We start from the raw sequence: 56,539 nt of genomic DNA on the forward strand, positions 1-56,539 counted from the left end.
AGGTAAAGAGCTGTGGAAACTGCGCTCGCTGAAAGATCACTTTAGCGTACAAGAGCAAAGCGAAGAGCTACTGCAAAGCCAAAGTGTCGGTAAAGGCAAAGCATTCTGTGAAAACATCGCTAAGCAAGGCGGTATTATTGCCGAGTCTCCAGCTTACGATAAATGGCGAAACAGCATTAACCCTGCACACAGCGATGCTGAAGTATTGGATATGTACGATGCATTAGTTGTTGCTCAGCAAGACAAAGTGGCTACTCAAATCGTTACTAAGTTCTCGACGGAATCGGCGGCCTTGGTTGCGGTGAGCCCATTAGCAGCGGCAGACATGTTGCTGGTGGCATGGCGTAATTTCACCATGATAGACAAGCTCGCTGATGTGTATGGCATTGAGCTTGGTTACTGGTCTCGCATTAAGTTGTTCAAGTTGGTGTTAATCAACATGGCGGCAGCGGGCGCAAGTGAACTGGCAATTGATGCGAGTATGGACTTAGTTTCGATGGATCTTGCAGGTAAAGTCTCAGCACGAGCAGGGCAGGGCCTAGGTGTTGGTATCCTGACTGCACGATTGGGTTTAAAAGCTATGACACTGCTTCGCCCAGTGCCTTGGCATAACGAGCGCAAAGTGAAACTGGCCGATATGCGAAAAGCCGTCCTTTCTGAAATAAAACGAATCACGCTGAAATAGTACATACGACTTTGAAACAAAATGTATGACATTGAACGGTTTGCGAGCGAAGAGTAAACATATGTTTACTCTTCTTCTTGACTGAACTCAGACCTTAATTCACACTACTGTCAACTTATCCTGACACCTATAATAGGACTATTTGTGCGTCTTGAAGTATTGTGTGAAGACAGACTCGGCTTAACGCGTGAGTTGCTCGATATCTTGGCCTCAAAAAGCATTGATTTAAGAGGAATCGAAATTGATGTTAAAGGCATTATTTACCTAAACTGCCCTGATATCGATTTTGATGCTTTTAGTGAACTTATGGCTGAAATTCGCCGAATTTCAGGTGTGAAGGATGTACGTAAAATCCAATTTATGCCAAGCGAAAGGCATAACACAGAGCTGATTGCTCTGCTGGCTAACCTACCTGATCCCGTGATTGCGATTGACCTTAAAGGCTCAGTCGACATGGCGAACCACGCTGCATTAAATCTATTCAACAAGCAAGAAGACGAAGTGATCGGTGAACCGCTATCGACATTCGTGCCTAGCTTTAACTTTGCTCGTTGGATCGAAGGCGATGTGACTCGTCATCGTGAAGTTGTGGTGTTGGATGGTTTAGATTTCTCGATTGAGATCCTACCTATTTATCTTGGTGGCGACGTTAACGAAGCAGTGCTAGCTAGTGCCGTAATGACGATTCGTTCTTGTAATCAAGAGATGAACACGCCAGATGCTATCCCAGAACAGAACAACCTAGGTTTTGAACACTTTGTTGGTGTCTCTAATCGCCATAAAGCCTTGATCAGCCAAGCTAAGAAATTGGCTATGCTGGATCAGCCGCTATTAATTGAAGGCGATACCGGTACGGGTAAAGAGATGCTGGCGAAAGCGTGTCACAACCGCTCAAACCGCTCGTCTTTCCCATTCTTAATTCTAAGCTGCGCATCCATGCCTGATGATGTAGCAGAAACTGAATTGTTTGGTCATGCTCCGGGTTCATTCAACCATGAGCAAGGTCATAAAGGTATTTTCGAACAAGCGAATGGCGGCACGGTATTTTTAGATGAGATTGGCGAAATGAGCCCGCATCTACAAATCAAACTGCTTCGTTTCCTACAGGACGGTTCATTCCGTCGTGTTGGTGAAGAAGAAGAGATGCACGCTGATGTTCGTATTATTGCGTCAACGCGTCACCGTCTTTCTGAACTTGCTGATTCTGGTTCATTCCGTGAAGACTTGTTCTACCGCTTGAATGTACTGACTCTGTCTATTCCAGCTCTACGCGAACGTTCTAACGACGTCGCACCTTTGTTGGAGCTGTTTGTTGCTAAGTACGCACAACAGCTAGGCATGTTAAAACCAAAGCTTACTCAAGAGCTGATCGACCAGCTTGGTAATTACCAATGGCCGGGTAACATTCGTCAATTAGACAACATGGTTCTACGCGCACTGACAGAGTTGGATTCAGATACCTTAACGGTTGAACAATTCCACTTGCCTCAGTTAGAAACCATGACGGCAGGAATTGCGAATCTAAGCTTAGATGGGTCTCTGGATGAGATCATGAAAGACTATGAATCTCAGATTCTAGAGAAGCTTTACCAGTCGTTCCCATCAAGCCGTAAACTAGCAAAACGCTTGAATGTTTCTCACACCTCAATTGCCAACAAACTGCGCGATTACGGTATCAGAAAGAACTGATCGAATAAGAACAAGATTATGGAAGATTTGAGCACACCAGAACGCATTTATAAGCGCGATGGCAACCTGATTCTGCGCACCGCTGAGATAGACGATGCGAACATGATCAGCGAGTACTTTCAAGCTAACCGAGAGTACCTTAAGCCTTGGGAACCTATTCGCGAAGATGCGTTTTTTGACAGAACGGGTTGGGCGCAGCGCCTAATTAAGCTCAACGAGCTTCATAAAATGGGGCTAGGCTATTACTGTTTGTTGATTAATGCTGACTCTAATGAAATGTTAGGCACCATATCGTTCAGTAATTTGTCTCGTTTCCCGTTCTACGCTTGTAATGTCGGCTACTCATTGAGTCAAAGTGCACAGGGCCACGGTTACATGCGCAGAGGCTTGAGCATGGCCAAAGACTACATGTTTGATGTGCAGAACATGCACCGCTTAATGGCTGGATATATGCCTCATAATGAGCGCAGTGCTGGTGTGTTGGAACATCTTGGCTTTGTTCACGAAGGTTTTGCTAAAGACTATCTACAGATTAACGGTAAATGGGAAGACCATATACTGACTGCACTCGTTAACCCGAACTGGGAAGATAGGCGCGCTGTTTAGAGACAAAGAGTCATTAGGCGTAAGTATCAATTAAACGTAAATACAGATTTAGAGGCAGTGACGAACATAGATAAAATGAAACCGTCACTGTATCAAAAAGAGCATATAGGCATGGAAATCCATAAGCCTAAGAAGAAATTTGAGGAATTTTGATGTCATATACAACTTTGGACGAATACCAAAGAAAATGGATTTTTACTCACCAGTCGATGCCATTACCAGCAGAGGACTTGGAAAAGATTAAACCAATGACACAGGCAAGGGCATCTCAGTTTTGGAAAGAGAACGTAAGCCCTCAAAGTCCTGATGCAGAAAGACTAAGTTCACAAGACTGGCCAAGCAAGGCATCTAACTGGAACGAAGAGATCAGCTGGATGGCAAATTGGGAAGCGGATGAGCCTGAAATGCCAGAAGAGATTCTGAACTTCATTGATTGGCAAGATGACGTAACTGTTTATTTTTGTTACGAAAAATACAATGTTTTAGAAACCAAGTGGTCAGTTTTCAAGAAACACTGGAAGAACTTTTTGTTCTACGACGATGGCCCGATCCTACTCGGTCGCCGTCGTTCAGAAGCCCTTTGGTTTGCGACAAATGGCACGGTGAAAATCGGTAACCGTGCTTAAGTTCGGTGTGATTTAATCGAGCAAGTATTGGTGACCCGATCACAGACAGACAAACAAAAAGCGAGTTTTGAGCTCGCTTTTTTTATGCCTGATGATCTTAGAAGATCATGGTAAAACACTCACCATTTGAGCCAACTAAAGATGAGGGTTTTCACTCGTTAAAATCAGGTGAATGACGAAATTGAGATCGCTATCCCATTGGCTTACTTGAAGTTTTAAGACGTTTGGCTATATTTATATTACTGCCTTAGTGGAGGTGAAGTATTATGATTTGGGATACTCTCGAACGTGTAAATAAACTTCGCAGGGAAGCAATGGAGGATCCAGAATTTTTGGATTCGGCAAAAATGCATGAGGAATGGCTTTTAAGCGAAACTCATAACCAATCAATAAAAGGAGCCAAGAATAAGAAACCGAAAAAACTATCAGATATTTATGAAAATACGGATTTTCCGATTAACCCAACAGGAACGAAACATTAACAATGATGAACTGCAACACGGCTAAGGCCTTTAAACAGCGAGCCTCTAATCAATTAGGTACTGGCCAGCAAAATACTAGCCAACCAGACACTTGCAAACAGGCCTTTAGCCACCAATAAAAAAGCCACTTTCAACGAACCGAAAGTGGCTTTTTCTTTTCTAACTCGTGACTAAAGCTAATCGTCTATAAAACTAACAGCTTTTAAAATTAGCTATTAATCAGGCTTAACCCGCTTGGTAATGCATCACCAAATACGCGCTTAGATTCGCTCTCAGAAAGTTCAGTCACTTCACTCACTAGCGTTAGCCATGAATCAGGCACCTTGCTTTGCTTAAGCTTCTCAACCACTTGATTACGATAGTCGTCAGAGATATCAAATTGACGGTCACCAGTTTTACGGCAAATCATCACCGCTGCAAAGGCGATCATCTGCTCTTTATGCCAGTTCTGCTCAAGCAGTTTCGGCAACCATTGTTCAGCTTGTTCTCTAGGAATCACGCTGTGTTGGCTGCCATACAAAGGCGTTCTTGATGCTAATCGACCTAGCGCCCACCAGTGAGCTTGTTCAAATTGGTTATGGTTAATCGCTTTGCTCAAGAACCAGCTTGCCAGCAGTACTTTGTCTTCCACTTCAAGTTGCTCAAGTGACGCCGCTAAACGAACCATGGCTTCATAGCCATTGTCTTGTGCATCTTTGGCTGTCTTAGGGTTTTTCATTGCCCCCGGGTGAAGGTACTTCGCGATGTCAGCCAAGATACTCTCTTGCTGCTCTTGGTTTAATCCACCGGCAACACGACGCCAGAATACCCACCAGTCCGTCCAACCTTGGTGGTTCTGGAATTGGATGTTTTGTTGGTAAAGGCCCCAAATTTGTTCGATACGCCATGAATCCGTCGGATCGCCAAAGCCGGGACGCAGCGAGTAACCCGCCAAACGCAGCCAGTTTTTCTCGTGCGCTTCAGAGCGACGACGTCGTTTACGACCTAATGAGAAGCTATCAAAGAGGTGGCGAAGGGTAGTAAAGTCCCACTCTTCACGCTTACCAAGTCGTTTCTCAAGATCTTTGGCCAGTGTTTTGATCTCTTTAGATTCAGCACTTTTCTTGTTGCCGCTGTATAGGCGAGAAATCAGCTCCTTACATTCGTCCAGTCTTGGATGAAGTTTAGAGTTATCAGACTCATCGCCTTGCTTGTTTCTGACTTCGAATTCAAGTAACCAACGCTTGGTGTCATCTTCCGTACTCACACACTCCATTTTCAATGTGCTGACTTCGGTTAACTGACAAGCAAGCAATACTTCAACGCGTTCCTTTTGGTTGGCTTGAAGCTCTGCAGTGCCAGACCCTTCCAGCGTTGAAATATAAGGTGGAAGAGGGGAGAACAAGTCAGCGTCGACATTGACCATCACACCGTTTTGAATGGCAGTGTCGTGAGCAATTTGATCGTGCGTTGAAGTCAGTAGATTGAAACGTACCGGTTCACCCAAAGTCAGTGAGAAACGACGGCTGTTCAAACGTATTTCTTGGCCTTCTTCTGTCCCTTTAGCAAGCAGACAAAGTGCTTTACCCATCTTGTTCTTCTCTTGTAGATGCAAGAAGTAAGAACGAGCCGCACCGCCACCGATTTTCAGTTGTGCGCCACGGCGGGCTTTACCAAAGGCAACCGCGCCAAGGGCAACAGACCAATCGGGATGAGGGTTATCAAGCACTGTGATTGGAGAACCGTTCCAATTGCCTAGTAGCTGAGTAATACGCTCAGTCACAAGTTCACTATTGAACACACCACCATTGAGTAGTACACCCACAGGAATGGCAGGTTTGGTGTCATCGAACTCAACAGAGCCTGAGTTTTCCAATGCGGCTTTAGACACTTGTTGGTGTGTCGTTAGGAATTCTGCAACGTGCTTACTCACCGCAGGGTCAGCCACGTAAGGTAAACCGAATTCAACCACGGCGCTGCGGCGCTTGTCTGGTGTTTCAGAAAACTCAGACAGTGGGAAGAAACCTTCCAATGCGATTTGATGAACTTCTTGCTTGGTTAAGCCAATACTCTTGGTACCACCTAGTAGCTTCGAACCACTACCCAGCATGGTGATCTTTACATCGTCTGGCGCATTCGTAGAAAGCAGGCTCTCTTTTGCAGCGCGAGTTTGTTGAATCAGTTTAGTTAGGCTAGAGGCATTCAGCTTCTTGTTTTGATTGAAGCGCTGTTCGGCTAGGTGAGCGAGGGCTAAATCTAGGTTATCACCACCGAGCATTAAGTGTTCGCCAACGCCGATACGGTCGAGTGCTAGCTCGCTATGACCTTGTTTGTCCGCATCGAATTTGGCTTCAATTAAGCTCAAGTCGGTAGTACCACCGCCGACATCACACACTAAGATCAGCGGGATCTGTTGGAGTTCTTCCGCAGCCGTTTGCTGGTGGCGCGCATACCAGTCATAACAAACCGCTTGAGGCTCTTCGAGTAATAGAATCTTACCTAAGCCAGCAAGTTCTGCGGCTTCAAGTGTCAGCTTACGTGCTGTTTCATCGAATGATGCAGGAACCGTGACTACAACATCTTGGTCTTCAAGTTTGTTGCTTGGATTACGGTAGTTCCATGCTTGGCGAATGTGATTCAGGTAGCTCGCACTCGCGACAACCGGCGATACTTTATCGACATCAGCTGCGCCAGCCCAAGGGAGGATGTCTGAGCTACGATCAACCGCTTGGTGCGATAGCCAACTCTTAGCACTCGATACTTGGCGGCCTTCTACCTTAGCGCCTAGTTCACGTGCCCATTCACCGACGATAACGTTCTTGATATCGCCTTTTACTGGGCTTGGTTCCCACGGCATCGTTAGGTCTGAAGGGGATATTTGACTTTGTGCTGGGTGGTAACGAAATGATGGAAGTAGGGGCTTACGAACCACTTCACCGGGGCCGATGAGCTGATCGATATCGAAAAGAGAAACGGGAGCGTGTTGTAGGTCGTCGTTGATTTCACAGTAGGCAACCACAGTGTTGGTTGTGCCTAAGTCAATGCCGACTAAAAAACGAGGAGTTGCCATACAAAACCTTATTCTTACAGAGTGATGACCAGTTTGCTGAAGCTTTGGTCTTATTGTTGTTATTCGTAAACGTCATTCCTGAGATACAGGTAGGACTAGGTTGGGAACGGTGTTGATAAAGTAACGGCACCCGCTAAGGTGCCGTTGATTCATTATGCTTCTTCGTTTGAGTCGTTGTTCGAATCTTCACGAACGTCGAACTCAACGTGCCATTTCTGACCATTGTCAGTGGCAATCGCTTCTAGGTATAAGGTACCTAGCTCAGTAACGCGAGAAGCCAAAGTAACCGGAACCACTTCACCCTCACGGCGACCTTCAGATACAGGCAGTGTCACTTGAATCTCTGGAAGTTCATCAAGGTCTTCTGGTGCCCAATGATCAAGGTGCGTACCCGCTACGTCTTCACGACGGGTCGTAGAACCGAAGAATTGGAAGTGTACTGGCTGGCCAATCACCAAACCAAACTCTTGGCTAGGCACTTGTACGCTTGAACCTTCTTCCATACCAAATGGTGCAACACACAGTGCTTCCATTGGAGGAGCCATACCTGGGATAGCTGGCATCGCGCTTTCAATTCCAACGTAGTAAGAAGATGCGATACCACCACGGATACGAACGCCTTGCCCACGACGAACTGCGCCGTAGTAAGAAGCGCCACTTGCAACCGCTAGGTCTAAGTCTAAACCTGAAAGTTGTTTAGCAAATTCAGCGTCGGCATTAATTAGCCATTCATTGATCGTGTCTGAAAGACGATCAGCAAGTAGATTAGATTTTAGAACACCACCATTGAACAGTACCGCTGTTGGTTTGATGAAGTCTGCCGCTGGCGCTTCTGACCCTTGCGCTTGTGTACCGGGCATACCGGGCATGTTTGCAAACGGGTTGAAATCTTGCTGAGCGGTTTCACTATTTCCAGAAAGCGCGTTCGCTTGCTTAGAAAGGAATGCAGCAATGTGACGAGTAATACCTGCGTCTTGAGCATAAGGCAGACCCATTTGAGTCAATGCGCCACGCGTCTTTTGTACTGGGTGCTCAGTCACCGCTACTTTCGGGAAGAAGCCATCAACCAATGTTTGTTGTACTTCTTGCTGAGTCAGATCTGTTTTCAGTGTTGCGCCCAGTAGTTTAGAACCGCGGCTAGGTACAACGATTGGCACTGATTGCAGTTCAGCATCGTTAAGCAGTGCTTCTTTTGCATCGCGACACGCGTGAGTCATCGCTTGAACCTGCCAAGGAGCCAGTTCTTTGCCTTCTTGAGCCAGTTTCATCTTCAGACGGTAAGCCAGAGCTAAGTCCATGTTGTCGCCGCCAAGTAGGATATGCTCACCTACAGCGATACGGTTCAGACTTAGATTGCCTTCATCTTGTGTTACTTCAACCAACGAAAGGTCAGTCGTACCACCACCGATATCGACAACAAGAACGATGTCACCAACGTTCACTTCATCGCGCCATGTGTCGTTGCTGTTATCAATCCAGCTATACAGTGCTGCTTGAGGTTCTTCAAGAAGTGTCAGGTGAGTGAAGCCAACATTACGCGCAGCTTCTGCTGTTAGGTCACGAGCTGCAGGATCAAACGAAGCAGGAACCGTGATCGTTACATCTTGGTCTGCCAGTTTGTGTTCTGGGTTAGCGTGGTTCCAAGCATCTTTAAGGTGCTCAAGGTACAACTCAGTTGTCTTAAGCGGAGATACCTTTTCAACTTCTTCAGGGCTGCCTGCAGGAAGGAACGCATCGCGACGGTTAACACCACCGTGGCATAGCCAAGATTTTGCACTTGCTACCAAACGGATAGGGGTTTTCGAACCTAGGTTACGAGCAATGGCACCAACCAGTGCTTTAGGTTCAGAAGACCAAGGAAGAACGCGAGAGCCCGCATTCATTTCATGTTCGTGCGGTTGGTATAGGAACGAGCCAAGTTGGCTGCGAGTTTCTACTGTACCTGGCGCCGTCAATTGAGGGATTGGCATCACCTCAACGCGAGCGTCTTCATTTGTTGTGTCGATGAAAGACAAAACGCAGTGTGTGGTACCTAAATCGATACCAACACTGAACTTAGGCGCTTGCTCTTGTGAATGCATCTGCGCAGATGACTCGTGCGATGATGGCTGAGTTTGGTGTTCCATTATAGCTCTACCTCTGCCGGTGCAATTACAGATGCATCGTAGTTTTCAGCAAGCTTAGGCAGGTTCATGTCAGTTGCTTTCCAACCTTTGTGAACCAATGTGCCATTGAATGGTGCGTTGCCTGTTACGTTGCCTGTTAGGCGAATTTCTTGTGGGTTGAAGCCTTCTACTACCGTGATACGCGTTTCTTCATCTTCCGTACGGATGTGAGAAAGCGTTACGTAATCAGCAAGCACTTTTTGACCGCCAGTGTGGATTACACGTGCTGCCGCGCCAACTTCTTCGTCAGAGAACGAAGTGAGATCTTCTTTTAGGAAGTCAATTAAACGTGCTTCTTGCTGCATGATAGACAATAGCTGCATTGCTGAATCGGTCGGTGCCGTTGCTAGTTTTGATTCAACTTCAACGACTCTTTCAATCACTTTTTCAACTTCAACAACTTTCTCTACTTCGACAATTTTTTCTACTGGCTTTTCAACTTCAACGATCTTTTCTACTGGTTTTTCTACGACTTTCTCAACCACTTTGGATTTACGAGAAACGGCAATAAGCAGCAGTAAAACGCTTGATGCAGTGAGGCCTGCGTGAAGTATATCAAACGTTTGTGGAATTAGGTTCAAATCAACGATCATAGTGATTTTCTCTTTAAATTGATTTAACGGTATATTCATTGGTTAAGTTGAACATACGGGTTGGAAAGAAAACTCTGTCGCACTCAGGCAAAACGGTATCTTTCAAGCTATAAATATGGATGGATACTAGCATATTCAAGGCTTAAGGGCTGTATTTAATGTTTTTATTCAAGTGGGTTTTTAGTGTGTTAGCGTGAAAATTAGTCGAGATTTGCTTGAATAATAGCCTTTGATGTAAGGGGAAGGTAAACATTGCCCATTTTGTGTCAGGTTTAGGACTAAACATGAATGGAGCAGGATTCCTTAACGTTATATACTTATGACTTTATATAATCCGACATGAGATATGTATGCCGCATACAATCGACCCGTTGACAGGGTTGAAGAGAAGAACCTTGCCAGTAGTTGCTTTTTTGGTCACCTTTCTGATTACGGTGTTATGCGTTGTGTTGGTGGCTCTTAATCAAAATCGTGCCTTGAACATGAATTTGGAGAGCTTTGCTAAACACCAAACTCTAAGCCTAAAAGCGTTTATAGATAACGATGTTGCTTACATTGGTTCTGGTGCTAATTTTTTCTACGCAAATGATCCTGAAAACTGGGATAAGTTTGATCGCTTTGCACAACAAACGATTAATGTTTCAAAAAGTCTAATTGGCTTGCAATGGATGCAAAAAGTGACAGCCGATGAGATTGAAGAACACACTGCTCAGATGGAAGAAAAGTACCCATCATATAAGTTATTCACTATTCCAAAACATGAATCAAAAGCTTTTGGTTACATCTTAGATGGTGAGCCAGCCTTTGTTGCGACTGATATCTACCCAAATACCGAACCAAATAACAGAGTTCTTGGTTTCTACTCTTCTCGTGAACGATTTAAGCGCGTTTTAGACAATATTAAACAGACACGCCAAGCCAATATTTCAGACAAAGTTCGTTTAATACAAGATGGCTTAGACCCAGAAATACCGAAAAGTGGCATGCTGGTGTATCACCCTGTATTTGAAGGTGAAAGTGACAATTTGCTCGGTGTTGTGATTGGTGTGGTTCGTACGACTTATTACTTTGAGAACTTACTGGCGTCCACTGCGGGTGATATGAATGTATATGTGCGAGTGACCGATACGGGTTTTGAAGCAGAAGATTCTCCCATTTTGTTTGAAACTGAAGGTTTTGAAGGCGTAACTGGGCACCTTATTACCAAAACCATTAGCCTAACCAACCGTGATTGGAAAATTGATTACAAGATAGGTTCATGCATCTCGTTTTCCGGCTACTTGGTACTCGCCGGCATTGCTTTAGTTGGGACCACTATCTCTTTACTGCTGGCCTACATAGTTAATCTACAAATTCGTGAGAAACAACGTTTGTACCAAATGCTAGATGAGAGGACGGAAGAACTTCGCTTTTTAGCCAATCATGACAGCTTAACCGAGGTCTACAACCGACGTGCTTTCAATAAGAAGCTCGACAAAGCCATTGAGCGAAACCAGCCCTTTAGCCTTGTTGGGTTTGATATCGATAAGTTCAAAGGCATTAATGACCAATTTGGCCACCCTGCAGGTGATGCCTTGCTCATTCATGTCATCAAGCTGATCTCGGTGAACTTGAAAGAGGGAGATAACTTGTTCCGTTTAGGTGGTGACGAGTTCTGCATTATTTCTAGCATTTCAGACCATGAATCTCTGAATCGATACTTAGAGTGCATTATAAACACCGTAAGTCACTCTCACTGTGAACACAAAGGTCGACAATTAAGTTGTACTTTGAGCATCGGTGCAGCCATTCGTAATAGTGAAGACTCTGAAGAAATCATGCAAAAAGCGGACAGCATGCTCTATCAAAGTAAGTCAAATGGCCGAAATAGAGTCACAATTGCAGGCTAAATGAGCACTTGATGCAACTGGGGTCGAGTTCTTTATTGGGCTCATGTACAATTTCAAAAAACTTTTGATGAAAGAATTGGGCGACGTATGAATCACAATCGAGTGGTGTGTTTCGATTTGGAAATGTGCTGTTGGAGCGAAGACGGTGTAGGAACAACAGGGGAGATCATTGAAATTGGTCTTGCTGAGATCGATCTTGTATCTGGAACCATCGTGAAGCGCGCGCAATATTACGTTAAGCCCGAAAAAGACGAAGTCTCTCTATTCTGCGCCGAGTTAACGGGTATTACACCTCGTAAAATCGAAAAACAGGGTCGCCCATTAGAGTCTGTTATCAAGTCGATGATTAAGAACTTCGGTGGCCCAAAGAAAATCTATGCAGCGTGGGGACGTGACGACCTTATCTTACACAAAGAGTGTATTGAGAAAGGCATCGAACCGCCATTTAGCGAGTTCTTGAACATCGCCACACTTTATCGAGTTCAGAATCGATTGAAAGAGAAACGTATTGGTCACCGTGCTGCTCAAGAAGCGAAAAACATTGAGTGGGAAGGTCGTCAGCACTCTGGTTATGTTGACGCTTATAACTTGGCAAAGCTTGCGCTGACGATGTTGTGATCGTTTGTATTTCAGAGAGGCGCTTGGTTAAATACTGAAAGGTTAAACACTTAAAGTTAGCCTGAATCTTGTGAGTTATTAAAATGAAGAGCCACCTACTTATTAGGTGGTTTTTTTGTGCCTGTTATTTGAGGGTAATGACGATGCAAATTGAGGGTAATGACTATTCACGTTGAGATCAATGAATATTCACGTTAAGGGCAATGACTACTCACGTTGAGGGTAATGACTAGTCACGTTGAGGGTAATGACTACTCACGTTGAGGGCAATGACTATTCCAAGAAATCTAATTTCAACAAGTGGTTTATCAATAGTGAATGGCTACATCGCTTATTTTACGAGTGAATAATATTCGTTTGAAATTTAGCTTTTTAATTAATATTAAATCGCAGGTTTCGACCTTGATTGGGTAGAGCTAGGTGGTAGCGTTAGCTCACCCAAAACAAGGAGAATAGGATGAAGAACATTATTAAGTATGGATTGGCACTGGGGGCGCTAAGCGTAAGTGCGTTGGTCTCGGCACAACCCGTTGTATTGATAAACACTTTTTCAGTCGAGCCAGCCCATGAAGCCGCTACGTTAACGTATTGGGAAGATGCGCGAGACGTATTGGTGAAGCAACCAGGATATATCTCTACCAAATTGCACCGCTCTTTAAGCTCGGATGCGACATACCGTTTTATTAATGTTGCAGAGTGGGAAAGCAAAAAGCATTTCCATGATGCGATACAGGCGATGAGAAAAGAATTACCACCTTTAACAATTGAAGGGGTTTCTGCTGACCCTAACTTGTATGAAATTATTCGCGACTAATTAGGAAGCCACCACAATGAAAACAACTCTAGGAACCTTTTTAGCTATTTTTAGCTTTCTATTTTCAGCTATTCTTTTTTCAACCCATGCCCATGCAGCGGCATACGGCGTGTCAGTGGCTTGGAAAACCGATGACGCCCAAGCCGTATTTGAAGCAATGCCTCATCAGAAAAAAGCATTTGCCAACCTGATTGATGCGGGCTTGGTCCACGATATGTTCGTATCACAAAGCTTTATTGGGGATAAAAAGTTTCCGATGATTAAGTTTGTGATTGAAGCGGACAGTGAGCAGCACGTTAGAGACTTGATTGGTAACTTGCCATTCCAATTTAAAGAGCTTGTAGAGGTGACTGAAATCAGAGACATCGGTAATAAGTGGTTAAACACGGACGTCGCTTTCACAAACTACGCAGTAGAACTCGCTTGGAAAGAGCCTGAGAATCAATTCATTGTCGATGAGGTTATTAGCAAAGATTTACAAATGGTTGTCGATTGGAGTGCTCAAGGTGTGATTACGTCTGCTTATTTAAAACATCAAGAAATAGCAGAAGAGAAGCCAAACCAAAAAGCGATGATCAGGCCAGTCTATTCAATGGCAATATTGGCTAAAAACGAAGAGCAAGCGCGCGAAGTTGCCAATCAGTTGAATGCAGTAAAGTTAGGCTTCGCTGAAGTTATGGTAAGTGAACTTGGATTCAAACTGGAACTCTAATTTCGCTAGAACAGAATTGTGACCTCGTTTTTAGATTGCGTAACGACGAGGTTTTAATATAGGGCATGACCAGTTTAGAGTTAAACCTTGGCTATGTTCAAAGGTGAGTTAGTTTACGTGACTGACTCACCTTGTTGTTATTTTATATTGTTACTCGCTGAGCTTATATTTAGCTTAATTATTGGCTAAACTTGTCACTACTCTTTTCTATGTATGGTTTGCTATTAGTTCGACCAAACAAACACTTTTTTGATGACCTTTTTATTTATGAACACCTCGCCGAAATGAACGCCAATAGCCATGAAAAAATCACCTTAGACGCTTCGGGCATCGAGTTGATTAATAACACACTCATTGATTCGGAATCTGGTAAGCGGGTCACCTTATCCCCCTCAGAAGGTCTGATCCTTGAGCATCTAGTGAAGAACAGCCCAAAAGCCGTTGGTCGAGACTTTTTACTTGAGCATTGCTGGCCGGGCAGGGTTGTGACGGGCAGTTCACTTAATGTCGCGGTTAAGAACATTCGCACTGCATTAAATTCGTTTGAGTGTGATTGCAAAATCTTAACGGTTCAAAAGGAAGGGTACAGCTTCAATGGTTTGAAACAGGTAGGTAGTTATTTATCGATGCCAACATCTACCGCTGAAGCGCATGTTGAAGCTGCGTTTTCAGAGAAAGCCGCCATCGTTTCAGAGAAAACCACCATCGTCGATGAGTTAACATCAGCGACACCGTTTAAGCCTTCTGGCATGAACCAACAAGCTGGGCAATCAAAGCAACAGGGTTCACTATCACGTCAGTTTAAGGCGAAGCACTTTATCGCGCGTCATCGCTCTCGTATCGCAGGAATATTAGTCAGCGGATTTCTTCTTATGCTGTTTTATCAGTTTGCTTTTTTTATGGATAAGACGAGCTATCACGACATGGATGTTTATCACGACAGTTTGAATTTTGATCAAGATCTTTTAACTGAGTTGAATACTGTGTCAGAACTCGGTGTTGAGTCACTCTACCTCCATCGCATTGGCGTTGGGTGTCAGAACATTCAAGCTGTTGCTTTGATAAACGGGCGCTGGAAAGAGATGAGCCATCAGTTTAAAACTGTCTCTTGCGAAGGCGACAATAACAATGAGCGAGGGCAATAAGTATGAATCGTAAGTTTTGGATGCCTATCTTATTGACGCTTTTTGTGATTCTAAATGTAGGCTTAATCTCTGGGCTCGCAACCAAAAGTACCTATCGATTTTCTGCGGAATACCCGATGGTCGGTTGGGAGAGAATCTCGCTCCGATTGGAAAATGGTCGAGTCAAAATGCAGTACATTGGCTATGACATGGATGGGAATGTCGCTCAAACTAAGCAGATGTTTGGTGTGTTCTTGCGCTGGGGGAATCATTACTACCTTTATCAATTAGACCAGGATCAGGCTCAAGATAAGCAGACATTCAATATCAAGCACTTATACATTCAACAAACGCAAGGCAAGCGCAGTGTGTTGGTATCAAATCAGCGTGGCCTTTATGTCACTAAGAAGGGCACGCCGTTAGAGCTCAAAGGCATCATGCATGGCGATCGCTTACGCTAATACAGAGGCTTAATGCTAGTAGAGAGCCTTTGGTTAGCTTTTACCGAGGACGTTCAGCTTAGTCTTGATAAAGTCACTGTGGTCAACGTAGAGCAGTTCCGCTGTTTTACGGATCACAGAATCTTCGATAGGGTCAATTTCTCCGTCGGCATGCGCCACTTCCCACATCGCTTTGATTAAGTCGATTCGCACTGGCTGAGATAGGTCTCTGAGTTGTGATGTAAAGTCATACAGCGAGACTGATTGCTCTACTTTCGGTTCTGCTTGCGCTAGCAGCACCTTTGCTTGATCTTCATCTAAATCCAGCAAACGTTGCAGAAGCTGTAGCTTAGCGACTCTTTCTGATTCATTGATCTGATGGTCGGCTCCCGCGACTTCACACAACAAACTCGCAATGGCGACATTAGGTGATGTTCCTTGGTTTTTGCTTAGGTCCTGGCCTTCAATCAATTGTTTAAACATTGATGTGAGAGAATTGAACATAACGAGCTCCAGTTAAAATTTGTATCGGGTTCCGTAACGCTGATAGCTATCAACTATAACTACAACTATTGGGTCTACAGAGTGTGATCGCAAGCGTCTTTACTAAAAACTGACATTACGGATAGGCGAGCGATAAGGAGCACTTTATCAATCTGGCTCTGGGAAACGGGTAATTTTACCATCACCACTGAGTGTCGTGATCGATTGCGGTTTCCCGTCGTTATCTAACCTGAGCTCACCAATTGCACTGCGGTTTGAAAGGCGATAGAAGGTCTGATTATCAGGGCTTCGCTTCTCGATTTTTAAGCGTTTACGCTTAGTGAAGTAGTTCAAAACTGAGCGAGGGCTGTATAACAGGCGGTCCCATACATCGCAGAATTTAAGCAGCGGAGCAGGGAACTGATTTTTAAGGCCACTACAGGTGATTTGATAGATGTTCGGGCTGTTGCGACGATACCTAAGCTTGATGTCATAAGCGAAGGAGTAGTGAACGTCACCAGACAGTACCACGAAGTTGGTCGGTGTTTTTGTATGGGTAAAGATACTGATCAGTGTATTGGCACTGCCCGGATGCGCCATCCAGTTTTCAGCATCTATCACTAATGGCTTGCCGATTGTGGTCGCCATCTTTTGTAGTGTTTCAATAAACTTCACGCCAAACATCGGTGCCGCAGAAACGATCACTACTTTATCTTGATTCATTAACTGATGCTGAAACTCAATCAAGGCTTCCCAGTCCATTAAACCTGAAGGCTTATTCATGCGTGACTCTGAACGCCAACGACGCGTTCGAGTATCCAACACAATGACTTTTGGCGAGGTATCTATTGTGTAATGCCACTCTTCAAAGCGACTTAACATCTCAATGAAGGCTTGATGCTTGTCTGGCTCGATATTGCTAACAGAGTGAGTAGTCACTGCATTGCTGGCTGCATTGTGAGTTTGTTTAGTAATGCGCGGATGATCGACAAAAAGCTGTTTTGCTTTCTCGATGAACGCTTCGTCGAAGCTCTCCGGTTTGTTACCCCAACCCTGACACATCCAGTAAGCCGCGAGGCCGTTACCAATGACTTGAGTTGCGCACTGGTTTTGGTCGACGGCATGCTCCCAACCCACGGTAAGGTTCCAATCATCAGTCACATCGTGATCGTCGAAGATCATGTACGTTGGAATATGCGCGAACAGACGTTGCACTTGCGGTAAGCCAGCAATGAAATCATCCATGATGACGCTTTCATCACGCCACTGTTGCTGCTCAGTCGGTGTTAATTGTCGTCCACCTTGAGTGAAGTTATTCTCAATTAAACGCTCTCGATTGACGCATTGCCAGAGTGTCGGAGACCAAACCAACAAGTACATCGCGATAAACTCAGACAGCGTGACCAAGTGGTTTTCACAATCGGTAGAACTAAAAATCGGCACGCCACGATTCGGGAAGAACTTATCGATCATGGACTCTGAAGCGGTGTGGTGCGGTAAATAGTGATGACGCTGATATAAGTGATATTCACTTTTATACAGAGCGTCACTGCTGTTGATTTGTTTAATTTGCGAGTCAGTCGGTAAGCTCTCACCGACAAGGCCAAGCAGTTGAATCACTTGCTGAATAGCATCAAGCGTTGGGCCTGCCACATGGTCGGCGTAGATCTGATCGCCGCTCATCATCAGCATGTCGGGTCTTTCAGCGACGGTTTGCTCGGCCATCTTGTTGTCGGCTGCGACTAGGCTGTCTTTGCTTGGATGATGCGGATTACGGCAAGAGCCATGCAGAATGTAATCAGCCGAGGTCGATACCTTAAACTCAACGCGAGATTTACCGTTGTAAACAAGGTGAGGCGCGAGCTCTTTTAGTGAACCTAACTCTGTGTGAATGTCATATTCAAGAAGCGTATTAGTCGGAAACTCACCTTGTAAGCGAATCAGCGTTACCCAAGCATGTGTACCGATTTGAATCGAATCATGCTCTTCAAGCGATGAGGTATAAAACGGTTGGTCTTGTTCTGCTTCAGAATGCTCTTTTTCGTTCGAAAAGCCTGTTTCTCGACTATGCTCAGTTTCACGAATAAAAAGATCAGCCCGGCCAACAAGGGGTGAGCTGGTGGCTAACCAAAGTACCACTTCAGTCGCGTTGGTTTTTCTTAAAATGGGTCCGGCGAGTAACAGGGGAAGAGATGATGTCGTAGAGGGTTTCAATACGGTACCTAAAATCGTTGGTGGTTAGTCGTCGTGGTGTTCTTTTGTTTCGAGCTTATTCGTGCCTGGCTTTAAGGTTTAAAGCTCTGATGCTTCAAGTTCTACTGAGTCAGATTCTGTTGTTTTATGCTCTGCAATCTCAGGCTCTGTCGTTTCAGAATCCGCTGATTCAAGAACTTCGATAACTTCCGAGCTAGAAAGTTCATGACCCATTAGAAATATTGCCAATAGGGCATCGGCTTTGGTCTTGGTATCGGAAGTGTCGTCTAACACCTGTTCAAATTTTTCACGAATCATAGCGATTTCGTGTTCAACAAAGCCACGACCTTCTTCATCCCCTTGATTGTCTTCAGGAGCATTATCGAATTTAAGAAATAGCATGTCGCCGTCTAGGTTGGTATCCACCAAACGCTCGGGCAACCACGCCTCACCCATAACAATATCTGGATCGGAATCTTTGGGTAACTGATCTATAATGTTTTGTAATTCGGAAACTTTCACAATACTTTCATTTAACCGAGAATATTCTGCATTGTAACGGTCAATGCCGAGCAAACCTAAAAATAGTTAGCCGCCATGGTTAATAAATGTCTATTCAGTAACACAATATTTATTACAAAGAGTAATTACACAAGAATGAAGCTCAAATATTTACCGATTCTCCCTTCATCTGGGGTGGTTTTACTAGGTAGTACTTTCCTAAGTAGCATTGTCCTAAGTGCTAACGCGTGGGCCGCTGAAGAGCAAGAGTGGGGCATCGCTGCGATGTTCCGTACTGCGAGCATCCCTTATGACACGTCTGGTGGTGACCAATCGGTTAACTCATTCGTACCGATGTTGTTTTTCAAGAACGATTATGTATTCATTGACGGTACCGAGATGGGGGCATATCTCTATCAAACGGACGATGAGAAGTGGTCTTTCAATGCTATCTCCCGCATGCGTTTTATTGATATCCCCGCTTCTGAACAGAACGCAATCGAAGGCGATACGGCGGATTTCGGTGCTCAACTGACCTACCAGCTTGATGATTCTTGGTCTGTCGAGACGGAATTAATGAGCGATAGTGAATACAACTTCCACGGTAACTTACGTGCTAAAGCTAAGTATGAAACCGGAGATTGGGAGTTTTACCCGAGCGCGACACTTCGTTATAAAAGTGCTGACTTCAACAGTCAGTATTACTCCGCGTCTAATGAAACCATTGGTGCTGGTGTTGACTTAAATGTTGGTGTTGAAACGCGTTACCATGTGGTTTCAAACTTGTACTTATTGGGTTCAACCAGTGTGACTCGATTGGACGATAACGCTTACGATTCGTCGATTGTTGAAGACCGTTATCAAGGTGAATTGTACCTTGGCTTTGGTTTCTTTAACGACAAAGAGAAAGCACCCAAACCTAAGCTGAGTAATGCGCCGTATTTACGTGTCGCACATGGTTGGGCAACGCCATCCAATATTGGCGATATCATGAAGTTCAATACAGAGAAAGACGAATACAATAACCAGCTGACCTCATTCTTCTATGGACACCCGTTAACCGATGAGATCTTCGGCTTTCCATTGGACATCTACCTAACGCCGGGTATCGCACACCACTGGAGTTCAGACGTTCAATCCAGCAGTACCGAATATATTATCGCAATCAAAGCGTACTACACCTTTGATTGGCCAACCCAATGGCGATTTGGTGTTGCAGAAGGTATGTCGTACATCGATTCGATTACCTACATCGAAGGCTCGGAGATGGACCGTAAAGGGTATACCGCGAGCCATCTGTTGAACTACTTAGACTTCTCATTTGATGTGAACGTCGGCGATTTAATCGGTAAGAACGATTTGAACAATTTGTGGTTCGGCTACTCGTTACATCATCGTTCTGCGATCTTTGAAAACGCCTCACAGTTTGGTCGTATCAAAGGCGGCAGCAACTACAACACCGTTTACTTCCAGTATGAGTTCTAAGCGCAGCGTTTAACTGTGGTTGTTATATATACGGTTTTCAACGGTAGCTTTTAGCCGTAGTTTACTAAGTACTACTTACATTTGACCTCGCTTCTATAGCCTTCGCTAGTGTTAGCGTGGTTAATCAGCCTGATAGCAAAAGGTTTTCACTTTGCTGTCAGGCTTTTTTGTTTGAGACTTGTGATATAATCGCGCGAGTTTAATAAGTACAAGAATAGGACACGCTTTGACTTCGTCTCCGGAAAAAGCAGACAACAACAAGAATGCAGCACAGCCGAGTTCTCCAAAGAACGAAGCGAAATCGAATAAGCCTGCATCGAACCGACCTGCTAAGCAATTAAAAGCTAAACAACCAAAAACTAATCAACCAAAAGCTACACCTGCTGATCATTCAGCAGCAGCCAATACAAAAGCATCTCAAAATAGCCCAGCTTCTCTTCGTAAAGCGCTCAACGAATGCATGATGCGCGATCGCTTCCGTTTGAGTAAGCGAATTGCTGGTGCGAGTAGAATTAAAAACGAACAATCTAAGAACGTTGTCTTCGATGAGATAGCGTTAGACATTGCCAAGTCAATGATGACGGCAAATCAGCGTGCCTCGCACAAACCAACCATCGAATACCCAGAGATTCTCCCTGTTAGCCAAAAGCGCGATGATATTGCGAAAGCCATTTCTGAAAACCAAGTGGTTATCGTGGCGGGCGAAACGGGTTCGGGTAAAACCACTCAGTTACCAAAGATTTGTTCTGAGCTTGGCCGTGGTCGCTTTGGCCTAATTGGTCACACTCAGCCTCGTCGTCTTGCGGCACGTTCAGTTGCCAACCGCATTGCGGAAGAGATGGAAACACAGCTGGGTGATTTTGTCGGTTATAAGGTTCGTTTTAACGACCAAATTTCTGATAACACGCAAATCAAACTGATGACCGACGGTATTCTACTGGCGGAAATTCAGCATGACCGTTTCTTAAGTCAATACGACACCATCATCATCGATGAAGCCCACGAACGCAGTCTGAACATTGACTTCATCATGGGTTACTTAAGAGAGCTTCTGCCAAAGCGTCCTGATCTGAAAGTGATCATCACGTCGGCGACCATCGATCCTGAGCGTTTCTCGAAGCACTTTAACAATGCACCGATCATTGAAGTATCAGGTCGTACTTACCCTGTCGATACGCGTTACCGCCCATTAGGTGGTGATGAAAGTGATTCAGACCGCGACCAAATCGAAGGCATCTTTGAAGCCGTTGATGAGCTGTGTGATGAAGGGCAAGGCGATATTTTGATCTTCATGAACGGTGAGCGAGAAATTCGTGATACCGCAGATGCATTAAGTAAACGTAACCTGCGTGATACTGAAATTGTTCCGCTGTACGCACGTCTATCGGCGGGTGAACAGAACCGAATCTTCCAGTCTCACACTGGTCGACGTATCGTTCTGGCAACCAACGTGGCAGAAACCTCGTTAACCGTTCCGGGTATCAAGTATGTAATCGACCCGGGTACAGCGCGTATTAGCCGTTACAGCTACCGCACCAAAGTACAACGCCTACCGATCGAGCCAGTGTCTCAAGCGAGTGCAAATCAGCGTAAAGGTCGTTGTGGTCGTGTTGCGGAAGGTATCTGTATTCGTCTTTACTCTGAGGAAGATTTCGAATCACGCCCAGAGTTTACGGACCCTGAGATCCTTCGTACTAACCTAGCATCCGTTATCCTTCAGATGACAGCGCTAGGCCTAGGTGACATTCAAGCATTCCCATTTGTTGAAGCGCCCGATAAGCGCAATATTCAAGATGGTGTAAGGCTGCTTGAAGAGCTTGGTGCGATCGCGACTGTCGAACCGTCTGCGAACAAAAACAAGAACCATGGCGACGACAAGAAGAAGCTAACGGCAATTGGTCGTAAGCTTGCTAAGCTGCCGATTGATCCACGTTTAGCGCGGATGGTGATTGAAGCGCCAAGCAACCGCTGTCTACACGAAGTGATGGTGATTGCGTCTGCATTGTCGATTCAAGATCCGCGTGAGCGTCCGTCAGACAAACAACAATCGTCTGATGATAAGCACAAGCGCTTCTTCGATAAAGAGTCAGATTTTATTACGTTTGTGAACCTATGGGATTACGTTAAGCAGCAGCAAAAAGCGCTGTCGAGTAACCAGTTCCGCAAACAGTGTAAGCAAGATTACCTGAACTATTTACGTATCCGTGAATGGCAAGATGTGTACTTCCAAATTCACCAAGCAATGCGTGAATTGGACACTAAGCTGAATACGGAACCGGGCAGCTACGATGGCATTCACATGTCTTTGCTGTCAGGTCTGCTTTCACACATCGGTATGAAAGACCAAGAGAAGAATGAGTATCAAGGTGCCCGTAATGCACGCTTCCATATCTTCCCTGCGTCTGGCCTATTTAAAAAACAGCCTAAGTGGATCATGTCTGCTGAGCTGGTGGAAACCTCAAAGCTTTGGGGCCGTGTTATCGCGAAGATTCAACCTGAATGGATTGAACCACTAGCGAAACACCTGATTAAGCGCAGCTACAGCGAACCACATTGGTCGAAGAAGCAAGCGGCAGTAATGGCACACGAAAAAGTGATGCTTTACGGAATCCCAATCGTACCTAAGCGCCTTGTGAACTACGGCGCGATCGATGCCACCGTCAGCCGTGAGTTGTTTGTACGCAGTGCATTAGTAGAAGGTGAGTGGGAAACCAAACACGCTTTCTTCAAGCAGAACCGTAAGCTTCTTCAAGAAGTCGAAGAGCTAGAGCATAAATCGCGTCGTCGTGACATCTTGATCGACGATGATGAGCTGTTCGACTTCTATGACCAACGTGTTGGTGAAGAGGCGGTTTCTGGCCGTCACTTTGATACATGGTGGAAGAAGACCAGCCAGAAAACACCAGAGCTGCTTAACTTCGAAAAGTCGATGCTGTTCCGAGGCGATGCTAGCCACGTTACCGATTTGGATTACCCGAACTTCTGGCACCAAAACGGTATCAAGCTGAAGCTGAGCTACCAATTTGAGCCGGGCGACGATAACGATGGTGTAACGGTACACATTCCTCTACCTATCTTGAACCAGATCGACCAAAACGGTTTTGATTGGCAGATCCCGGGTCTACGTCAAGAGCTAGTAATTAGCCTAATTAAGTCGTTACCTAAAACGCTACGCCGTAACTTTGTGCCTGCGCCAAACTACGCGGATGCGTTCTTAGCTCGTGTGACACCGTTAGAAGCGCCGTTGTTGGATTCTCTTGAGAAAGAGCTACGCCGCATGACAGGTGTCGAAGTGGTACGTGACGACTGGAAGTTAGACCAGATCCCTGAGCACTTAAAGGTAACATTCCGCGCCGTGGATCATCGTAAGCGTAAGCTGAAAGAACAGAAAGACTTACATGAACTGAAAGAAAGCCTGAAAGACAAGGTTCAAGAAACGCTTTCTAAAGTGGCAGACGACGATATCGAGCAGCAGAACCTGCATACGTGGAGCTTTGGTGAGTTACTAAAAGTCTACCAACAGAAGCGTGGCGGCTACGATGTTAAAGCCTTCCCTGCGCTGGTGGATTCTAAAGATAGCGTAGAGATCAAACTGTTCGAAACCGAGCAAGAGCAGATCTCAGCAATGAAATCGGGTCAGCGTCGTTTAATCTTGTTGAACGTACCATCGCCGATCAAATACTTGCACTCTAACTTGCCGAACAAATCGAAACTTGGCTTGTATTTCAACCCATACGGACAGGTACTCGACCTTATCGATGACTGTATCGCTTGTGGTATTGATAAGCTAATTGAAGAGAAGGGCGGTTTAGTTTGGGAGCCAGAGCAGTTTGAAGCACTGAAAGAACACGTGCGTGCAGAGTTGGGTGACAGCGTAGTTGAGATTGCTCAACAGGTTGAAACCATCTTAACCACGGCATTCAGCATCAGTAAAAAGCTGAAAGGACGTGTTGATCTTTCTATGGCATTTGCGCTTTCAGACATCAAAGCTCAGGTAGAAGGTTTGATTTTTAAGGGGTTTGCCACAGAATGCGGGTGGAAACGTCTGCCGGATATTCTACGCTATATGAAAGCCATTGAGCGTCGAATGGAAAAACTGCCGATTGACCCGAACAAAGATCGTCTTCATATGATCAAAGTTGAGTCAGTAATGAACGATTACAAAGAGCTGCTGAATAAGATTCCAAAAGGGATCGCGGTTCCAGAAAATGTAAAAGAGGTGCGTTGGATGATAGAAGAGCTTCGTGTAAGCTTCTTCGCACAGCAGCTCGGTACGCCTTACCCAGTTTCAGATAAGCGTGTTAAAAACGCTATTGATGCTTGCTAAAGGAATAAAGCTAGACGCAATGGCAAGGTTTGGGTATAAATCTTGCTTATTGCATTACTAATTAAATAGTTACTACAAAAAGGGCGACTTGGTGGCAATTTATTACCACGCAAGGCCTGCCACTAGGACGAAAAGGTCGAATATGAAAAAAACGTTATTGGCACTAGCACTGCTAGGTGCATCTTCAACAGCAATGGCTGATTCTTGGTTGTACGGCGGTGTAATGGGTGGTCAAAACTCATTAGGCAATAAAGAAGAGACAGCGATGGGTATCCACGTGGGTACAGGCATCCTGCCACTAATCGGTATTGAAGCGGGTTACTGGGATCTAGGTTCTTTCGACAGCGTTAAGTACGGCAACCGTGACCTAACAAACCTAGATGCAAGCACAGCTTACCTAGCAATCAAACCAAGCATCGACTTTGGCCCTCTTCATGTATACGCGAAGGCTGGTATTCACTCTTACGATCTTAAAGGCGACGGCTTCAAGCAATCAAGTGAAGATGTAATGTACGGTGTAGGCGCAGAATACTTCATCTTTGGTCCACTATCTGTAGGCGCTAGCTACCAAAACTTCAAAATGAAAGATGACGACTCTGGCGTATTCACGCTAAACGCAACTATCCACCTACTGTAATTAATCAGTAAGGCGATCGTAAATAACGGTCGGATAGCCGTTAAAGAGTTCGTAGAATTCATAAAAAATGCCAGCTTGATAGCTGGCATTTTTGTATCTGTTAACCGTGTAATCGCTACTCTGCTTTCTTGTGACAGATAGCGGGCAGACGGCTACTTTTTACTGTTTAGAATACGCTGGATTCTTGGGTTAATAGCTTTACCGTGTTGGCTTTCATACTCTTCGCGTTTCAAGTCGTTTAGGTTCTTCACTGAGTTAGCGGCAAGCAGGAATTGCGGCAATTCCGTTTCTAACATGCCTTTCTCATCTAAACGCTTTGCTTCCAAGTAGTATTTCTTAAACAGGCCATCGAGTTTGTTTTCAGCCGTACGCTTTAAATCGTACAGTTTATTCTGGATTAACCATTGCTCAATCTTATTATCTGCAGAGCGTGACAACACTCGAATACGGCTATCCAACAACTCTTCTTCAGTCAAAGAATCTTTCAGGATCCAAAGCTCACCCATTTGCGGCGGCCAACTGTTGCCAAGTTGAATACGTTCATGACAGTGCATTAGCACGCGGTTAAGGCCGTCTGAATCGACTGAGTTAGCAAATTCAATAAACTTACCGCTCGGCTCGCTACCGTATTGGTATTCCCATTGTGTTTCGTACACGCTTAAGAAAGAACCAAACACATGGATACACCAATCAGTCAGCTCTAACTCTGCCGGATCTTGATCGACAACAGGCACTTTTTGAGACGAGCCTGCGTCGGTAGCGTTAGGTGTCGCTACATTAACTTCAGTGCTTTTTGCTTCAATTATTTCAGATCGTGCAGGAACGTCAGATACAACAGGCTCAGAAGGTTGGCTTTTTGCCTTTTTGAATGAGCTGCTGCCTGAAGCGTTCAGATGGGCTAAGCTTTTGTCTATACCCATTTCCTTGAGCTTGTCCTGCATTTCCTGAATATTGAGCGGTCTTCTGCTGTTGTTGTCTTTCATTTTGCTTCTCGTTAACTAGCCAGTACTGCAGCTTGGATTCAATCCGAGATAGTGGCATTAATTCATTAGCTTTGGCTTTATACCAAAGGACAAATTTCTTCCATACTAAACTATGGTCACCGGCCAAGCCGGAGAATTTAAACGCACGTTCTGCCCATGATGGGATCTCTTCTTCGTTGAGATCATGAGTAGAAACGGTGTTGCTGTTCATTGAGCCTCGGCCTTGTGGGCGAGGAGCATATTGCGTGTTTTGCATTGGTGCCGGAGCAGGCTGAAACTTGGGTGCAGGTGCAGGTGCAGGTGCAGTAGAGTAAACCGGAATACTATTGACCGGTTGAGTTTCAACTTGAACCGCAGCTTGCTCTTGCTCAATGAGCATTTTGAACACGTGTATCTCTTTCTTGTCTCGATAATCTACTTTTACTTTATCGAGGAAACCTTGGTCGACTAGACACTTAAGGCAATCGGCTAAACCGAACGTCGAGAGAGCACAAAGTTGACTTGCTGATTGTAGGCACACATTGGTGAAACCGAACTCATCAGCACCATCTGCAAGCATCAATAAAACCAGTTTTTCTGCTGGGCTAGAAGTATTCACTTGCCAAGCTAAATAAGAATATTTGGCGCTCAATATCGTGTTCTCAAAAAGGTAAGTCGTTGTCACTATTGTAAGTCACCCCTTACCGAATTTATAGCAACTTAACAGAAAACGACATTAGTAAGCCAAATATTGACCATAAGGAGAGGTCTGCCCCAAAAAGTAAGCCTACACTCATTCATTCTCGTGGGTTATGCCTGGATTCACTAAGCAAATATCGATAACGATTTAAAGTGCTAGCACTCTTTTTCGGCTAAGAATGGCCAATTTACTTTGGTATTCGGTTCGTCAAAAACAGCTCGTTTTTATTGATATTCATTGACCGTTCTCTCACTTACTCGCCCGTTTACTTACCCTTCCATACATAAAGTGTATTTAATTTATAAAACACCTTGATATGATCAATATTTGCGCTATTATGACGATAAGTCAGAAATGACGAAGCGTCACAAAATGGTTAAGTACATGAATTTGCTATTCGTGTTAATATATTAAACAGGAGTGTTTTAAATACTGACTCAGCTTAGGTGATAGCTAAGCGAAAATACGGACTGAGAAATTATGTTTGGCTTTGGTTGTAAAGGCGATAAGCAAAGTATCTTTGGTTGTAAAGGCGGCTTGTCTAAAAAGCAGCAGTCTATTGCAGACCGAGAAGTAGAATTGATGTTGTTAGCGAAAGATCTGGTTCGAGAGCAAGGGTTCGGAAACCTCACGATGGATAAGCTAACGGCAGCGAGCTCTTATTCGAAAGGTACGATATATAATCACTTTTGTAGCAAAGAAGACGTGGTTTTAGCGTTGTGTATTCATTCTTTAAAGGCCGAGGCACTGATGTTTACTCGTTCTGGAGAGTTTGAAGGTAACACACGCGAAAAGATCGTCGCACTGCACGTTGCTTATCGAATCTATGCGCGCATGGAGCCGGTACTATCAACCTGTGCGATCATGGCAAAAAGCCCGTGGGTACTAGAGAAAGCGTCTAGTGCACGTGTAACCGAGATGAACGAACTCGAAGAATTGGTGATTGAACAAGCCGATTCAATGGTTAACCAAGCAGTAGAAGTGGGTGACCTAAAGTTCTCTTCTGGTGTGGGTTCAGATGCCATCGTGTTTGCAAACTGGTCAATCGCATTTGGTTCAAATGCCTTGTCACAGAACGCATCAAACAGTCATTGTATTAAGCGGTTACAAGACCCATATTCAGTATTACATAACGCGAATATGCTGCTCGACGGCCTGAACTGGCAGCCCCTTTCTACCGATTGGGACTACCGTAAAACCTGGCGTCGTGTAGAACAAGAACTGTTCAGTGAAGAGATCGCTTACTTAGAATCAGTAGGTCGATAGCTTCTATTAAGCCCACTTATGTGGGTTTATTAATAACCATTTATGACGATTCGTCACAAACTTAAGTTTAGCCTAATGTGGTTTAGGTTTTCTTGAGTGTATGACCAAGAATTGTGTCTTTTGTCAGCTTCGGCTGGCTTTTTATGACACAACTATGACGAATCGTCACAAATGGAGACTGTGATGGAACATGACAGCCAAAAGCCCGCTTTCGATCACCAAAATCGAGATAACCGTAATATCGATAGCGTAAACGGGGATCTCAATAACCGTTGGCACTCAATACCGACCAAGCGTTCGTTTATCGTTCTGCTGGTGGTTTTTTCAATCATCATGCTCTCTGCATTAGGGGCGAAGAACCTCTACTTTAGAGGGGATTACAACATCTTCTTCGAAGGCAACAACAAACAGTTGATGGCGTTCGATGAAATCCAAACTACCTTTGCGAAAACCGACAATCTCGCGATTGTTGTCGCACCTGATGGCGGCAACGTCTTCACCCCAGAAACCCTGACCTTAATTCAAAATCTCACCGTTGATGCGTGGCAGATCCCGTACTCAAGCCGTGTCGATTCTTTGGCCAATTATCAGCACACCGAAGCTGTTGAAGACGACTTATTGGTGGAAGATCTGCTGTATGAAGAATACGAACATACGCCCGAGCGAATCGCCAAAGTGAAACAGATCGCGCTAAACGAACCTCTGCTTAAGAATGCGTTGGTGTCGGCTTCTGGTGATGTGACCATTGTTAACGTGACCGTGCAATTACCTGAAGTAGATAAAACCGCGGAAGTGCAAGAAGTCATAGCAGCAATCAACACTATGATCGCCAAGTATCAAGCGGACTATCCTAACGTCGAATTCCATAAAGCGGGCATCATTGCTATGAACAATGCTTTCATGATGTCGGCTCAAGAAGACAGCTCAACACTGGTGCCATTAATGCTATTGGTGGTGTTGCTATTCCTGACCTTTATGCTGCGCTCATTCTTTAGCGTGGTGGCGACCTTAGTTGTGATTATCTCTTCGATTGTCGCGACCATGGGGTTGTCTGGCTGGGCAGGGATGTTCCTCAGCACCGCAACGGTTAACGTCCCAACTTTGGTACTGACCCTAGCGGTGGCCGATTGTGTTCATGTGATTGTGACCATGAGACAAGCCATGCAGCGTGGCATGGAAAAAGCACAAGCTATTCGATACAGCATCAAGCTTAATGCGATGCCGATTTTGATTACCTCAGTGACCACCGCGATTGGTTTCTTGATGATGAACATGTCGGACTCCCCCGTATTACGAGACTTCGGTAACTTGTCGGCATTGGGCGTGATCATCGCGTGTTTCCTCTCTGTGACTATGCTGCCTGCGCTGTTAAAGCTCTTGCCAGTTAAAACTCTGCCAGCCAATGAGGCCGCACAAAACAAAGTGACTTTCATGGATAAACTGGGCGACTTTGTCGTAACCAACCGCAAAGCACTGCTGCCGATTTCTACCTTAGTGATTGTTGGCGCTGCCGCGTTAATTCCATTGAACAGAGTAAATGATGAATCGGTGAAGTATTTCGATACCTCTAGCGAATTCAGACAAGCAGCCGACTTCATGGAACAGACTGTAAGCGGTATGACGACCATCAGTATTGCGGTCAAAACTAACGAGTCTCAAGCGATAGCTGATCCTGTGTTCTTGCAAGCGATTGGTGACTTTACCGATTGGCTGCGTGTTCAACCAGAAACCGATCATGTGGCCACGCTTTCCGATGTCTACATGCGTTTGAACAAGAACATGCATGGCGACGATGAAAGCTACTACCAATTGCCGCTTAACCGTGAACTTGCCGCGCAATATCTGCTGCTTTATGAGATGTCTCTGCCGTACGGCTTGGACTTGAATAACCAAATCAATGTAGATAAATCATCAATCAAAATGGTGCTGACGGTCGACAACCTAGGCAGCGTGGAATTGGTGGAACTCGAAGAGCGTATCTACTCATGGTTTGCGGCTAATGCGCCGCAATATGAAGTAGTGGCATCGAGTCCGTCACTGATGTTTGCTCACATTGGTGAAACCAACATGGCGAGCATGCTATCAACTCTGCCTATCACCTTAGTGCTTATATCTGGCTTGATGATCTTCGCATTGCGCTCGGTTCGCTTGGGCATTATCAGCCTAGTGCCAAACATTGCCCCGGCGATTATTGGTTTTGGTTTATGGGCGCTTATCTCGGGTGAGATCAACCTTGGTTTGTCGGTCGTAGTCACGCTTACATTGGGTATCGTGGTCGATGATGCGGTGCATTTCTTGAGTAAATACCAACGCGCACGATTAGAAGGTAAATCAGCAGAAGAAGCCGTTCGTTACGCCTTCCACACCGTCGGCCGCGCATTGTGGATCACCACCGTCGTACTCGTGGCGGGTTTCTCTGTACTGGCGATGTCGAGCTTCAGACTCAACTCAGACATGGGCTTACTCAGTGCGATTGTGATTTTCATTGCGTTGGTGGTCGACTTCATCTTGCTACCGAGCTTACTGATGATCTTCGACAAACAGACTCACTACTCAGATAAACCTCAACACGAATCAAAGCCACTTAAAGCCGAGTTAACTACAGCAGAGCAATCTAGCCCAGCTGGCGAACTGTCTACTTCGACTAAATAAGGAATCGTCAGCCTGCTGCGGTGGGCTGACTCAAGGAGAAATTTATGAAAACCGTTAAACAAACTCTCGTTACCACATTATTTACCATGGGCGCGGTATTGGCTTTCCCAGCATTAGCAGACCCAGCGAAAGGCCTAGAAATTGCCGAGCAACGCAAAGCCGTTGATTTGGGATGGGGCGATTCTGTCGCGACCATGGAAATGCTGCTTCGTAATAAACAAGGTGAAAGCAGCACACGCCTAATGCGATTGAAGTCGTTAGAAGTGGATGACGATGGTGATAAAGGGCTGACTATTTTTGATGAGCCACGTGACGTAAAAGGCACGGCTTTCTTAAACCATTCACACATCTCTAAATCGGATGATCAATGGTTGTACTTGCCAGCATTGAAGCGTGTAAAACGCATCTCTTCACGCAACAAATCTGGCCCGTTTATGGGCAGTGAATTTGCTTATGAAGACTTGAGCTCGTTCGAGCTTAAAAAGTACACCTTTAACTACATAGAAGACGCCAAAATCGAAGGTGTCGATACCTTTGTTTTAGAGCAAGTTCCGACCGACAAAAACTCTGGCTACACCATGCAAAAAGTATGGCTAGACCAACAATACTACCGCCCAGTTCAGGTTGAGTTTTACGACCGTAAAGGCGCACTGCTGAAAACCCTCTCGTTCCAAGACTACAAACAATACCTAAACCAATACTGGCGCGCACACACCATGTCGATGCAAAACCACCAAACAGGCAAAAGTACGGTATTAACCACGACAGATTTAGCGTTCCAGACCGGTCTTAAGGACAAGGATTTTCAAAAAAACACACTTAAACGTGCAAAGTAAGGCAAGAATATGAAAAGGATTGTGTTAACAGGAACGCAGTTATCTTTAACCTTGGCGGCGACCGTTGGGCTTATGCAGGTGTCGTTGCCATGTGTGGCGGCAGGTTTTAGCTCTGAGTTCGTAGAGCAGGTCACCCCGGAGCTAGCAGGGCAGGTTAACCTTGAACACAGGCAGTTCTTTAGCGACGGCTTACAAGGGCAAGATAAAGGACAAAGCTCACTGGTGTTGCAGCCAGAGTTTTACTGGGAGCAACAAGAGGGCAACGGCAGCTTTACCTTCACGCCCTTTTACCGCCTAGACAGCGAAGACGATGAGCGAACCCATGGAGACATTCGAGAAGCCTTGTATCTAACCTATTGGGATGACTACGAACTGCGAGCCGGTGTCGGCAAGGTGTTCTGGGGCGTGACCGAATCAGCGCACTTAGTGGACGTAGTAAACCAAACCGATGCCATTGAATCGGTCGATGGTGAATCAAAATTGGGTCAGCCAATGGTGCATTTCACCTCGATCAAAGACTGGGGAACCATCGATGCCATGTTACTGCCATATTTTCGTGAGCGTACCTTTGCAGGAGAAGACGGGCGATTAAGACCAACAGTGCCTGTTTCTGACGATGCGCTTTACGAATCTTCACGAGAAGAAAAGCACGTCGATGTGGCACTGCGCTATAGCCAAATGTACGGCGATTGGGATGTCGGTTTAAGTTACTTAGGCGGCACAAACCGCGACCCTTATTACCGCGTAGAAGGCAATGTACTGAAGCCGTATTACGCGCAAATGCAGCACTTCGGGCTCGATGTGCAAGGCATTATTGGTGACTGGTTATGGAAGCTTGAAAGCATTTATCGCGACAGTTACGACAACCACACAGGCGTCGCGACAGGCTTTGAATACACATGGGTTGGGGCGCTTGAATCGTACTGGGACATCGGATTTATTGCCGAATACTTGTATGACAGCCGAGGCAATAACGCCCAAACCATCGGCCAAAACGATGTGTTTCTTGGTGCGCGTTTCGCATTGAACGATGAAGACGGCACCGAAGTGCTTACAGGCATCACTCAAGACTTAGATAACAGTGATGTCTACAGTGCAAAGCTAGAAGCATCGAGTCGTATCAACAACAACCTCAAGTGGCGACTGAACGCTTGGTTGTTTGAGAACGAAACCCCAGAAGACTTGTTGTTCTTCGCTCGTAAGGATGACTTTGTTGAAGTCGCATTGGAGTACTATTTCTAACCGTTAACTTCAAAAAGATAGGTTTTTCACGGGTCATCTCTTTAACAAACCAAGTTTCCTACAAACAATCTCACGTAAAAACAAAGAGCGACGGCTTCAAACCTCGCTCTTTGGCTTCCTTCCATAGTCCCACTCGCTATATCCACCTCTTGTGAACATCACGGCCTTAGCTAAGGTTCACCGAATGTAATCAAACTGTCTCACTTGGTGACGTTTATGTATCGGTTTCTCTTTGATTTTGCTGATTTGAATGAATTTCTGATTCCTAACGTTAAATTTGCCGTGTTTTTAGTCAATAACTTGCTCTTTTAACGATTCAATTTGGCATTGGTAGCGTGTTTGATTACTATGTGTAGCTATCTAAAAAAACTAATCATCCGATACGGACACTACCAACTGGTAGATGAGGAAATGATGCAACATCTAGAAGAGATCATTGCTAATGCAACGACTGCTATTGATACAGCAGATTCGTTAGTCGCACTTGATGAAGTGCGAGTTCAGTATTTAGGTAAGAAGGGTGAACTAACTCTTCAACTACAAAGCCTAGGTAAACTTCCACCTGAAGAGCGTCGCACTGCTGGTCAAGAGATCAACAAAGCGAAAGGTGCTGTTCAACAAGCGATCGCAGCTCGCAAAGACGCACTACAACGTGCAGAGCTTGAAGCGAAACTAGCTGAAGAAACTATCGATGTGAGCCTACCAGGTCGTCGCATTGAGAACGGTGGTCTTCACCCAGTGACTCGCACAGTTGAGCGTATCGAACAGTTCTTTGGTGAGCTTGGCTTTAGCACTGAGTCTGGCCCTGAGATCGAAGATGCATTCCACAACTTTGATGCACTAAATATCGCAGACGATCACCCAGCTCGTACTGATCACGATACTTTCTTCTTCAACCCTGATCTAATGCTACGTACGCACACTTCTGGTGTTCAAATCCGTACGATGGAAAACGGCAAACCGCCATTCCGCTTCATTGCTCCGGGTCGTGTTTACCGTAACGACTACGATCAAACTCACACGCCAATGTTCCACCAAGTGGAAGGTATGTTAGTTGATGAGAACGTAAACTTCGCACAACTTAAAGGCATTCTTAACGATTTCCTTTGTAACTTCTTTGAAGAAGAAGTTGAAGTGCGTTTCCGTCCTTCATTCTTCCCGTTCACAGAGCCTTCAGCTGAAGTTGACGTGAAACGTAAAGATGGCAAATGGCTAGAAGTTCTAGGCTGTGGCATGGTTCACCCTAACGTACTTCGCTCTGTTGGCATCGACCCTGAGAAATACTCTGGTTTTGCATTCGGTATGGGTGTAGAGCGTCTAACGATGCTTCGTTACGGCGTAAATGACCTTCGTGCGTTCTTCGAGAACGACCTTCGTTTCCTTAAACAATTCAAGTAATCCGGGGCAGTCAAAACTATGAAATTCAGTGAATCTTGGCTACGCGAGTGGGTTAAACCTGCAATTAACAGCGAAGAGCTAGCTCACCAAATCACTATGGCTGGTTTGGAAGTTGACGATGTAGAACCTGTTGCTGGTGTTTTCACCGGCGTTAAAGTAGGTAAAGTGGTTGAGTGCGGTCAGCACCCAGACGCAGACAAACTACAAGTAACTAAAATTGATATCGGCGCTGTTGATGCAGAAGGTAATAAAGAGCTTTTAGACATCGTATGTGGTGCATCTAACTGTCGTCTTGGCCTAACTGTAGCAGTAGCAACAGTTGGCGCAGTACTTCCTGGTGACTTCAAAATCAAGAAAGCAAAACTACGTGGCGTTCCATCGCACGGCATGCTTTGTTCTTTCTCTGAGCTAGGTATCGACGTAGAGTCTGACGGCATCCTTGAGCTGCCAGAAGGCACAACGCTAGGTATGGACGTTCGTGAGCTTCTTGAGCTTAACGACGTAACTATCGACGTAGACCTAACAGCAAACCGCGCAGACTGCTTCAGCATCCGTGGCCTTGCTCGTGAAGTTGGCGTACTAAACCGCGCAGACGTTACAGAGCCAACAGTTGAAGCTGTTGCAACAAGCATTGAAGACACAGTATCTGTTGAAATCAAAGCAACTGATGCTTGTCCACGTTACCTTGGCCGTGTGGTTAAGAACGTAAACGTGAAAGCGGAATCTCCAATCTGGATGCAAGAAAAACTGCGTCGTTGTGGTATCCGTTCAATCGACCCAGTTGTAGACATCACAAACTACGTGATGCTAGAGCAAGGCCAACCAATGCACGCATTTGATCTTGCTAAGATCGAAGGCGGTATCGTGGTTCGTCTAGCAGAGCAGGGCGAAAAACTAACACTTCTAGATGGCAACGAAGCTGAACTAAACAGCAACACACTTGTTATCGCTGACCACAACAAAGCACTAGCAATCGCTGGTATCTTTGGCGGTCAAGATTCAGGTGTTACTACTGAAACAACAGACGTTCTTCTTGAAGCAGCATTCTTCGCACCGGATCACATCCGTGGTCGCGCACGTGCTTACGGCCTTCATACTGATTCTTCTCTACGTTTCGAGCGTGGTGTTGATTCAACACTTCAAGCAGCAGCAATGGAGCGTGCAACACAGCTTCTAGTTGAAATCTGTGGTGGTGAAGTTGCGCCAGTAAACGGCAGCGAATCTGAAGCTGATCTTCCTAAAGCAAACGTAGTTGCTCTACGTCGCGCTAAGCTAGACAGCCTACTAGGTCACGAAATTCCATCTACAGACGTAGTGGAAATTCTTACTCGCCTAGGTTGTAACGTTGAAACGACAGACGCAGGTTGGACGGCAACGTCTCCATCTTGGCGTTTTGATATCGCAATCGAGCAAGACCTAATTGAAGAAGTAGGTCGTATCTACGGTTACGATAACATTCCAAACCAAGCGCCTAAAGCGGCACTTAAAATGAATGACCATAAAGAAGCTAACCAACCGCTTAAGCGCGTTCGTGACCTTCTTGTAGACCGTGGCTACCACGAAGCAATCACATACAGCTTCGTAGAACCAGAACAGCAAAAGCTTGTTGTACCTGGTGTTGAGCCGCTAATCCTGCCATTCCCAATCTCTGCGGACATGTCAGCAATGCGTCTTGGCCTAATCCAAGGTCTTCTAAACACAGTTGTTCACAACCAGAAGCGTCAACAGTCTCGCGTTCGTCTATTCGAATCAGGCCTACGTTTCATCCCTGAAGCAACTGCTGAAAACGGCATGCGCCAAGAAATGATGCTTGCGGGCGTTATCTCTGGTACTCGTGGCGAAGAGCACTGGGATATTGCAACTAACACTGTAGATTTCTTCGATCTTAAAGGTGACCTAGAAGCAGTTCTTGAGCTTTCTGCAAACGAAATCGCATACAGCTTCAAAGCAGCGAAGCACCCAGCACTTCACCCAGGTCAAACTGCGGCTATCGTAGTAGACGGCAAAGAAGTGGGTATCATTGGTACTGTTCACCCAGAACTAGAGCGTAAGTTTGGTCTAAACGGCCGTACTATCGTATTCGAAATCGAATGGGCAGCTATCAACACTCGCGTGCTTCCAGAAGCAGTAGCCGTATCTAAGTTCCCTGCAAACCGTCGTGATATCGCAGTAGTTGTTGACGAAGCAGTTGCTTCTGGCGACATCGTTGAAGCGTGTATCGCAGCGGGTGGCGAATTCCTAACTGGCGCTAAACTGTTCGACGTATACGTTGGGCAAGGCGTTGAAGAAGGTAAGAAGAGCCTAGCAATCGCACTTAGCCTACAGTCTGTAGAGCGCACACTTGAAGATGCAGACATCGCTGGTTCAGTAGATGCTATCGTAGCTTCAATTTCAGAGAAATTCGGCGCAGCACTTCGCGACTAATCTCTTCTGATAGATAGAAAACCAAAGGCCTCGCATTGCGAGGCCTTTTTGTTTGTGTAAAGGCGTAAGTTTAAACTCTAGGGTTTGCCAAATTATAAGGTTCAAGCGCTAACTAAATATTATCGGATATTTAGAGGCTTATATGGTGCTCTAAGATAAAACAATCAAACCACCAAAAGTACTAATACAGTCTCTAAACTTATCATTGTGAACAGGGGATAATAGCTTACCATTAGGATGCTTACTGTAATCAATGCTATTAATTCTTTGTTCAGAATACTTACCGCTGTTGTATTCCTCTTTCTTCAAAGTGGAAGTCAGTATTACTTGCTTTTCTAACCGCATATATTCATCAAGCATTTTTTCTTCTTTACTACTGGATAGCTCCCCATCCCTAAATGCATCTATTACTATGGGGAAGTTGTGGTTAATTACTTCATTAATTGCCATTGTTCGACAATAATAATATTCTTGTTCATCACTACCTGAAAATACATTATTAGGCTTTGAGAATAAGTCGTTAAAGTGTAGACGAGCATTAGGGTCTATTTCATTACAATAATTATTCATTGAAGTGACTATTCGTTCGATAAAATCACTACACTGAGCTTTGGTATCATTGAACCCTTTCTTAACATTAAGTTGCTTGGCCTCTAATTCTCGTATTTTTAATAGCGTTGAATGAGCATCTGAGTCATATTGTTCTTCGGTTCGAATATCTTCACTAAACATTGCTAATTGAAATAGATCTGAAGGGGTTGTTTTCTCTAATTCGCGCAATCTAGTTTGTAACGTATTTATCTCATAACTAAGTGATAATATAGCTTCGTTCTTATCTGATATGTTATCAGATATAGACTTTATTATTTCTGATCTAACCTCTTTGTTACTTACATCAAACTCAATATTTTTGTTTTTGAAAACAATATTTACCGAACCGCAATCAGAACAAACAATTTCACCTAAGTCCATGTTTCTATTAAGTGAGTTTAATTCATTTATGAGGGTCGTAAGTTTTTCAACTCGAATAGTCTCTCTATTACGTTGCTTACGTTTCTCATTAATTTCTTCTGCTATTAGCTTTGCTTTATTTCGAACGATACGTGCGTCATCGTGATCTGCTGTTTTTGAGGTAAGTAAAGCCAAAGATGGTGTTTTGGACAACAATGAGAGTTTTTTAACTAGAGACTTATGCTGAATTTTTAACTCTCTGATAAGTTGCTTGGTTTCTATTTCGTTATCATTATCGAAGTTAGGCCTTTTAATTCCTCCTAACTGGCATAGCATTGACTTAAAGTCATCCTTTTTAAAGTAACCATTTCCTATGAGAGACGATGGGTTTCTTTTGTCTTGTCCAATGAAGAACATTTCGTAAAATGTAGTTAGATCAACTGTGACATCCGTCCCCTTCTTGTGAACTCTAGGAATAGTACCAACTAGCGATGCAATAAATGACCTTAGTTCAGAATCAGTATCGAATATTTTTAGTAGTCCTTCGCTTTTGACTACAAAAGTAGAACCTTTACGCACAAATTGATAATCGATTTCCCCAATTCGAACTAACGAATAGAATGTATATTCTTTTTCATTAAACCCATCTGGAAAAATCGAGCTATTACCTATTGAATAAAGTAACCCCTGCATCACAAGGGTTTTTCCTCGATTGTTATCATCACTATAAATTACGTTTACTCGATCACTGAGTCTGTCTTCGAAAAAAGACTCTTCTCGGTTACCTACGGCGAAAGACTTAAAAATCATTATTCATTCCTTGAAGAACTAACGAGATCAAATATTGTGTGGATATTTTGTTCATGTGTGGAGGCATTTTTTTTACTTTGAGTAGTAGTTCATCATACAACTCATAAACACAGTCGCTCTTAGATGACCTAACAATCTTTATAACTGCTTCAGAAAGCTGCCAAAATTTCTTCGACGTACCTTTATCAAATAATGTTCGACTAAGATTAGAGTTACAATCCAGTATCGTATCTTTTAATGAATCTCTATCTTTTGCTAATCCCTCTTCATTTACAACAGTCATAAAAGCAAAGGGGATACCGTTTCCTTTAAAGATATCTGTTACTCCTATTATTCGGCTGATAATAAGGGAATTTATTTGCGATTTAGTTATGTATCTCTCTAGTCTTAGAACTTCATTAGGCGTTGAGATAGTCTCATTTTCTATCTCTGAGTTCTTCAAAGCTGATTGCTTGTCTCTTATTTCGTTGAAAATGTTTCCATAGGTTAAATCGCTTATCGTAGACTTTGATTTGAAACTCGATAGTTCTTTAATGTAATGGCAACAAGGGTGGTCGTCATTGAAGAAAGTTACTTCGTCTAAGAACTGTATCAGTTTTATTTCATCAACGTTTTTGTGATTCTTAATGATGACTTCCCGTAGCTTTTTCTCGATACGTTCTTGTGTTTTCTTTTGGATATTAGAGTAATCAAACGAACGTAAACTGGAGTCATGCACATAGCTTGGTTTTAATGGCTGGCTAAAAAGAACGTAGTCATGGAATTTAAAATTTGAAATGTAATTATCGAATAATGTGTATAGGCTTTGGCCTATGAGTGAAGGCGAAAATGTAGAGTAATTTTTACTTTGAACATCGAGCATCAATGTGAAATTGTCGTCTACTCCAGTCACATCATTAAAACAATCGACAACAACAATCTCGACTCTCTCACTGTCTGGGTGCATCCCCATTAGATAGAGCATCGACTTTGTTTCGTAATCAGATGACTTTTTGTTTGTAATTTCTGTGTTCTTAAATGTATACACAGTTGCGACTCCATTGTTTAAAATAAACTCAGGTTATCTACCGTAGGAAACGTCCCAAGCCATATGCGCACGTCACAATATCAGTAGTTTGCTTTTTTAATCAATAACATAATCTTTGGTTATTGTGTTTATTTGATTTATCTCAAGAAGTTGTAATTCAACATACTCGCTATTGGTACATCACTTGTGAGGTAAACGGTATTCTGCCTTTTTATATTCTCTTGACCCGTCTACAACTTCACACTTTATAGTGACTATATTGATTGAGAGGGGCGCTTTCTGTGTTCCCTCCAAGGTAAGTAGAGAGACACTATGAAACGCTTAATTTTAAATATCACACTCTTGGTATTCATGGCACTTGGTAGCATGAGTGCCATGGCTCATGACTCAACGGTTAAGTACGGTATTGGAATATCTCACGATGGTGAGCAAATAGCGTATGGCAAAAGTGGAAGTGGGGAGACGGCGCTGATCTTCATTCACGGTTGGAGCTTAGACAGCAGGCTTTGGCAAAACCAAGTGAGCGAGTTTTCAAAGCAGTACCAAGTAATTACCATGGACTTAGCGGGGCACGGTAACTCATCGTTTAATCGCGAAGAGTACACCATGGTTGCGTTCGCTGAAGACATCAGAGCGGTAATCGAGAAAGAGCAACTCGAATCCGTCATCTTAGTCGGCCATTCCATGGCGGGTGGCGTAATTGCAAAAGCCGCTAAATTGATGCCGAAAAGAGTGAAGGGCATTATTGGTGTCGACACATCGCAAAACGTCGCACTTGCGGTTTCACAAAGTGACCTAGATGCAATGACTAAACCGTTTGAAGCAGACTTCCAAGCGGGCATTACTATGTTCGTGAAAGACTCGCTACCAAAAGACGTAGACGCGGATTTACTTTACCGGGTAACGCAAGACATGGCATCAGCACCGCCAGCTATCGCAATAAACCAGTTCAGCCATTATCTAGGCCAATACGTGACAGGCGAAGCACACCGCGTGTATGAGAACGTGAATGTGCCAGTAATATTGGTTAACGCTCGCCTATGGCCAACCGATTCAGAAGCGAACAAGAAACACATCAAGGATTACAGCATTTACTACATTGAAGATTCAGGCCACTTCCCAATGCTAGAGCAACCACAGCAGTTCAATACAACGTTGATGAAAGCGGTTAAGTCAGTGAAGTAGGGCGCTGTAGCTGTTAAAGGATGGATGTTCATTCTATAGATAAAACTAAGGCCTAGCGTGTGTGAGGCCTTTTTGTTCGTTGGAGATTTTGCTAGATACATTCATTTCAATTTGCGAGTCATACCCGCGTCTTTCACTCGTTTATGGTCCTTAAACGACAGCCTCATAGTTATATAAATGCTCTATCAACCACCCCTAGATATGTAATCAGCACCACTGTTATTAGCAAGGGCTGACCGAATCTAGGGGTGCTTTCTACTGATAATCACTTTAACTATGTGTTTAGGACGTCCTGTTATGGCTAAGAAAACAATATTCATTCATGGTCGCGCTCAAAAGCCCGATAAAGCTCCCCTTCAAGCACTCTGGTACGAGGCTATAGAACATGGCTTGCAGCGAGATTGTGGATACTCAAGTTCATTACAAGCTTTTAAAGATGTCGATAAACGGTTTGTCTATTACGGTGAACTATCGAACACATTGTTAGAGAAACCAACGGAAGACCCTGCAAGTCGACAACAAGCGCTGTCTGAACTCAAAAAGTACAAGACAAGCCAGTTCAATAAAACAACGTATAACAAGGTATCTAAAATTGGTTTTCTAAAAGAGGCGCTAGCAGATACCTTTTCATCGCTATTTGGCAAGCTGAGTATGGCTGAGACACTCATAACGAAGGTCGCGCCGGACATGGCGCATTATTGGTATGAAGATACCTATTTTGGCAGCGATGTCAGGCATAGGCTAATGGTTGAACTGAAGGAAGCGCTTGATAATCAGGATGATGTGATGATTGTATCGCACAGTCTTGGGTCGATGATCAGTTATGACGTGTTATGGAAGTTGTCTCATTACGGAGAGTATAGACACGACTATGGAGCAGATAAGAAGGTCAACTTATTGCTAACGCTCGGGTCACCGTTAGGAGATGAAAACGTAAAAGACAGGCTAAAAGGGAGCCGTTTAAAAGATGAGAAGAAGTATCCTTTAAACATTCAGCAATGGATAAACATATCGGCAGAAGATGATTTTATTTCTCATGACAGCAAAATTAGAAATGACTTTAAAGATATGCTCAAACTTGGTCTGATACCCGGCGGAATGAAAGATATCAACCCAGTCTATAACCTTAATATTCGCAACGGAAAAAGCAATCCGCATGCTTCCATCGGTTATCTGATTAATCCTAAATTCATCAAAGTACTGGATGAATGGCTCTCTAGTTGATGTGGTTTACCATCGTAAATCGCTTCGCTGCTCGTTCGTTGGAACGCAGATAAAACTAAGGCCTCGCGCGTGCGAGGCCTTTTGTGTTTGCGCTGACGAGGCAACTGACTTGGACAATATTAACTACTCTGTGTAGATCGCTATTCCATTAACTGTCTGTTCTGAAACAGGGATTAAGTACTGGTAGTCTGTGCCGACACCTCCCAATACTACAGAGTTGTTGCTTCCTGTCGCTTGAAGTAAGACCCCATTAGCTCCTAATTTAGCCGCCTGATTTTTTAACTCTTCGATTGCATAGTCGATGGAGCCTTGTTTAGTCATACCTGCATCACTAGATGCATCAACCAAAGCTATTTTTTCATAGTTCTCAGGCGCTTCGAGATAAAGTGTTACTTCTAGAGGTGTAATTGGGTCTCTGGCTTCACCAACTAATATTGCTGAACCAGATGCACAGCCAACTAAAAATAGCGTGATAGAAAGAGCTAAGGTTTTAAAGATATTCATTGGTATTAGGTCTGTTTCTGGAATTAGGAGCGGAGTATAGCGAAATAAGACCACCCGTTAATTATGGGTATTGTAACAAGTTACGTTATTGCTTGTGAATCAGATGTATATGAGACTTGACCGACAATCCCCTCCTAGCCTCCCCTTGGTTTACATCTCCAATCTCTTGTTGGTAACGAAAAAGGGGAGGAACTGAATACCGATCGTGACAAGTGCAGCTATATGTTCAGCGCCAAAGAATGTTCTCCCCTCGGTCGTATATCTGAAGAGATCGTTTAACTGCATTTGAGGGGGGTGTTGTATGCTTCACACAAACCAAGCACCTAACATACGAAATATTTATATCTTCATAATTAAATATACAACAGGTGTCACACTTGTATGTAAATGACTAATCTAACCTGTAATGACCTCTTTACTGATAAAAATAACTTTAACAGCACCTTTCATCATGTGGGGAGGCTTTAAACTCAACGTCAGATAAAGAGATTTCTTATGTATAAGTATCTAACACTAGTCGTTTTATTACTCGCTGGATGTGTGTCTACAAACGAAGTTGCAGACAAATCTTGGTGCCAACCTTACAACGACCAACTTACTGAAGTTTTTAGCAACGAACTTACGTTAGGCGCGAGAGCCCTAGATACCGTTATCGGGTGTGCTCCAAGGCCTTTACCTAAATTTGTACAAGGAGACGTGCTAACTAACTCAACACTTATGTCCGATTTTCAAGTGAAACAAGTCACTGATATTAAAGAAGTGTACGCAAACACCAAACCTAATGCGGACGATATCATCAACTTTGTTATTTCACCGCAAGCGAAACAATTAGCATTGAGCAGGGCATTGCGCCTCAATGAGCTTTCATACTCAATTATTGCGCAATCGCAGAAAGACAAATCTGAACTAATAAAAAACAATACCTTTGAATTACTTAATGAATTTACGCAAGGTAATATTGATAAGCTCAACAAGGCCATAAAAGAAACCAGTTACGATAGGTATCAGAAACAGGTGCATCGTATTCAGCGTGATTACTATGACATCTTGTATCAAATTACTCTCGGTGGGGCTGATAAGGATGGACGACAGTCAATAGCATACGACCCGAAAGATATCGCAAAGCTACTCACTAAGACTGTTAAGATCTATGCTGATCAGCAAGCTATTAGGTCAAACTTTTTGTTGATGCGCGATCAGTATTTCGCGACTATCAACAGTAATTCAATTCCATCTTTTGAGCAGATGTGGGTGAACCAGATAAGAGACATCAAAGAACAATGTAAGTTAACTGCAAAAGGGCTTGGTCTAGATAAAACCAAGTGCGATGTTATGCAGAAGTAAATATATCTCTAATGAACTAAGGCCTCGCGAGTGCGAGGCCTTTTTGTGTTCCGACTAAAACTAAATATTAATCGAGCCTAACGAAAACTTGGGATAATCGCCGGAATCCCCGGTAGAAGGCCAACCAACGCCATTACGCCACTTAGCACAATAAACATAATGCCAGGCAACACCCAACGGCTCATTTTACTCAGTTCACTACTACGTTCTTTACAACCGACTAAGCCTAAGTTATCCAACAGCATAGTAAGAGCCCAACCAAAGGCAGGGTTAACGAGCGCTGAAGAAAATACAACAATCGCTGCCGATTGGGTGGTTTTCCCTTCACGCGTCATTTCCATTCCAGCTTCTAGCAATGGCACAAATACTCCAACAATCAGCGCAACACAAAGCACAGGTTGCCAGATAGCTAAATCCATCGGGTAGCCCCAAACTGCGGCGATGATACAGAACAGAGCCGTGAGCAACGCGCCAGCAGGAATAGGGCGTTTAGCAATCGCCGCTGGTACGATATAAGTACCCCATGAAGACGTAAAGTTAGTACCGCCAAGTAGAGAACCGAACGTTTGACGAATTGAAGCCGTGGTCATGGTGTCGTCGATGTTCATATGTACTTTTTCGGTACGTTCTGGATAGCTGATCTTTTGGAATACTTGATGGCCTAAGAAATCTGGTGACCACATCGCTACGGCTAGAATCGCAAATGGCAATACCACCATGAAGTGTTCAATCGTCGGTAGGCCAAGCATCCAACCAGTATCTTCGCCCCACCAATACATAGGGTTCATGTTAGGCAAGCCAGGCTCAGTGTGGAAAGCAAATGGCGCACCCATGGCAAATGCAATCGTACCACCCAGTAAGCAACTAAGAGGCACCGCTAACCAACGTTTACGGAAATGTTCTAATAACGCGTACAAGATAATGGTGCAAAAGATCACCACAAAAGCGATGTGGCTCATGCCGATTCCTTCAGCCCAAGCGAACAGTTTCTTAACTTGAGAGGCGGTTCCAACAAAGCCAAGGTAGAGCAACAAGCCGCCACACACGCCTTTACTGGTCAGGTTTGCCAACATGCTGCCACCTTTACTGATGGCTAAGATGAGGCCAAAAGCGCCAATCAGCAACCCAAAGGCCATAGGGTGTCCGCCTGCTGCAACCACAATTGGAATTAAAGGGATGAGTGGGCCGTGTGTACCTGCGAGGTTCGCGGTCGGCAATAAAAAGCCAGAGAAGAGAATGATGAAAACAGAGGCGATGAGGAGTTCATAACGAACGTTTTCTAGAATGAAGTCTTCATTTAATCCGAGAGCCCCAGCAAAGGTGGCTGCAATCGCGCCCACCATAACCACTTTACCAATGGTCGCCGCCATCGCTGGGATGGTGTCTTCTATCTCAAATCGATAATCTTTAAACGGCAAATTTGGACGCCAGCGCTTAGGCGACATGATTTGCAATTCGTGTTCTAGATACTGTTCTCGGGAATCAAATTCCGATCTTGGTTTATGTTGTTGTTCATAGGTGAGTTCATCCTCATTGGCTTGAGGCTTCTCTGTTTGTATATGTGCGGACTCTAAAGTAGTGCTCATTTTGATTCCTTTCGTTCACACTCTAAGGCGTGTTATTCCAACAAACGTTATTGACTCACGCAGAAGCGCAAACAATGCGTCAACTTATCATTAAAAATTCATTAACATTTAGTTGTTAGTACCTTATACCAAACCAAAAAAAACAAATAGTCTCAGTCGGTTAGACATTAGTCGTAGAGCCAGCCGACGAGTATTAGACTCAGTAGATAGTATGTGTCTGTTTATTTGTAGGCGATGAGCTTTATTGGTAATAAATGAATATCTAACAAGAAATGCTTGGTGCTCAAGCGCCGGATAACGTCAATCGACGAGTGCTTTCTGGCGTTTGAAAGGTGTTTTGATGGTTGAAACTACCTTCAACGTTGTTCAGGCGTCTGAGCTCAAGGTATACGCTCGAAGATAATTTTTACTACCCCAAAATGAAGATGTTCACCAGCTGCTTTAGGCCCTTTCAAGCTGAACCTTAAATCCTTCTGGAAGTAACGTTTCCGATTTAAACTTATTGATAATAGTTCTCATTACGTTATGTTGTGGTCTCAAACACACTCATTGTTTCGGAGACCAACATGGAACACTCGGATATTACTCAACTGCTTATTCCAAAGAGTGATTGGGCATCGCCTGATCTCTTTCTCTATGAAGGCGAAGACAAACTTCGACTCAGCTTAGAGGGAGCAATTCAATACAGTGGGTTGAACAGCATTGGCGGCGTGGTTCTCGGCTTTAGAATTATCCAGTACGCCGTTAAATTAGCGGCGGGTGATCAGTCTTTGCAACGTGATGGCATTAGTATTTATACCGCTTTCCCTGGGCGTGGCGCTCAAGATGTCTTTGAATACACATGCCGTGCATTACGTGATAAACGCTATTGCTGTGATAGCACATTACACCATCCAGGCGCGCAAACTGGGCAGCGTGGTCAGTTCCTATTTACGATTCGCTTGAACGAACAATCGATGGTGATGACGCCAGCAAACGGGCTACCAAGACAAAGCTATTTTGAAGCCGACCGACATTCGCAAGACAGCAGAGAAGCGGCATTGAAATGGCGAGATGAGAAAATCAACTTCGCCAATACACTTCTGAGCTTATCGCCAGAAGAGTGCTTACGTGTGCTATAGCTCTCGAGTCTGGAACTAATAGAACGAACACAGAAAGGTCGCTCGCTTACAAGTGAGCGACTTTTTTTAAATCAAGCGTTCGTGGAAACCAGATTCCTAGTCGCGCTTAGGCTTGCTGGAATGACGCGCTTTTGTTTTTTGAGCTTAGAGCTTAGAGCTTAGAGCTTAGAGCTTCGGTTTTTTGGTATTGGGAGGAGGTAGCCTAGAGTATTTATATCTTTCACCCATGATATTAGACCGTCTCAATTTCATTTGCTGAAATACTCAGATGTACATATGGGACAGTTTTCAAAGCATTACGCTGCTTACGGTGACACGAAGTGATATGATTTTGCTGAAGAACTAAAGAACTAACGATTTAAAGGATGAGTACGATGGCAAAAACGATCTCATTGGTACTGGGTAGTGGTGGCGCAAGAGGTTTGGTTCATGTTGGAATCATCCGTTGGCTGATTGAGCATGGCTATCAGATAAAATCTATTTCTGGGTGTTCAATTGGTGCACTTATCGGTGGTGTTTATGCTGCGGGTAAGTTGGATGAATTTGAAGAGTGGGTGACCAGTATCGACCAATCGGATATGGCGATGATGTTGGACTTTTCATGGCAATCGAGTGGCATCTTCAAAGGCGATAAAATCATCGACACACTGCGCGGGTTGATCGGCGAGATTTCAATTGAGGATTTGCCTATCCCATATACCGTAGTTGCCGCCAACGTCGCCGATGAAAAGGAGGTTTGGCTGCAATCAGGCTCTCTGTTCGATGCCATTCGCGCTTCTATCTCTTTGCCATTGTTCTTTACGCCTCATGTGATTAATGGGGAAGCGCTGATTGATGGCGGGGTACTCAATCCCGTGCCGATTGCGCCTACCTTTGGTGACAAGACAGACTTTACTCTAGCTGTGAACTTAGGGGGTGAACCTGAAATACTTCAACAGGAAGTGATACCGGTTTCTCTACCAACGAAAGAGAGTAACCTGCATGAGAAGGTGGTGCATTTTATCGATAATCTCGGTAGCAGTGTAAAAAGTAAAATGAGCTTTAATTTTGCGGCCTACGACATTGCCAACCAAGCGTTTGATGCAATGCAATCGACTATTGCTCGCCAAAAACTGGCCGCATATCCTGCCGATATTACGCTTGAGCTTCCACGCAATGCTTGTGGCACCTTAGAATTTGATCGCTCACAAGAGATGATAGACAGAGGCTACCATTTGGCACAGGCTAAACTGGGTAACCGACTTTAATGTATTTGCTGCTGAATGAGAGTAATTATGGAAACTGAACTAAAAGATCTGGTAACAAGTAAAGATGTCATCGTACTCACCAGCTCAGAAGTGGCTGCCGTGTCTTGGCTGATAAATGGTTATCAAGAGAACGCCGATATCCAGATTATCGAGAACGCACACAAGTTAGATACAGAAGCTATTTTGGCGCAATGCCGAAGTAGCCTAAGTGAAAGTAAAAAGGTCATACTTACTGCGCAGTTTCGCAGCCAGCTCCCTATCATCAACATCGCCTCACTGTGTAATGAGAAGCGCAAATCATTGATCAATATTGAGTTGCTAGGATGGGATGAAGAAAAACGCCTTCCTCATTCTTATAGTAGTTTCTAGGTCATAAGAGTTTCTAGCTCATAGCGGTTTCTATGTTGAGTAAGCCCACGATACATGGGCTTCACTTCAAATGTCTGCCGCCATCAAGGTGCAAGGTTCTTCCTGTCATGTAGTGACTGGCTAATACAAACTTGATGCCATCTATTATTTCCTCAAAGCCCGCTTCTGCGGGGATCAAAGCTTTTTGTAGCGCTTTGGTTTTGTATGCCTCGTCGTCATGATCATTAAACTTAATCATAGCTGGAGAGAGGGTATTTACTTTCACCTTGGGAGCCAACATTGCTGAGAACGACAATGTCAGGTTGTTGAGCGCAGCCTTACTGGCGGCGTAAGCGATGTGTTTTTTACTGCCTTTTTCTGCAACGTAATCACTGATGTGAATGATGTCTGAGGTTTTATCGCCAGACATCAGTTGGTCTTTTAGCGTTAAATTAACCAGATATGGTACGGTAGCGTGAATCGTCATCATCTGGTGCATGATGTGTGAGGCATTTTCGCTTGGATTATTCTTGTTCTCAGGTTTCCAGTCGGAAGCGTTGTGTATGACGGCTCTGAGTATCTTATATTCTTGACCAACATAATGAAGAAAGTCGTCTAGGCTGCTTTGTTGATAAAAGTCGACTTGCTGCAAATCGGCTCCACTGTCGCGCAACAGTTGCAGTTGAGGATAGTCGCTGCGGTAGGTGCCAACCACGTTGTATCCATCCGCTAAAAGTTGCTGCGCCAGTGCGAAGCCAAGTCGCTTTCCCACGCCGGTTATTAGTATCGTTTCGCTCATCGTAAAAACTCAGCTCTAGTTTGAGGGTTAGTTTTAAAAATACCACCAAGCGCGGTTGTTGAGGTTTCAGAGTTTGCATCCATGACGCCTCTGGATTTAACGCAATAGTGAGTTGCTTTAATCGTCACGGCTACGTTTTCTGTTTCAACGAGAGTCTGTATCGCAACCAAGATTTGCTGGGTAAGGCGTTCTTGTACCTGAGGGCGCTGAGCAAAGAATCGAACAATACGGTTTATTTTAGACAGACCAAGAATCTTGTTTTCAGGGATGTAGGCGACTTCCGCTAAACCATCGATGGTGATGAAGTGATGTTCGCACGTCGATGTTAAGTTGATGTCCGATACCTTGACCATTTCATCGACTGACATTTTGTTGTCTATAACACTGATTTTTGGGAAGTTATCGTAATCGAGCCCTGAAAAAATCTCATGTACGTACATCTTTGCAATGCGATGAGGTGTTTCAGCAAGGCTGTCATCAGTTAAATCCAATCCAAGCGTACTGACCACTTCCGTTAACAGACCTTTGATGCGGTTGTACTTTTGATCAGGGTTCATTTCGCTCGCTATCATTGGGGTTTCAAGTCCTTTTGCGAGCAAAGCTTCTCTTACTTTTTCGGCTTCTGTATTCAGCATGACTCTCTCCTTAAGAATTATTGTCGCTGTCTGCTTCATAGCTCAGGGTGAGCGAGACAGAGTCGGCAAAACGTAGCGCATGAGGCTTGTCGATTCTCACTTGAGCGTATCGCACCCACGGATGATCGATACAGATGCCGAGTACATCGCTGGTCAATTTTTCTAAAAGCAGAAACCTTCCAGATTCAACGTGTTGAATGATCTTCTTGCAGATGTTTTTGTAGTTGAGTGCGTTGTCTACATCATCAGAAAGGCAAAGATTGTTAGCGGGATAGTGGATTTCTGCATTGATGACGATGTCTTGCTGCTTAGACTTTTCTTCTTCGTTGAAGCCTATGAAGGTTCTGAGTCTCAGGTTTGTGATGGTGATGATGGCGTTGTGATTCATAACAGTGTCCATTCCTTAGAAAGTGAAGTCAGTTACGTACTTGTTTTAAGAAAAGATCAGTAAAGTTCAGGCGTTCGTCCCGCATTAATGTGAAGGCTAAATAAAATTAAGCTCGAACGGGATGGGTTCGGTTTTCTGGCTCAACTGGTCGAAGCTTTCCCATAGGTGCTGATATGAGATGTCTAGAGTTGGGTGACGTTCTTGTGCGGCAATATCAACTAATGGCCTGAGTACAAAGGCGTATTCGGTGATTTCGCCTCTAGGTAGCTCTACGCCATCGATAATGCCTACTTGATTACCATAAAGAAGGATGTCGATATCCATCGTGCGAGAAGCGTAGGCTTTGGTTTGGCGCTTGCGATCGTTCTCTGATTCGATTTGATGTAGAACCTTAACCAGCTCTGCAACAGTTAGGCCACATTCAAACCCAACGACTAGGTTAAGGAAGTTATCCCCTTCAAACCCAACAGGCTCGCAATCGTAGAAATTAGAAATGTGTAGGGGTGCAAAGCGGTCATTCAATGCTTTGAGAGATTCTGTGACGTGGTGTTCGCGGTTAATGTTGCTCCCGATGCTGACATAGACGCTGGCCATACTATTTCCTTTTTTGTTTAAGGAACCTATACGTCTAACTCAAGATGAAGATCAGCTATGCATCCGATTAAAGGCAACAAGGTAAAAGAAAATCCGGCTTTGCCGCAAATCTTGCCCGTTTTTGAGTTCGGATAAGAATGCTTTGGATCTAGAAAGTACTACGAGTAAAAACTCTGCCGATGAAGGTTGAGGGCAACAACGTGTTTAAACTCGATCGGGTGAATGCCCGAAATATCTCAGGATTACAGTATTGGGTAATTCAATTTCTACAACGTTCCATCTTTGATAGTGATAGAATCCCCGCATCAGAATTATCGAGAATCTAGGTATTTATAAACAATGTTTATCCATCACGTTAACGGCATCGACTGGCTGGTGATTACAGCTTTTGAAGAACTAAAACCGATGTTTATCGAAGATGCTGGTCCAATTCCATCTTACTTCTCGACCGCCAGTGAATTGAGCCTGATCGACCAAGCCAAGCGCAGCTATGGTTTTTTGCCGACACTCCGCGGTGTGGTCACAGACACCGGCACATATCAAAGTAAAGATCTTGAAGAAGATTTGAACCCACAGCTTGCGTGTATCGTTGAAGGGCGTGGCCGAGTGTTTATCTACCACGGCGACTACGTGGCTTTCGTGGATGACGAGCAAACCTTCATTACTCGAATGAATTAAACATTATTCAGTGGATTTAGAGCGGTTAATTGATTAATTAGCTAATGGGTTAATTAGTTATGGATAAGCTGCTTTGTAGATAAAACAAGGCCTCGCGTGTGCGAGGCCTTTTTGTTTGTATCGAGTCAGGAGAAAAGTCTCTTGAGGTGTTACTTTTCTAAATTGTGCTTAATGATTTTTTCCACCACACCATCCATCGTTCTGCAGCTAATCTCGGGCTTCAAATACAGAGAATGATATTCAATTCCAGTGCGGTCTATATAGGCTGCTTGTAAGCCAGCAGACAATGCACCATGAGTGTCCCAATCGTGAGTAGCCACAAGGCGAAGGTTTTCAACAGGCTCTTTTAAAGTGTCTGCTGCAAATTGATACACCTCTGAGTTTGGTTTGAAACTGGCTGTTTCTTCGACGGAAATGATAGTGTCGAAATAATCTTCTAAGCCCGAGTTCTTGATTTGAGAAGTGATTAGGTCGAGGGATGAGTTAGAAAAAGCGACGGTTTTAAAACCGTTGTTACGCAATTTAAGCAAAGACTCTTTGATATCAGTGTGCGGTGGTAGAGTGGCAAAAGAAGTTAACAAGGCATCTTTGCTTTCTGCTGTTAAATTACACTTGTACCGTTGTGCAATAGCGTCGAGCGCTGCATTGGCTAATTCAGAAAAAGTAGACTTTACGTTTGTTGCGATGCAAACCGTTGAAGAATGCAAAAGCTTTGAGAACCAAAGCGATAGTGCATCCTCACTGCCAAATGCTGCTTTAAATTTAGGCTGTAATGACTCCAAATTTAAAACTGTTTCGTTTATATCAAACAGTATCACTTCTTTTTTCATGCGAAGAACCCAGATTTAATTGAATTTCATACTTACATAATCCGCTGCGATGACCCGGTTTTCAACCTGGATTTAAGTAACTTAAGCTTTGCTCTCTAATTAGAAAAGAGGGTTGGAATGAGTCATCGATGAACATGTCACTCAAATCTGGCGTTGCTTACTGAGTTGCAGGCAACGCCAAATCTGAAATGATTTATTTAGCTTATTTAGCTTATTTAGCTTATTTAGCTTATTAGCTTATTTAGCTTAATTTGCGGCTTCTATGGTGCCTTTGAAAGTGCTGTCTAAAAAGTCATTGATCTCTTGTGAGTGGTAAATTGAGATGATCTTTTTATACGTTTCATTGTTTTTGTCTTCTTCTCGCGCTGCCACAACCATCACAGCTAAAGGTGCGTCTTTTTTCTCTAAGTAAATGCCTTGTTTCTTAGGATCGAGTCCAGCCGACATGACATAGTTCATGGTGATTGCTGCTGCATCTACATCGTCAAGAGAGCGGGGTAGCTGAGCGGCATCCACTTCAACAAATCGAATGTTCTTCGGGTTATCAACAATATCGTTTAATGAAGCGTTGAAACCAGCGTTGTCTTTTAATGAAATCAGCCCTGCATCTTCAAGTAGCAATAGTCCACGACCGCCATTCGTTGGGTCGTTTGGAATCGCGATTCGTGCGTTATCTGGGATAGAGTCAAGCGAAGTGTACTTGTTCGAGTAAATGCCCATACGCATCAAAATTGAGCGTCCGATAGAAACTAACTGGCTATCGTGATTGGCATTAAAGTTATCGAGAAATGGCTGATGCTGGTAACTGTTCAGTTGGATACTTCCATCGTCCAGTGCTGCGTTAGGGGTGATGTAATCTGAGAATTCAACGAGTTCAATGTTAATCCCTTGCTTTGCTGCTTCTTTAGCGACTGCCTGTACAACTTGTGCATGTGGGCCAACAGTCGCCCCAATCTTGATAACAGCCTCGTCTTTTTTTCCACATCCTGTCACGCCGAATACGAATGCTAATGCCAATAGGGATGCGGTGATTTTTTTGTAGCGGTTCATAATAACTCCATTTAATTAACCAAAAGACGTTTAGGTGTCTGGATGTCTATATTATCTATTTATAAAGTTGGGTCAATAGGTTTGTTAGAAACAAGGTTAGATAGAGAAAACAAAGGCCTCGCATATACGAGGCCTTTTGGTTTTGTTGAGTAAGGAATAGGGCAGTCACTCGGAATTTAAAGAAAACGAGTTAGGTTAAGCTGCCTATTAAGAAAGCTTTTGATTAAAAAACTCAAGTGTACGTTTCCAAGCTAACTCTGCTTCTTCTTCAGCATAGCGACCTGTTGAATCGTTATGGAAGCCATGGTTCACGCCGTCATAGATGTAAGCTGTGTAGTCTGCTTCGTTCTCTTTGAGTTCGGCTTCATACTCTGGCCAAGTCGCGTTCACACGTTTATCGATTCCAGCGAATTGGACCAGTAATGGCCCTTTAACATTCTTTCTTAAATCAGGGGCGGCAGGAGTACCATAAAAGGGAACGCCCGCATCCAGTTGCTCTGGCATTACTGCCGCCAACATATTCACGATATAGCCACCGAAGCAAAATCCTACAGCGCCTAGTTTTCCGTTACTTTTTTCATGAGACTTCAAGAAGTTTGCAGCGGCGATAAAGTCTTCTTCGATTTTCTCTTTGGATAATGATTTTTGCATTGCTCGACCTTCATCATCATTACCTGGGTACCCGCCAAGCGAATAGAGTGCATCAGGTGCAAATGCGATAAACCCCGCGGCCGCGAGTCGTCTCGCCACATCCTTTACGTATGGGTTTAAGCCTCTATTTTCATGTATGACCAAGACAACAGGTGCATTACCCTCTAGCTCTTTTGGTACCACCAAGTAGCCATAGCCTTCTCCGTGTCCCTTAGGCGAAGGAAACTTCTCGTAGGTTGCTTTGATGGAAGGATCGTTGAAAGAGACTTGCTCTGCCTGCGCATAATTAGGAATCAGTGCAGACGTTAATGTTGTCATGGTTAAGCCGAGTACAGCCAACCCGGATAGACGAGCCATAAACTCTCTGCGATCAATCAGGCCGTGCGCATATTCGTCGTACCAATCAAATGCTTCTTGGGGGATAGATCGAGTTGGATCTGATTGAGATTCGGTATTTTGATTCATAACGTTTCCTTGTCGTGAGTTGTTGGACTAATCAACAGTTGTTGGATTAGTCAACTATAGTGGAAACTACACCATAGCTGAACGATCGCTCAATAATTTTAGAGATGTTTGTGATATCAAAGTACAATAACTTGATGGCAGTCAGATAAAACACGCCCTAGACCTTCCTACTGTGATTTATCTCACGACCTCGATATTTTGCTCTAAATTTAAGTAATACAATAGTACTTGATCACGGTAAGTCAGTGATTCTGTGGATACAATGCTAAGCATAGAAATTCACAATAATGTACCTCTTTCTGGTGGCAAGTTCTGCAACAGATAGAGCCGATTACTAGGATAATGAATAACATGAAAAACACACTCAAAACTTGTTTCTTGGCAGTTGCGGTATCAGTAGCATTCGGTGCAAATGCAGCAGAGAAGGCTGCTCCTGCAGACTACGTACAATTTCAAGATGTACTGAAAGTCTCTAAACTTCAGGCGTCTGATCCAACAGGAAAGTCGGGTAACAAATCTGAGTATGGGCTAAACGGTGAGTTTGATGGTTTGGTTTTAGATAGCTTTTACGTAGACAAAGCATCGGAAGCGCTTGTGTTTAAGATGCCTGGCTACAAAAATCGCAGCGAAGTACGTATCTACAAGAACTTTAATGTTGGTGAGGCTGACAAGTACTATCATTTGGGTGCTGAAATTCAACCAATCAACCCAAGAGCGTCAGTAGCGAACACGGACAAAGCGAAAAATGATGCGATCACATACCTTCAAGTTCATAACGCGGGTAGTGTTTCTGCTGACTTCCCAGACGGTGTATCTGGAGAAGGATACATTCCACACCCACTAGTGCGCGTAGTTTACGAAGCTGAACGTAGTGGCAAGAACGATTGGTACTGGGCTGTTATTAAGAACAATGCCGTAAACTGTGGCTCTAAGAGCGGTAATAAGGGTACAGAAGCATGTAAAAATGCTTATTTGAAGCTACCAATTGCACCAATCGCAGCAGAAGGTACAGACAAGTTTGATATCTATGTTGGTGGCAACAAACTGATCATTAATCACAACGACAAGACGGCAATTAACCACGACATCACTTACTGGAATGAAAAGAAAAGCTATTTCAAAGCCGGTGTTTATAACCAGTTTAAAAATGGAGAAAGTGAAGCTCATTTCTACAAGTTAACGTACTCTGTAGAAAGCCAGCCAGTAATCCATTAATCATTTGATTGGATCAATACAAGACCTCGTATGTGCGAGGTCTTGTTGTTTCTAAGCAGGCTTAATTAGCTCACTGATAATTGAACATTGAACAGAAACAAGTTTTCTAATAACCAACTAAGAGAGTTTATTATTAAAGAACTCAAGTGTACGTTTCCAAGCTAACTCTGCTTCTTCTTCAGCATAGCGGCCAGTTGAATCGTTATGGAAGCCATGGTTCACGCCGTCATAGATGTAAGCTGTGTAGTCTGCTTCGTTCTCTTTGAGTTCGGCTTCATAGTCTGGCCAAGTCGCGTTCACACGTTTATCGATTCCAGCGAATTGGACCAGTAATGGCCCTTTAACATTCTTTCTTAAATCAGGTGCGGCAGGAGTGCCATAAAATGGAACGCCCGCATCCAGCTGCTCTGGCATTACCGCCGCCAACATATTCACGATATAGCCACCGAAGCAAAATCCTACAGCGCCAAGCTTGCCGTTACTTTTGTCATGAGACTTCAAGAAGTTTGCAGCGGCGATAAAGTCTTCTTCGATTTTCTCTCTGGATAATGATTTTTGCATTGCTCGACCTTCATCATCATTACCTGGATACCCGCCAAGCGAATAGAGTGCATCAGGTGCAAACGCGATAAACCCAGCGGCCGCGAGTCGTCTTGCCACATCCTTTACGTATGGATTTAAGCCTCTATTTTCATGAATGACCAAGACAACAGGCGCATTGCCCTCTAGCTCTTTTGGTACCACCAAGTAGCCATAGCCTTCTCCGTGTCCTTTAGGCGAAGGAAACTTCTCGTAGGTTGCTTTGATGGAAGGATCATTGAAAGAGACTTGCTCTGCCTTGGCATAATTAGGAATCAATGCAGAAGTTAATGTTGTCATGGTTAAACCAAGTACAGCCAACCCGGATAGGCGAGCCATAAATTCTCTGCGATCAATCAGACCGTGTGCATATTCGTCGTACCAATCAAATGCTTCTTGGGGGATAGATCGAGTTGGATCTGATTGAGATTCGGTACTTTTATTCATAACTTTTCCTTGTTGTGAGTTGTTTGACCAATCAACTATAGTGGAAATTTCAACATATTTGAACGATCGCTCAATATCTTTTTGGCTATTTGTTATATCAAAGTACAAAAATTAGATGACAGTCAGATAAAACGGTTGGCGTAGGTCAGCGCTTGGGTCTCATAGCACCGAAGTAACAGCTCCCATTCACCTCACGGGCAACTTGGTCTGTAGTGGTCAACTAAAATTGGCCACGGTTTTAGAGTTTTCCCAATATAATCGTT

General features: G+C 44.1%; 48 protein-coding genes (1 of these 48 cut by a window edge). 28 read left to right on the top strand and 20 right to left on the bottom strand.

Features of this window, described 5'->3' with window-relative positions:
- The 5 genes from OQJ75_RS09670 to OQJ75_RS09690 all read left to right on the top strand — a co-directional run.
- A protein-coding gene (locus tag OQJ75_RS09670) for a YcjF family protein (protein WP_265972832.1) crosses the window boundary here: on the top strand, positions 1-685 show its 3' portion. The gene continues 368 nt to the left of window position 1, outside the view; 685 of the gene's 1,053 nt are visible here — the last part of the coding sequence; its start codon lies beyond the left edge, outside the window; its stop codon occupies positions 683-685.
- 144 nt (positions 686-829) lie between these two features.
- Complete coding sequence (gene tyrR / locus OQJ75_RS09675) at positions 830-2,374, top strand: transcriptional regulator TyrR (RefSeq protein ID WP_265972834.1); 1,545 nt, start codon at positions 830-832, stop codon at positions 2,372-2,374.
- Positions 2,375-2,392: 18 nt separating this feature from the next.
- Positions 2,393-2,980: a ribosomal protein S5-alanine N-acetyltransferase gene (rimJ, locus tag OQJ75_RS09680; RefSeq protein ID WP_265972836.1), complete on the top strand. Its 588-nt coding sequence runs from the start codon at positions 2,393-2,395 to the stop codon at positions 2,978-2,980.
- Between the two features lie 152 nt (positions 2,981-3,132).
- Complete coding sequence (locus tag OQJ75_RS09685) at positions 3,133-3,606, top strand: DUF2947 domain-containing protein (RefSeq protein ID WP_004734736.1); 474 nt, start codon at positions 3,133-3,135, stop codon at positions 3,604-3,606.
- Between the two features lie 266 nt (positions 3,607-3,872).
- A complete protein-coding gene (locus tag OQJ75_RS09690) occupies positions 3,873-4,088 on the top strand; it encodes a hypothetical protein (protein ID WP_265972839.1) in 216 nt (71 codons plus the stop codon).
- A gap of 208 nt (positions 4,089-4,296) precedes the next feature.
- On the opposite strand, the gene OQJ75_RS09695 is transcribed toward OQJ75_RS09690, so the two are convergent.
- From OQJ75_RS09695 to OQJ75_RS09705, 3 genes are all read right to left on the bottom strand, one after another.
- Entirely contained in the window at positions 4,297-7,137 is a 2,841-nt protein-coding gene (locus OQJ75_RS09695) for an Hsp70 family protein (protein ID WP_265972841.1), read from the bottom strand.
- 152 nt (positions 7,138-7,289) lie between these two features.
- Positions 7,290-9,263, bottom strand: a complete 1,974-nt coding sequence (locus OQJ75_RS09700) for an Hsp70 family protein (protein WP_265972843.1) — start codon at positions 9,261-9,263, stop codon at positions 7,290-7,292.
- Positions 9,263-9,895, bottom strand: coding sequence for a DUF2760 domain-containing protein (locus OQJ75_RS09705; protein ID WP_265972845.1), 633 nt, complete (start codon positions 9,893-9,895; stop codon positions 9,263-9,265). The genes OQJ75_RS09700 and OQJ75_RS09705 overlap by 1 nt, the downstream gene beginning before the upstream one ends.
- 350 nt (positions 9,896-10,245) lie before the next feature.
- Between OQJ75_RS09705 and OQJ75_RS09710 the strand changes: the two genes are divergently transcribed.
- From OQJ75_RS09710 to OQJ75_RS09735, 6 genes are all read left to right on the top strand, one after another.
- Complete coding sequence (locus OQJ75_RS09710; protein WP_265972847.1) at positions 10,246-11,784, top strand: sensor domain-containing diguanylate cyclase; 1,539 nt, start codon at positions 10,246-10,248, stop codon at positions 11,782-11,784.
- Positions 11,785-11,871: 87 nt separating this feature from the next.
- Positions 11,872-12,402, top strand: coding sequence for a 3'-5' exonuclease (locus tag OQJ75_RS09715; RefSeq protein WP_004734743.1), 531 nt, complete (start codon positions 11,872-11,874; stop codon positions 12,400-12,402).
- Between the two features lie 457 nt (positions 12,403-12,859).
- Complete coding sequence (locus OQJ75_RS09720; RefSeq protein WP_146458136.1) at positions 12,860-13,216, top strand: antibiotic biosynthesis monooxygenase family protein; 357 nt, start codon at positions 12,860-12,862, stop codon at positions 13,214-13,216.
- 16 nt (positions 13,217-13,232) lie between these two features.
- Complete coding sequence (locus tag OQJ75_RS09725; protein ID WP_004734745.1) at positions 13,233-13,928, top strand: hypothetical protein; 696 nt, start codon at positions 13,233-13,235, stop codon at positions 13,926-13,928.
- A 419-nt stretch (positions 13,929-14,347) separates the two neighbouring features.
- On the top strand, positions 14,348-15,073 hold the full coding sequence (locus OQJ75_RS09730) for a winged helix-turn-helix domain-containing protein (RefSeq protein WP_416340674.1): 726 nt from the start codon (positions 14,348-14,350) through the stop codon (positions 15,071-15,073).
- 2 nt (positions 15,074-15,075) lie between these two features.
- Positions 15,076-15,513: a hypothetical protein gene (locus OQJ75_RS09735; RefSeq protein ID WP_017077881.1), complete on the top strand. Its 438-nt coding sequence runs from the start codon at positions 15,076-15,078 to the stop codon at positions 15,511-15,513.
- A 33-nt stretch (positions 15,514-15,546) separates the two neighbouring features.
- Here the strand turns inward: OQJ75_RS09735 and OQJ75_RS09740 are convergent, their stop codons facing one another.
- The 3 genes from OQJ75_RS09740 to OQJ75_RS09750 all read right to left on the bottom strand — a co-directional run bounded on the left by OQJ75_RS09740 (position 15,547) and on the right by OQJ75_RS09750 (position 18,744).
- The gene (locus OQJ75_RS09740) at positions 15,547-15,996 is read right to left on the bottom strand and encodes a TerB family tellurite resistance protein (protein WP_265972851.1); all 450 of its coding nucleotides are present in this window, start codon (positions 15,994-15,996) and stop codon (positions 15,547-15,549) included.
- A 147-nt stretch (positions 15,997-16,143) separates the two neighbouring features.
- A complete protein-coding gene (locus OQJ75_RS09745; protein ID WP_265972853.1) occupies positions 16,144-18,189 on the bottom strand; it encodes an alkaline phosphatase family protein in 2,046 nt (681 codons plus the stop codon).
- 78 nt (positions 18,190-18,267) lie between these two features.
- The gene (locus OQJ75_RS09750; RefSeq protein WP_248396536.1) at positions 18,268-18,744 is read right to left on the bottom strand and encodes a hypothetical protein; all 477 of its coding nucleotides are present in this window, start codon (positions 18,742-18,744) and stop codon (positions 18,268-18,270) included.
- An 81-nt stretch (positions 18,745-18,825) separates the two neighbouring features.
- Between OQJ75_RS09750 and OQJ75_RS09755 the strand changes: the two genes are divergently transcribed.
- From OQJ75_RS09755 to OQJ75_RS09765, 3 genes are all read left to right on the top strand, one after another.
- Complete coding sequence (locus tag OQJ75_RS09755; protein WP_265972855.1) at positions 18,826-20,154, top strand: MipA/OmpV family protein; 1,329 nt, start codon at positions 18,826-18,828, stop codon at positions 20,152-20,154.
- A 226-nt stretch (positions 20,155-20,380) separates the two neighbouring features.
- A complete protein-coding gene (gene hrpA, locus OQJ75_RS09760) occupies positions 20,381-24,481 on the top strand; it encodes an ATP-dependent RNA helicase HrpA (RefSeq protein WP_265972857.1) in 4,101 nt (1,366 codons plus the stop codon).
- Positions 24,482-24,623: 142 nt separating this feature from the next.
- Positions 24,624-25,118 carry an outer membrane beta-barrel protein gene (locus tag OQJ75_RS09765; RefSeq protein ID WP_248374672.1) on the top strand — a complete coding sequence of 165 codons (495 nt, stop codon included), beginning with the start codon at positions 24,624-24,626 and terminating at the stop codon, positions 25,116-25,118.
- Between the two features lie 152 nt (positions 25,119-25,270).
- Here OQJ75_RS09765 and OQJ75_RS09770 read toward each other — a convergent pair whose 3' ends face one another.
- Together OQJ75_RS09770 and OQJ75_RS09775 are read right to left on the bottom strand one after the other, a co-directional pair.
- Positions 25,271-26,038 (bottom strand): hypothetical protein, encoded by a 768-nt coding sequence (locus OQJ75_RS09770; RefSeq protein WP_265972910.1) that lies wholly within the window; start codon positions 26,036-26,038, stop codon positions 25,271-25,273.
- A complete protein-coding gene (locus OQJ75_RS09775) occupies positions 25,959-26,765 on the bottom strand; it encodes a hypothetical protein (RefSeq protein WP_016795323.1) in 807 nt (268 codons plus the stop codon). The genes OQJ75_RS09770 and OQJ75_RS09775 overlap by 80 nt, the downstream gene beginning before the upstream one ends.
- Before the next feature lie 495 nt (positions 26,766-27,260).
- Here OQJ75_RS09775 and OQJ75_RS09780 point away from each other — a divergent pair, with 495 nt between their 5' ends.
- The 6 genes from OQJ75_RS09780 to pheT all read left to right on the top strand — a co-directional run bounded on the left by OQJ75_RS09780 (position 27,261) and on the right by pheT (position 36,598).
- Complete coding sequence (locus OQJ75_RS09780) at positions 27,261-28,046, top strand: TetR/AcrR family transcriptional regulator (protein ID WP_010441341.1); 786 nt, start codon at positions 27,261-27,263, stop codon at positions 28,044-28,046.
- Positions 28,047-28,217: 171 nt separating this feature from the next.
- Positions 28,218-30,698, top strand: coding sequence for an efflux RND transporter permease subunit (locus OQJ75_RS09785; RefSeq protein ID WP_265972864.1), 2,481 nt, complete (start codon positions 28,218-28,220; stop codon positions 30,696-30,698).
- A gap of 44 nt (positions 30,699-30,742) precedes the next feature.
- A complete protein-coding gene (locus OQJ75_RS09790; RefSeq protein WP_265972865.1) occupies positions 30,743-31,534 on the top strand; it encodes an outer membrane lipoprotein-sorting protein in 792 nt (263 codons plus the stop codon).
- Positions 31,535-31,543: 9 nt separating this feature from the next.
- Entirely contained in the window at positions 31,544-32,776 is a 1,233-nt protein-coding gene (locus OQJ75_RS09795) for a hypothetical protein (protein ID WP_265972866.1), read from the top strand.
- A gap of 414 nt (positions 32,777-33,190) precedes the next feature.
- Complete coding sequence (gene pheS, locus OQJ75_RS09800) at positions 33,191-34,174, top strand: phenylalanine--tRNA ligase subunit alpha (protein WP_004734764.1); 984 nt, start codon at positions 33,191-33,193, stop codon at positions 34,172-34,174.
- Between the two features lie 18 nt (positions 34,175-34,192).
- Positions 34,193-36,598: a phenylalanine--tRNA ligase subunit beta gene (gene pheT, locus OQJ75_RS09805; RefSeq protein WP_265972867.1), complete on the top strand. Its 2,406-nt coding sequence runs from the start codon at positions 34,193-34,195 to the stop codon at positions 36,596-36,598.
- A gap of 150 nt (positions 36,599-36,748) precedes the next feature.
- Here the strand turns inward: pheT and OQJ75_RS09810 are convergent, their stop codons facing one another.
- Together OQJ75_RS09810 and OQJ75_RS09815 are read right to left on the bottom strand one after the other, a co-directional pair.
- Positions 36,749-38,359: a hypothetical protein gene (locus OQJ75_RS09810; protein WP_265972868.1), complete on the bottom strand. Its 1,611-nt coding sequence runs from the start codon at positions 38,357-38,359 to the stop codon at positions 36,749-36,751.
- Positions 38,349-39,386 carry a hypothetical protein gene (locus OQJ75_RS09815; protein ID WP_265972870.1) on the bottom strand — a complete coding sequence of 346 codons (1,038 nt, stop codon included), beginning with the start codon at positions 39,384-39,386 and terminating at the stop codon, positions 38,349-38,351. Before OQJ75_RS09815 ends, OQJ75_RS09810 begins: the two co-directional genes overlap by 11 nt.
- Positions 39,387-39,698: 312 nt before the next feature.
- Between OQJ75_RS09815 and OQJ75_RS09820 the strand changes: the two genes are divergently transcribed.
- Together OQJ75_RS09820 and OQJ75_RS09825 are read left to right on the top strand one after the other, a co-directional pair.
- On the top strand, positions 39,699-40,571 hold the full coding sequence (locus tag OQJ75_RS09820) for an alpha/beta fold hydrolase (RefSeq protein ID WP_265972872.1): 873 nt from the start codon (positions 39,699-39,701) through the stop codon (positions 40,569-40,571).
- Positions 40,572-40,868: 297 nt separating this feature from the next.
- Positions 40,869-41,795, top strand: a complete 927-nt coding sequence (locus OQJ75_RS09825) for a hypothetical protein (RefSeq protein ID WP_265972873.1) — start codon at positions 40,869-40,871, stop codon at positions 41,793-41,795.
- Positions 41,796-41,918: 123 nt separating this feature from the next.
- Here OQJ75_RS09825 and OQJ75_RS09830 read toward each other — a convergent pair whose 3' ends face one another.
- On the bottom strand, positions 41,919-42,299 hold the full coding sequence (locus tag OQJ75_RS09830) for a hypothetical protein (protein ID WP_102579319.1): 381 nt from the start codon (positions 42,297-42,299) through the stop codon (positions 41,919-41,921).
- A 495-nt stretch (positions 42,300-42,794) separates the two neighbouring features.
- Between OQJ75_RS09830 and OQJ75_RS09835 the strand changes: the two genes are divergently transcribed.
- A complete protein-coding gene (locus tag OQJ75_RS09835) occupies positions 42,795-43,643 on the top strand; it encodes a hypothetical protein (protein WP_265972875.1) in 849 nt (282 codons plus the stop codon).
- Positions 43,644-43,720: 77 nt separating this feature from the next.
- Here OQJ75_RS09835 and OQJ75_RS09840 read toward each other — a convergent pair whose 3' ends face one another.
- Positions 43,721-45,229, bottom strand: coding sequence for a DUF3360 domain-containing protein (locus tag OQJ75_RS09840; protein ID WP_265972876.1), 1,509 nt, complete (start codon positions 45,227-45,229; stop codon positions 43,721-43,723).
- Positions 45,230-45,795: 566 nt separating this feature from the next.
- Between OQJ75_RS09840 and OQJ75_RS09845 the strand changes: the two genes are divergently transcribed.
- From OQJ75_RS09845 to OQJ75_RS09855, 3 genes are all read left to right on the top strand, one after another.
- Complete coding sequence (locus OQJ75_RS09845) at positions 45,796-46,350, top strand: hypothetical protein (RefSeq protein ID WP_265972877.1); 555 nt, start codon at positions 45,796-45,798, stop codon at positions 46,348-46,350.
- A 374-nt stretch (positions 46,351-46,724) separates the two neighbouring features.
- Positions 46,725-47,597, top strand: coding sequence for a patatin-like phospholipase family protein (locus OQJ75_RS09850; RefSeq protein WP_265972879.1), 873 nt, complete (start codon positions 46,725-46,727; stop codon positions 47,595-47,597).
- Between the two features lie 27 nt (positions 47,598-47,624).
- Complete coding sequence (locus tag OQJ75_RS09855) at positions 47,625-47,966, top strand: hypothetical protein (protein ID WP_265972881.1); 342 nt, start codon at positions 47,625-47,627, stop codon at positions 47,964-47,966.
- Positions 47,967-48,027: 61 nt separating this feature from the next.
- Here OQJ75_RS09855 and folM read toward each other — a convergent pair whose 3' ends face one another.
- From folM to folK, 4 genes are all read right to left on the bottom strand, one after another.
- Complete coding sequence (gene folM, locus OQJ75_RS09860) at positions 48,028-48,744, bottom strand: dihydromonapterin reductase (protein WP_265972883.1); 717 nt, start codon at positions 48,742-48,744, stop codon at positions 48,028-48,030.
- Positions 48,741-49,379, bottom strand: a complete 639-nt coding sequence (gene folE, locus OQJ75_RS09865; protein WP_248387730.1) for a GTP cyclohydrolase I FolE — start codon at positions 49,377-49,379, stop codon at positions 48,741-48,743. Before folE ends, folM begins: the two co-directional genes overlap by 4 nt.
- A 10-nt stretch (positions 49,380-49,389) precedes the next feature.
- Positions 49,390-49,767: a dihydroneopterin triphosphate 2'-epimerase gene (gene folX / locus OQJ75_RS09870; protein WP_104210550.1), complete on the bottom strand. Its 378-nt coding sequence runs from the start codon at positions 49,765-49,767 to the stop codon at positions 49,390-49,392.
- 96 nt (positions 49,768-49,863) lie between these two features.
- Entirely contained in the window at positions 49,864-50,361 is a 498-nt protein-coding gene (gene folK / locus OQJ75_RS09875) for a 2-amino-4-hydroxy-6-hydroxymethyldihydropteridine diphosphokinase (RefSeq protein ID WP_265972887.1), read from the bottom strand.
- Positions 50,362-50,700: 339 nt separating this feature from the next.
- Here folK and OQJ75_RS09880 point away from each other — a divergent pair, with 339 nt between their 5' ends.
- Positions 50,701-51,039: a cytosolic protein gene (locus tag OQJ75_RS09880; RefSeq protein WP_248374689.1), complete on the top strand. Its 339-nt coding sequence runs from the start codon at positions 50,701-50,703 to the stop codon at positions 51,037-51,039.
- Between the two features lie 149 nt (positions 51,040-51,188).
- Here OQJ75_RS09880 and OQJ75_RS09885 read toward each other — a convergent pair whose 3' ends face one another.
- The 3 genes from OQJ75_RS09885 to OQJ75_RS09895 all read right to left on the bottom strand — a co-directional run bounded on the left by OQJ75_RS09885 (position 51,189) and on the right by OQJ75_RS09895 (position 54,035).
- Positions 51,189-51,869: a haloacid dehalogenase type II gene (locus OQJ75_RS09885; protein ID WP_265972890.1), complete on the bottom strand. Its 681-nt coding sequence runs from the start codon at positions 51,867-51,869 to the stop codon at positions 51,189-51,191.
- Positions 51,870-52,115: 246 nt separating this feature from the next.
- Entirely contained in the window at positions 52,116-52,919 is an 804-nt protein-coding gene (locus OQJ75_RS09890; protein WP_265972892.1) for a MetQ/NlpA family ABC transporter substrate-binding protein, read from the bottom strand.
- A gap of 207 nt (positions 52,920-53,126) precedes the next feature.
- Positions 53,127-54,035, bottom strand: coding sequence for a dienelactone hydrolase family protein (locus OQJ75_RS09895; protein WP_265972894.1), 909 nt, complete (start codon positions 54,033-54,035; stop codon positions 53,127-53,129).
- A 351-nt stretch (positions 54,036-54,386) separates the two neighbouring features.
- Between OQJ75_RS09895 and OQJ75_RS09900 the strand changes: the two genes are divergently transcribed.
- Positions 54,387-55,250: a polysaccharide lyase family 7 protein gene (locus OQJ75_RS09900; RefSeq protein WP_265972896.1), complete on the top strand. Its 864-nt coding sequence runs from the start codon at positions 54,387-54,389 to the stop codon at positions 55,248-55,250.
- Between the two features lie 117 nt (positions 55,251-55,367).
- On the opposite strand, the gene OQJ75_RS09905 is transcribed toward OQJ75_RS09900, so the two are convergent.
- The gene (locus tag OQJ75_RS09905; protein ID WP_265972898.1) at positions 55,368-56,276 is read right to left on the bottom strand and encodes a dienelactone hydrolase family protein; all 909 of its coding nucleotides are present in this window, start codon (positions 56,274-56,276) and stop codon (positions 55,368-55,370) included.
- Between the last annotated feature and the right edge of the window lie 263 nt (positions 56,277-56,539).

This window comes from Vibrio sp. 14G-20 (assembly GCF_026241515.1).
Classification (GTDB): domain Bacteria; phylum Pseudomonadota; class Gammaproteobacteria; order Enterobacterales; family Vibrionaceae; genus Vibrio.

Bases quoted from the DNA above. Each gene is read 5' to 3' on its own strand.
- rimJ (WP_265972836.1), top strand. From the start codon at position 2,393: ATGGAAGATTTGAGCACACCAGAACGCATTTATAAGCGCGATGGCAAC.
- OQJ75_RS09685 (WP_004734736.1), top strand. From the start codon at position 3,133: ATGTCATATACAACTTTGGACGAATACCAAAGAAAATGGATTTTTACT.
- OQJ75_RS09690 (WP_265972839.1), top strand. From the start codon at position 3,873: ATGATTTGGGATACTCTCGAACGTGTAAATAAACTTCGCAGGGAAGCA.
- OQJ75_RS09695 (WP_265972841.1), bottom strand. From the start codon at position 7,137: ATGGCAACTCCTCGTTTTTTAGTCGGCATTGACTTAGGCACAACCAAC.
- OQJ75_RS09700 (WP_265972843.1), bottom strand. From the start codon at position 9,263: ATGGAACACCAAACTCAGCCATCATCGCACGAGTCATCTGCGCAGATG.
- OQJ75_RS09705 (WP_265972845.1), bottom strand. From the start codon at position 9,895: ATGATCGTTGATTTGAACCTAATTCCACAAACGTTTGATATACTTCAC.
- OQJ75_RS09710 (WP_265972847.1), top strand. From the start codon at position 10,246: ATGCCGCATACAATCGACCCGTTGACAGGGTTGAAGAGAAGAACCTTG.
- OQJ75_RS09715 (WP_004734743.1), top strand. From the start codon at position 11,872: ATGAATCACAATCGAGTGGTGTGTTTCGATTTGGAAATGTGCTGTTGG.
- OQJ75_RS09720 (WP_146458136.1), top strand. From the start codon at position 12,860: ATGAAGAACATTATTAAGTATGGATTGGCACTGGGGGCGCTAAGCGTA.
- OQJ75_RS09725 (WP_004734745.1), top strand. From the start codon at position 13,233: ATGAAAACAACTCTAGGAACCTTTTTAGCTATTTTTAGCTTTCTATTT.
- OQJ75_RS09735 (WP_017077881.1), top strand. From the start codon at position 15,076: ATGAATCGTAAGTTTTGGATGCCTATCTTATTGACGCTTTTTGTGATT.
- OQJ75_RS09740 (WP_265972851.1), bottom strand. From the start codon at position 15,996: ATGTTCAATTCTCTCACATCAATGTTTAAACAATTGATTGAAGGCCAG.
- OQJ75_RS09755 (WP_265972855.1), top strand. From the start codon at position 18,826: ATGAAGCTCAAATATTTACCGATTCTCCCTTCATCTGGGGTGGTTTTA.
- OQJ75_RS09765 (WP_248374672.1), top strand. From the start codon at position 24,624: ATGAAAAAAACGTTATTGGCACTAGCACTGCTAGGTGCATCTTCAACA.
- OQJ75_RS09770 (WP_265972910.1), bottom strand. From the start codon at position 26,038: ATGGGTATAGACAAAAGCTTAGCCCATCTGAACGCTTCAGGCAGCAGC.
- OQJ75_RS09780 (WP_010441341.1), top strand. From the start codon at position 27,261: ATGTTTGGCTTTGGTTGTAAAGGCGATAAGCAAAGTATCTTTGGTTGT.
- OQJ75_RS09785 (WP_265972864.1), top strand. From the start codon at position 28,218: ATGGAGACTGTGATGGAACATGACAGCCAAAAGCCCGCTTTCGATCAC.
- OQJ75_RS09790 (WP_265972865.1), top strand. From the start codon at position 30,743: ATGAAAACCGTTAAACAAACTCTCGTTACCACATTATTTACCATGGGC.
- OQJ75_RS09795 (WP_265972866.1), top strand. From the start codon at position 31,544: ATGAAAAGGATTGTGTTAACAGGAACGCAGTTATCTTTAACCTTGGCG.
- pheS (WP_004734764.1), top strand. From the start codon at position 33,191: ATGCAACATCTAGAAGAGATCATTGCTAATGCAACGACTGCTATTGAT.
- pheT (WP_265972867.1), top strand. From the start codon at position 34,193: ATGAAATTCAGTGAATCTTGGCTACGCGAGTGGGTTAAACCTGCAATT.
- OQJ75_RS09810 (WP_265972868.1), bottom strand. From the start codon at position 38,359: ATGATTTTTAAGTCTTTCGCCGTAGGTAACCGAGAAGAGTCTTTTTTC.
- OQJ75_RS09820 (WP_265972872.1), top strand. From the start codon at position 39,699: ATGAAACGCTTAATTTTAAATATCACACTCTTGGTATTCATGGCACTT.
- OQJ75_RS09825 (WP_265972873.1), top strand. From the start codon at position 40,869: ATGGCTAAGAAAACAATATTCATTCATGGTCGCGCTCAAAAGCCCGAT.
- OQJ75_RS09830 (WP_102579319.1), bottom strand. From the start codon at position 42,299: ATGAATATCTTTAAAACCTTAGCTCTTTCTATCACGCTATTTTTAGTT.
- OQJ75_RS09835 (WP_265972875.1), top strand. From the start codon at position 42,795: ATGTATAAGTATCTAACACTAGTCGTTTTATTACTCGCTGGATGTGTG.
- OQJ75_RS09840 (WP_265972876.1), bottom strand. From the start codon at position 45,229: ATGAGCACTACTTTAGAGTCCGCACATATACAAACAGAGAAGCCTCAA.
- OQJ75_RS09845 (WP_265972877.1), top strand. From the start codon at position 45,796: ATGGAACACTCGGATATTACTCAACTGCTTATTCCAAAGAGTGATTGG.
- OQJ75_RS09850 (WP_265972879.1), top strand. From the start codon at position 46,725: ATGGCAAAAACGATCTCATTGGTACTGGGTAGTGGTGGCGCAAGAGGT.
- OQJ75_RS09855 (WP_265972881.1), top strand. From the start codon at position 47,625: ATGGAAACTGAACTAAAAGATCTGGTAACAAGTAAAGATGTCATCGTA.
- folM (WP_265972883.1), bottom strand. From the start codon at position 48,744: ATGAGCGAAACGATACTAATAACCGGCGTGGGAAAGCGACTTGGCTTC.
- folE (WP_248387730.1), bottom strand. From the start codon at position 49,379: ATGCTGAATACAGAAGCCGAAAAAGTAAGAGAAGCTTTGCTCGCAAAA.
- folX (WP_104210550.1), bottom strand. From the start codon at position 49,767: ATGAATCACAACGCCATCATCACCATCACAAACCTGAGACTCAGAACC.
- folK (WP_265972887.1), bottom strand. From the start codon at position 50,361: ATGGCCAGCGTCTATGTCAGCATCGGGAGCAACATTAACCGCGAACAC.
- OQJ75_RS09880 (WP_248374689.1), top strand. From the start codon at position 50,701: ATGTTTATCCATCACGTTAACGGCATCGACTGGCTGGTGATTACAGCT.
- OQJ75_RS09885 (WP_265972890.1), bottom strand. From the start codon at position 51,869: ATGAAAAAAGAAGTGATACTGTTTGATATAAACGAAACAGTTTTAAAT.
- OQJ75_RS09890 (WP_265972892.1), bottom strand. From the start codon at position 52,919: ATGAACCGCTACAAAAAAATCACCGCATCCCTATTGGCATTAGCATTC.
- OQJ75_RS09895 (WP_265972894.1), bottom strand. From the start codon at position 54,035: ATGAATCAAAATACCGAATCTCAATCAGATCCAACTCGATCTATCCCC.
- OQJ75_RS09900 (WP_265972896.1), top strand. From the start codon at position 54,387: ATGAAAAACACACTCAAAACTTGTTTCTTGGCAGTTGCGGTATCAGTA.
- OQJ75_RS09905 (WP_265972898.1), bottom strand. From the start codon at position 56,276: ATGAATAAAAGTACCGAATCTCAATCAGATCCAACTCGATCTATCCCC.